Origin of the sequence: Mariniflexile sp. TRM1-10, assembly GCF_003425985.1 — a bacterium.
GTDB lineage: Bacteria > Bacteroidota > Bacteroidia > Flavobacteriales > Flavobacteriaceae > Mariniflexile.
The window spans coordinates 1,133,256-1,190,926 of sequence record NZ_CP022985.1 but is presented as its reverse complement, the minus strand read 5'-3'; the positions used below and the strand labels follow the sequence as shown (position 1 = coordinate 1,190,926).

Below are 57,671 nucleotides of genomic sequence, written 5' to 3'. Positions count from 1 at the left end.
CACTTCAAACACGGGTGACCAAACGGTTTTTACAGATGAAGACACGGGTATTTCATATCTTGTTTACTCTTACGGAAAAGGGCGTCATAAAATTTATATCTCTGAAATTGGTGTTAAAGATGGCATGGTAAATCTATTGGATTGCACACAAGTTTTTAAAGGGGCTGGTCGAGAAGGAAACTGTATGTTTAAATATAAAGGCAAATATTACCTGTTTGCATCAAACCTGTATGGTTGGGATTCGTCTTATGCCTATTATCTTGTGGCTGATGATATTAGAGGGCCTTATTTACCGGAAAATAAAATGCTAATCACACCTGGTTCTATGGATGACTATGCCCATGTTACACAAACAGGTTTTTTTACCACACTTAAAACAAATAACCAAGAGTTAGTTATCTATTGTGGAGATAGATGGGCGAATTTTGCAGGAAATGGTTTAGGTTACAACCAATGGTGCCCAATAACTTTCGAGGCTGATGTGCCTTACTTCAATTCATTACATTCGTGGAATTTTGATATCTCTACAGGAAATTGGGATGTGGCAGCTGATAATAACTATGTTAAAAACGGGAGTTTCGAAGCGGATCGTAGACATGTTCCAAGTCCAGTAAAACCAATACAAGAGCAGTTGAAGGGGTGGTTTACAAAAATATATGAAGGGAATGTCATCGTGGTTGGCTCTGATGAATCTCCTGTTCTAAACTATTTTAATACGGAAGAAGACAGAAAACATGTTATAGGCGAAAAAAGCTTGAATATTTCTGATGTTATCAAGTTTAAAAGGAAAATTTACCAAACGATTGAATCCAGTCCGTTTGTAAAATTGGAAGAAGGGTCTTATAAACTATCAGCTAAAATTAAGAACACGAATGGATTTAGTAAACTGAACATGTATGCGGAAAGTGGAGGCCAGATAAAGTTTTTAAATGTCATTGAACAAAATACGTCATGGACACCTATAGAAATAGATGATATATATGTGTCGAATGGAAAAGTTGACATTGGTTTTATGGTTGAAGGAATTGCGAATGCTGCATGCCAGATTGATGATGTTGCCTTTGTTAAGAGCACAAAATAATCCGTTGGGTGAAATTAATAAAATTTAATTTATAACGAATTTTGATTATAATTTAAAGTCAATTTAGTACTTAAGTGTCAGTCTGAGCCTGTCGAAGACACTAGAAGATGCATTTCGACAAGCTCAATGTGACAATTTATATAAAAATTAGTATTGATAAAGCAATTACACCCAACGGGTTAAAATAGTCTAAAACACTTCAATGATTGGCAACATGAGTAAATTTTTTAAAATCGTAAATAATATATAACTAATTAACGCTGTTTAATAATGAAAAAATCAAACGTCCTTATATTTTTAATATTACTTTTTACAAGTCTTTTTACTTGTAAAGAGAAAGATTCTGAACCAGAAAAAATTGATAGAAAAGCAGTCGTAACAAGGCATCATGTGAAAATTTCAGCAATTGATACACTTGGATCTTTAAATGTTGGCAACGGGAAGTTTGCTTTTACGGTCGATGTTACTGGGCTACAATCGTTTCCCGAATTTTATGAAAAAGGAGTACCCTTAGGAACCCAATCCGAATGGGGGTGGCATACGTCTCCAAATCCAGAAAATTATGAGTTTAAAGAAACATTAAAAGCCTATAATTTTAATGGGAACGACCATAGTTTGTATGCTATTCAGAATAGAGAAGATAAAAGAAGAAATGATGCTGCCGATTATTTTCGGGCAAATCCGCACCGTCTTCAGTTAGGAAATGTTGGGTTAGAAATTATTAAGATTGATGGAACTGTTGCTAAACCAGAAGATATAAAAGACATCAATCAAGAATTAAACCTTTGGACAGGTAAAATTGAAAGTAACTTTACTGTTGAGAGTGTTCCTGTAAAAGTAATAACTTATGGTGATGCTAACAAGGATGCCATTGCGGCAAAAGTAGAATCACCATTATTAAAGGAAAATCGTATCAAATTAAAATTCAGATTTCCATATCCAACCAATCAGTTTGATGATAGAGGTGTTAACTATACGAGTAGTGAATTGCACCAAACAACCGTCAATAAACAAACAGGAAAAGCATTTGTTTTCAACAGAACTTTAGATAATGACCGCTATTTTGTAAAAGCTAGTTTAAACACAGAAGCTTCCGTAACAAAAGTTGAGGAGCATTATTTTACCATCCAACCCAATACAGCAGACAGTTTTGAAATTGCTGTAGTCTTTTCACAAGCTAATAATAATGACGTGATTGCTTTTAATACAGTTGAGACCAATAGTATAAACGCTTGGGAAAAATTTTGGCAATCGGGTGCAGCGGTCGATTTTTCAGAATGCACAGACCCTAGAGCTTTTGAAATAGAAAGACGTGTCGTGTTGTCACAATATTTAACACGTTCGCAATGTGCAGGCAATTATCCAGTTCAAGAAACAGGGTTGACTTATAATAGTTGGTATGGTAAACCACATATGGAAATGTATTGGTGGCACAGTGCACATTATCCTTTGTGGGGACGAACCGATTTATTAGAAAGCAGTATGGGTTGGTATTTTGATGCGTATGATAAAGCAAAACTAATAGCCGAAAGACAAGGCTATAAAGGTGTGCGTTGGCAAAAAATGACCGATCATAATGCCGATGAAGCCCCATCGAACGTCGGGTCGTTTTTAATTTGGCAGCAACCACATGTTATCTATCTAGCGGAGTTAATTTATCGTAATAATCCATCAAAAGAGCATTTAGAAAAGTATCAAAAACTCATTTTTTCAACTGCTGATTTTATGGCATCTTATCCAAATTATGATGCTGAAAACGACCGATATATTTTAGGGAAAGGTGTTATTCCAGCGCAAGAATGTTTTGATAAATTAGAAACATATAATCCGCCTTTCGAATTGGCTTATTGGAAATGGGCATTACAAGTAGCACAACAATGGCGTGAACGATTGGGGTTACAACCAGAAGCTGAATGGCAAAAAATTATAGATAAACTATCGCCAATGGCACAAAAAGATGGTGTGTATCTAGCGGCAGAAAGTGTGCCTAACTCGTATTCACCAACAAGTGAGCACACCATAGACCATCCAGCGGTTTTAGGAGCTATGAGTATGTTGCCACATAATAATTTTGTTGATGTTTCAGTCATGAACAAAACGTTTGATATTGTTGATGAGGTTTGGACTTGGAACCATACATGGGGTTGGGATTTCCCATTAGAGGCCATGACGGCCACACGACTTAATCGACCAGAAGATGCTGTAAAAGCACTTTTAAGGGATGAAATAACCAATACCTATTTACCAAGCGGGCATAATTACCAAACACCAAGACTTACATTGTATCTGCCAGGTAATGGAGGCATTCTTTCTGCTGTGGCACTTATGTGTGCAGGTTACGATGGCAATACTATTGAAAATCCAGGGTTTCCTAAAGATGGTAAATGGGATGTGAAATGGGAAGGGCTAAAACCCATGCCTTAAAAAGCCGCGCAATTTATTTTATAGTAGATAAAGTGTTATTATCTTACTTTTTATGTTAATTAATTAAAGCAATTCTGTTTTTTAACGAAATAATTTTTGTAAATAAATAAATTTGTATAATATTGTGCAATCGATTACCCTTGTGCTGTGAGGTTGAATTTAAAATGAAGTAAAAAAAATTGTATGAAAAAAATTAAAGGATTAATAGTGTTGGTTTTTTTATTGGGACTATATGGATGTAGTAGTGATGACCCTGCTGATGAAACCTCAAAAAACATTCTTGTTAACAATATTGTAGTTAATGGGAGTAATATTACCGATGGAAATGCTAAACAGTTCTCTGTTGCAGTACTTCCAAGTAATGCTACTGATAGAACAGTCACTTGGAGTGTGTCGGATGAATCTGTAGCGGTTATCTCAAGTTCTGGACTTTTAACACCTATGGATAACGGAACGGTAACGGTAACAGCAACAGCAAATGATGCGTCTGGAATTTCAGCAGAAAAAGTCATTACAATATCTGGCGTAACAGGGCCACCGGTTTTTGTTGAAAGTATTTCTATTACCGGAACAGATATAACTGATGGACAACCCCAACAATTATCTGTAGAGGTTTTACCTGCTAATGCCAATAACAAAGCAGTTACTTGGGCAGTTTCAGATGCACTATATGCTTCCATATCGAATACTGGATTGTTAACTCCTAAACTTAATGGGACAATAACAGTAACAGCAACAGCTACCGATGGTAGTGGGAAGGTAGGCCAACTTCAAATAAACATATCTGGTGTAACGCCCGTTTATGCGACTACTTTAAAAGCTGAAAATATGTTGTTATGGCAACGTAGCAATGGTGGATGGCCAAAAGAACCTCACAATGATTTTTCTGGGTATGATCGTGTGCAAACATCTTCTGAAATAACAAAGGCTAATAATGAAAAAAATAATACAGATACAACTACAGATAATGGCCATACAATAACAGAAATTAGATCTTTAATGAGTGCTTATAAAGCGACCCAAAACCCTGATTATTTAGCGGCAGCCATGAGAGGAATTGATTGGGTTCTTGAAGCACAATATGATAATGGTGGTTGGCCTCAATATTACCCGTTAAGAAATAACTATAGCCGTCATATTACCTATAATGATAATGCTATGGGAAATGTTATGAACTTAATGAGGGATATCTTTTTGAAGAGAAATAACATGGATTTAATAGATGCAAGCTATGTAGCTAAAGCACAAACAGCATTTGATAAAGGTATTCAAGTTATTTTGGACACTCAAGTTACTATTAACGGTGCAAAAACGGCATGGTGTGCTCAACATAATGCTATAACTTTATTACCAGCAGATGCAAGGGATTATGAATTGGCTTCAAATAGCGGTTCTGAATCTGTTGGTATAGTACGTTTATTAATGACTTTGGACAATCCATCATCTGAGGTAATTGATGCCGTTAATAAAGCAGTTGCTTGGTTTGAATCGGTTAAAATAGTTGGCTATAAATTACAAGATACAGGTAGTGATAAAGTATTGGTAGAATCTCCAGGAAATGTGATGTGGGCAAGGTTTTACACTTTAGATGATTATACAGGTCATACATATCAGGCATTATTTAATACATTTGAGCCTAATGAGCCATTTTTCTGTAGTAGAGTTGCAGATGCCGAGGGGGGTGGTCCAAGAAAAACCATTGCCGAAATATCACATGAAAGAAGAAATGGTTATGCATGGTACGGCAATTGGCCAGCCAGTTTAATAGGCTCTGAGTATAGTAGTTGGAAAACCAAACATGGTATTTAATAAGTATTTGAGTTAGTCAAAAAAAAAGGTACTTATGTTTATAAGTACCTTTTTTGTTTTGAAAGCAGTTTTTGTTTTCTTTATTCTAAAGCTTCCAAGGATAGCAAGAGTGAAAAATAGTTTCTAAAGTATATTTCTTAGCATCTTTATCACTTAATTGATGTGACCACTTGACTCTTTCTGTTGGATTAAAACCCTCACCTGTACATTTATATTCGGCAAAAAAGGCTGTTTTTTCATTTTCAACATTACCCCAGTTATGCCAACCTTCAGGAGCAATTTGTTTGGGTAAATCACATCTTACAAATACAGATTTAGCCCAATAGCGCCAAGGTCTTCCTAAATAGAGTTTGTTTACAGTTTCATCTGCAGTAATTTTACAGTCAAGAAATACAAAACCAAAGTCTTTACCTTTTGTGGTGTTAGGAGCTGTGATATATGAATTGGATTTGCAATGGATGGTACAGTCTTTAAAAACGGCAGTTGAAGGGCCAAAAATAAAGTCGGTGGTGCCTTCAATATAGCAGTTTTCAAAAAGTTGTCTTGAATATTCACCTCCTAAATAAATGGTGTCTTGATTTCCAAGAAATTTACAGTTTTTAAATACAGCTTTATCTGCATCAACATACAAAGCCAATGCCTGTCCAACAGTACCAGCCGAATTTTCAAAGGTTATATTTTCAGCTTTGAATCTGTTTCCCGATATCTTAACTGTATATGAATTGAATGTGCCTATGTGCTTCCCTCTACCTGAATAATCATTAAACGTTATAATGGTTTTATCGGTGCTTTCTCCTATAAAAGTAACATCGGTATTGTTTTCAGAGAGTTCAATTTTTTCTGTATAAACCCCATTTTTAATGTACAAAGTAATGGGAGCCAAAGGAAATACCCGCATGGCATCAATCGCATCTTGAATGTATTTGTAATCACCACTGCCGTCTTTGGCTACTACAAAATTGTATTTATACTTGTCAGAATTTGAGGTTTGAGCTAAAATTGATTGAGAAGCAAAAAGAAGAAGTATTATGAATTTTAATGATGCTATTTTCTTCATGAAATTTAAGGTTTAGGTATTAACTTTCTTCCTAGTGGTAGTTCATTTTTGATGTTTTATTTGGAGCTTTTGGGTTTAACGATATAATTAGCCAATTCTAATTTTTGGGCTCTAATGTCCCTAAGCACAATTTCAGCTATTTTTCTTGCTCCAAATTCATTAAAATGGGTATTGTCATTAAAACCATCAGGGAAACGAGGTAGTTCATTGGGTTCAAAAACCATATAAAGATTTCTGGAAAATTTTTCACCCATTTGTTCAACCAATTCATGGCTTTTGGTATTAAGATCAATCACAGGTACATGGTATTCTACGCCTAATTCAAGAACAGCATCGCAATATGCTTCATGTGATTTTATTAATGCGCCGTTTGCATTATATTTTCTTTGGGTAACAGGGGTTATTAAAATTATTTTTGCATTTTTCTCTCTTGTTTCAGTAATGTACTTACCCATGTATTTTTTGTAATCTTCAGGTGATGCATAACGGTTTGGATGACTTTTAGAATTAGCAGAATCGTTGTGTCCAAATTGAATTAGCACGTAATCGCCCGCTTTAAGCGAATCAACAATAGGTTGCCAACGGTTTTCATCAAGAAACGATTTTGTACTTCTGCCACCTTTGGCATGGTTTTCAATTTCTACTGTAGTAGCATCGAAAAAATTAGCAAAAGGCATGCCCCACCCCGCTTGTGGAAATCTACTGTCGTCATACAAACACATGGTGGAGTCGCCAACCAGATAAATTTTAGTTTTTTGGTTTTGCGAAAATGCAAACGTACTATATAGCATAATTGCTAAGTAAAAGGCGATGTTTTTTTGATTGTAAAAATTTTTATTTTTCATCTGTTTATGTTGAGGTTATAAGGTTATGAGTTGCAAAGCACCTCTTCTATCATCTTTCCTCTATTTATCCGTCAGATGTTACATCCATAACCATGCTTCTCCGTGTTAATCGTATTTTAGCAAGGATGTTTCATCTTTTAATACTTTATCTAAAAAGTTAACGGTATAATTAAGGGTTGTTTCAAACCAAGGATTTGCCATCCAAAAAGAATGTGGACTATCTGGAATGGTATGCACTTCGCTATAAATGTCGTATTTATTTAAAATGTCAATCATATCATCACGACCTGCATGAAAACGTGGTTGTGCACTATTTATAAAAAGAGTGGGCGGTGTATGTTTTCCAACATACTCTAATGGTGAAGCCTCTTTCCAATTTTTGAAATTTTCTTCTTTTTCACCATCAAGCCAAATACCAGCCATAGATGCTTTACCGCTTTTTGATTCTGCAGCAGCTTCTGGGTGAATAAATGATACAATACCATCTACATTTACATACGCTTGTACAGCATCAGATATTTTTGAATCTGGTTTATACAAAGATGCGTTTGGAGTTACGGCTAATAATCCGGCTAATTGTGCACCTGCCGAAGCACCTAATACTGCTATTTTATCTGGATTGATATGATACTTTTTTGAATGTTTTCGCATCCATCTGATAGCATCTTTTAAGTCTATCACGCCTGCTGGATATACCGCTTCAAACCCTAAGCGGTAAGAGGCTGTAATGGCAACATAGCCTTTTGAGGCAAGATGTTGCGCCATAATGCGTTGGTTTTCTTTACTACCCGTTAGCCAACCACCACCATGAATTAAAAGTACGGTTGGATACGTTTTTTTCCCTTTTTCTTTTGGTAAATAAGCGTCTAATTTTAAATTAGTTTCTTTAGTCTTTTTATAGGTTATATTTTCTTTAAACGTAATAGTTTTAGAGTCCAGTGGTTTAATAGGAGTAATGCTTGGATACTGTTTTTTTAAGCTTGTAAACGCACTTTCTATGGTATATGGTTTGTAATCTTCTTTTTTTTGTGAAAAAGCTAAACTTGCTATTAGCAAACATATTGATGTGATTTTTACGTTTACAGTCATTGATTTATTTTTTAATTTCACTGCTTAACTCTTGCAATCCCTCAAATACAAGTCTTGCAACTTCGGTAGCTCCTTTTGGTTGAAAATGTGTGTTGTCTTTTTGCCCTTTAGGGTATGCTTCGTACTTGCCTTTAGGTAGATTCATAAAGTAGTTATCGGTAACAAAATCTTGTCCTTTTTTGGTAAAGAAGTCTCGTGATTTTTTGTTTAAATCTATAAGCCTCACTTGTAATTCGGCTGCTACGTCTTTAGGAGCTTGGTCATAATCACCATGTACGTCATATAAAACACCATCTTTCCAAGGGTAGTTTCTGGCTACAGGTGTTAAAATAATGGGGATAGCTCCTTTTTCTCTGGTTTGGCTAACAAATAGTCTCAAAAACTCTTTGTAGCCTTCAATATCAACATAACGTTCTGTTTTCTCTTTTGCCGCATCATTATGACCGAATTGCATGATCACCATATCATCTTTTTTAAGGTTTTCATAAACAGAACGCCATCTGCCTTCTTGAAAAAAGGTGCGTGTACTGCGTCCGCCTCTGGCACGGTCATCAACTAAAACACTATCGGTTTTGATAAGATTTTTTACTTTGTTTAAACTATCAGAAACTAAAAAGGGTTGAAACACTTGCCCCCAGCCAGTCACAGGATACCTGGTTTTCATATAATCTTTTTCGGGATCGTAATCGCCTGTGTAATCGGCCATGGTGGAATCACCAATTAAATAGATGGTGGTGGTTTTTTGTTCTATGGCTTTAAATTCATAAACATCTCCCTTTTGCGTTTCAATATCATAAAGGTTATATTTTGGAAGATTTAAAGCTTCTACCTGCGCTTCTTTAGAAATCAAAGGGTCTTTTATTTGAGGAGTTTGGTAAAGCGGATTCCTATTTTTCCCAGAAGCTTTAGTGAGTTCCTTTCCATTTTTATCCAATAATATTTCGGTAGTTCTAATTCTTAAATTTCCACCTAAATCAGACTTTATTTTAAAGGTTTTTAGCTTGTTTTCGGACCAATCCAAATCAACTTCAAAACCACCTCTGGCTTTTAAGCCTTTTACCGAACCTTCTTTCCAAGTGTCTGGTAATGCTGGTAATAATTGTAAGGCTTCATCATGCGATTGTATGAGCATTTCGGCAATGCCAGCAGTACAACCAAAGTTGCCATCAATTTGAAAAGGAGGATGTGCATCGAATAAATTTGGATACGTGCCACCCGATTCTGTGCCATCTTCTACTAAAGTTAGCTGTGTTTTAATTAGCTTATACGCTCTATTTCCGTTAAGCATTCGTGCCCAAAAATTAACTTTCCAACCCATAGACCAACCTGTTGAAACATCACCTCTATATTCGAGGGTTTGTTCTGCGGCTTTAAATAAATCAGGGTTTTTAAAAGGCGAAATTTGTGCCGATGGATACAAGCCATAAAGATGTGAAACATGACGGTGTTTGTCATCTGTTTTATCCCAGTCTTCGATCCATTCCTGTAATTGGTTGTGCTTGCCTATTTGCATAGGTGGTAATCTTTTCTTCAATGTTTCAACAGAGTCTGCGAATTCTGCATCTATTTCTAATATGTTAGATGCATTAATAAAATTGCTAAACACATCAAAGACCAATTGGTTGTCCATAGTGGTTCCGTAAGTAACACCAACACTTCCTTTATATTTGTTTTCTGGCGACATTGAAGGTGCCACAACTAACCATTTGTTTTTAGGTTCTTCTTGAAGTACATCTGCATAAAATTGTGCAGTAGTTTTTAAAATGGGGTAGTATTTATTTAAAAAGGCTTTATCGCCTGTAAACAAATAATGTTGCCACAAATGCTGACTTAACCAAGCACCGCCCATAGGCCAAAGTCCGTAAAAACCACCATCAACAATGCCTGCAATGCGCCAAATGTCGGTATTATGATGTATGTTCCAACCACGTGCATGATACATGTTTTGAGCACTTAGTTTACCTGTTTCAGATAAAGCAACTAACATAGAAAATAGTGGTTGATGAAGTTCAGATAGGTTAGTAACTTCAGCAGGCCAATAATTCATCTCTGTATTGATGTTTACCGTGTATTTGCTATCCCAAGGTGGTGACAATTTATCGTTCCAAATACCTTGTAAGTTGGCTGGTTGCCCACCTGGTCTTGAGCTCGAAATAAGTAAATAGCGTCCAAATTGAAAGTAAAGCGATACTAACGATAAGTCTTCGGTAGTTACAAAGCTCTCTAAACGTTTATTGGTAGGTGAATCGTTATAAAGATTTTTTCCTAAATCTAAAGAGACTCGGTTAAATAAGAATTGGTAATCTTTTACATGAGCCGTTTTTAAATCATTAAAAGGTTTAGAACTGCTTTTTTGAAGAAATTCTTTGGCAATTTTATCAGCTGAATGGCTTAAATCTTTATAGTTTTTAAAGTTGGTCCCAATGCTTACAAACAAAATAACGTCGTCGGCATTTTTAATAGAGATGGTTTGGTTATTTTTGGAAAGTTTTCCGCCAATTAATTTAGGGTAAACCAAGGTAGTGAAATTGATTTTTCCTTTTTTGTTCTCATGGTCACCACCTGTGCCACTTAATTGAATCCATCCTTTTTTTGTCGAGATAGTATGGTTTATCTGTGGACTATCCATTGAAATTTCAAAACTCAAACTTTTAGGTTTATCGGCCGTAAGATGAATCACCATAACTTGATCCGGAAAAGACACAAAGTATTCACGTTTGTAGTGAATACCATTTTTGGTATAGCTAACCGTTGAAATCGCATTTTCAATATTTAATTCCCTTCTATAATCGGATGGATTGTTATGATTAGGAAAATGCAGATTTAAGTTCCCAACAGTTTGATAGGGCACACCATAATTGGTGTTTTTTGGAGTATCCTTAGGAAATACCTCAAGAGCCATTTTTTGAGCTTCTTCATGTTTGCCACTAAATAGCAATTCCCTAATCTTTTGAATGTCTTGGTAATAATCTTTTTGAATATTGTTTCCAGGTTCACCAGCCCAAACGGTTTCTTCATTTAACTGAATTTTATCATGTTCAGTGCCTCCAAAAAGCATGCCTCCAATACGACCGTTTCCTATAGGTAAAGCTTCATTCCAATTACTTGCAGCATGTTCATACCATAGTAAATTATTATTTTGTGCCTTGGAATAGGCGGTAGTTAAGATTAAAAAGAATAAGATTTTGTAATTTTTTAAACTGTTTTTCATCTATTTATATTTAGCTCCCTAACCCCGAAGGGGACTCATGCTGGTTCTAAGGGTTCTTTAATTCTTAATTCTGGTTATCGGTTAATTGTTAATCTTTACCTTGGTTAGACTTAACTCTTAACTCATAACTCTTCCGTCAGATGTTACATCCATAATCATGCCTCTGTGTGTTAAAAGTGTTTTTAATATGGATGGTTCATTTTGTTATTTCTATTTCTTTTAACCATTTTGAGCATAAATTTTTCCATTCGTCAGTTAAAGAAGATGCATTATAGATCCCAATGTTATGTTCCCCTTTTGGGAAAATATGAAGTGACCCTTTAACATCATGCTTTATCATTTCCTTATAAAACAAAAGGCTGTTCATAACATTTACAGCAGGGTCATTTTGTGCATGAAATAAAATTGTTGGTGGCGTATTTTCAGTAACATGAAATTCATTTGAGTATTCATGAATAGTTTCTGAAGTGGCATGATCCCCTAAAAGATTCTTAAGACTGCCTTTATGTGTGTATTCGCCTAAACTAATTACAGGAGATACTAAAATCATGAAATTTGGGGTAAATATTTGGTGGTCAACGGCATCATTGATTTTTGAAACATCCGTTTTATGGGTTGCTATAGTAGAAGCTAAATGTCCACCCGCCGAAGCTCCAAAAAGACCTACTTTATTTATATCTAGGTGCCATGTATCGGCATGATGGCGTATTAGTTTTAAGGCACGTTGGGCATCTTGTATAGGACCGTTTTCACTAACTAACAAGTCTGGTGAATTAGGCAAACGGTAAATAAGAACAAATGCTGTAATGCCTTGCGTATTAAACCATTTTGCTAATTGAATACCGCCTAAATTGTAAGTTAGTTTTGCATAGCCACCCGAAGGCATTATTAAAACGCTACTGCCGTTTTGTTCTTCTTTAGGAGGAAAGAAACCTAGCATTTTAGGTTCTGAAACCTGAGTGATGCGTTCGCGTTCTTCAATATGCTCTAGGTTCATGCCTTTAGAGTTAGGCATTTTTCCTTTTGGCCACAAAGGGATAATATCTTGTGCAGAAAGTGTCAGGGAAAAAAAGAAGCTAAACACTATCAGTGCTTTTTTTGTCATCTATTATTTAATTTTTATAGCGTTTTTGTTTAATCCCATGCCTTGTTGGATTTGTTCCTTTTCATTTGAAATATCTTTTTTATCAAACTGAACATTGCTGGTTTTCGAACCTAAAACTTTGATAGCAGATTTACTTCCTTTGAAGTTAAAATTACTGGCTTTAATGTTTTTGCTATTATATACGGTTAGGGCAAAATCATCTGAAGCTTTTATTTTAACATTTTTTAGGGTAATACCATCGGCATCAATAGCTGTAATGCCTTTTTTAGTTTCAAAAAAAGAATCTTCAATAGAAATATTTTTTAGGTTCATTTCTGGTAATCCCATAAAAAATATAGCTGTTTCAGAATCTGCTACATGAATATTTTTCATAAAGATATTTCTAAACGAAGGGGTTTCCTCGGTGACTTCAACCAGTTTCTCTTCTTGTATTTTATTATCAGATGCTTCTCCTTCTTCTAAAACAGGTGATTTACCTGAATAGTATAAATTGAAACGGATAGCTTCCGTTGGAATATGTATCATGTCTATATTAGAAATATAAATGTTCTCAACAATACCGCCTCTTCCTCTGGTGCTTTTAAAACGCAAACCCACATCGGTACCAATAAATGTGCAGTTCGAAATATGTATATTTTTAACGCCACCAGACATTTCACTTCCAATAACAAAGCCTCCATGGGCATGATAAACGATGTTGTTTTTTACGATGACATTCTCAGTAGGTATGCCACGGTCTCTACCATCTTTATCTTTACCAGATTTAAAGCAAATCGCATCATCACCAACATCAAACGTGTTATTGTAAACCAGTGCATTTTTACAGGATTCCAAATCCAGGCCATCGCCATTTTGAGAATACCAAGGATTTCTAACCTTAAGATTTCGTATAATAAGATCTTCACACATTAATGGATGAATATTCCATGCTGGTGAATTTTGAAATGTAGGACCATCTAAAAGGATGCGTTTACTGTTTACGATGCTTACCATTACTGGACGTAGAAAATCTTTTACCGATTGTAATTCGGCTTCATTTATTAAATCGGGTACGTTGAAATTGGTACTACTTTCATAACCTTTTTTAGAGCCTTCTGATGGAAACCATATTTTTTTGTCTTTAGAAAGCACGCCGCCAGAATTTACCAGTTTTTTCCATTGGCCATCGGTCATTTTACTAACTTTTACAGGTCGCCATGCATCGCCACTGCCATCGATAATACCATTGCCGGTTATGGCAATGTTTTCAACGTTGTTAGCATTTATTGGAGATACACATCTTACGGTGTTTAAACCTTCAAAACTGGTTTTTACCAAGGGGTAATCATCAAAATCATCACTAAAAACAATTAAAGCGCCATCTTCTAAATGAAGATTTATATTGCTTTTAAAAGAAATAGGACCCGTAAGCCAAACACCACGAGGTACTATAACTTTACCGCCACCTTTAGTTGATACATCATTAATTGCTTTTGCAAAGGCATCGGTATTTTTAACGATTCCACCCGTTATGCCTCCAAAGTCTGTAATACTAACTTGATAGTCTGGAAAACTGGTGGTGTTTACTTTGGGCATGTTGAACTCAATATTTTCATAAATATTTTGCTCATTAATTTGAACTGTTTTTTGGGCACTAATATGACATGTGATTGTAAAGATGAAAAGTGCTAAAAGTGACTGAGATTGTTTCGTTTTCATAAGTTTTTTAAAATTCTATAAGGCTAGTTTTACCTATTACCTTTATACGTTTAGAAATACATTCGGTTGAGATTGCTCGATTTTCCTCTATTAAATTTGGTTGCCCACCTCCCACGGAAACCGTGAACCAACCAGGTTCTATTACCAATTCATTTTTATTATTAATCATGGAAAGTTGTCTTGGCAAAATAGTAAATTTGACTTCCTTTTGTTCGGCCTTTTTAATATTAACTCTTTTAAAACCAATTAATTGATGCTTTGGTCTAGGTGTGGTAGCTTTTTCATCTTTAAGATATAGTTCAACGACTTCATCTCCATCAAAATCACCAATATTAGAGACTGTTACAGAAACTTCTATAGGTTTATTAATTTCTATTTTAGATGGCATTTTGAAATTAGTGTAAGCAAATTTGGTGTAACTTAACCCAAATCCAAATGGGAATAATGGTTCTTGATCGAAATAGCGATAAGTTCTTCCTTTCATATTATAATCTTCAAAAGGAGGTAATTGATCAATGGATTTATAATAGGTAATGGGTAATCTTCCTGCAGGATTATAATCACCAAACAATACATCCGCAATAGCATTTCCACCTTGCTGCCCAGGATAACCTGCAGATACTATTGCTGACAAGTTATCTGACGCCCAATTAATGGCTAAAGCGCCACCATTAACCAAAACTAACACAACCGGTTTGCCTGTTGCAGCTATGGCTTTCATAAGATCTTCTTGCGTTTTAGGCAAATCTAGTTTTGTGCGATCTCCTCTTTCGAATCCATCAACTTTTATACTCATTTCTTCACCTTCAAGTCGCTCATTCAAACCTAAGGCTAAGATTATAACATCTGCCTTTTTTGCTATTTCTACAGCTTTTTCTTTTTGGTTGTTTGTTGGTATGCCCCACAACATTTTTGCGGTTGCATCACCATAGTAATTCTTATATTTTACTTCAATTTTATACTTTTTACCTGCTTCAAGCTGAACTTCTTTTGGGTTTATAGAAGCATGATGTTTATGTTTTCCTCCTCCCTGTATGCCTTCTATAGAAAACTCCATGAATGGTTTTCCCCAATCACTGAAAGAATAGATGCCTGTTTTTGGTGGTAATAAATATCCTGTCCATTTGATAGAATAATTTCCCATCTTCAAGCGAGGATCAGGTGTATCAATATCCCATTGGAAAGAAATATTATCGTCAATTCTTTCGAATAAAGGTTTTCCTTCCCAATTTACATTATTATAATACTGTCCTGTTAGTCCTTGAATATTGTTATTAGTGCGGAGATAAATTGAGGGAATAACTTCCATAGTAGGGATTCCCTCTGCTAAGGTACTGCCTTCTGAATATAGCACCTCAACTTCTGGACTTAATTTGTTTTTTATTCCTTGGAGAATAGTAACAGGTTTACTTGGAATTCCACTGTAATTGCCCCATAATGACTCAACATTATCTGCATTTGGACCAATAACGGCTATTGTTTTTATATCTTTTGAAAGCGGTAAAAGCTGTTCTTTATTTTTTAATAATACAATGCTTTCTTGGGCAGCTTTTCTGGCCAAAGAGGAGTGGGCTGAATTATCATTAACAGCAAAAGGTATTTCTGAATAAGGTGTTTTTAGATTGCCATCGAACATGCCTAGTTTTATTCGAGCTAAAAAAAGTCGTTTAACTGCAATATTCAAGTCATTTTCACTTATTAAACCTTCTTTTATAGCGGCGCTTAAAAACTCATATGAACTCCCACAATTTAAATCACAGCCTGCTTTTAAGGCTAGGGCAGAAGCAGAGGCGGCATTGTTGGTCAATTTATGTGTTTTCCAAATATCCTCTATAGCTCCACAATCTGAAACAACATATCCTTTAAAACCCCATTTATTCCTTAAGATATCGTACAATTCGTCACTAGCGCTCGCTGCTTTATTATTTACACGATTGTAGGCAGTCATCACAGAATATACATGGCCATCCTTGACTAAAGTCCTAAATGCAGGTAAATAGGTTTCCCAAAAATCCTTCATATCTGTTGATACATTAAACTCGTGGCGCAAAGCTTCTGGTCCCGAATGTACAGCGAAGTGTTTTGCTGTGGCAACAGTTTTTAAGTATGTTGAATCATTTCCTTGTAATCCATTCACAAATTGTAGACCTAATTGGCTGGTTAAATAGGGATCTTCACCATAAGTTTCATGACCTCTTCCCCATCTTGGGTCTCTGAAAATGTTAATGTTAGGTGACCAGAAAGTAAGTCCTTGATAAATATCATGTTGACCACGCCTAACATATTCGTGATATTTCGCTCTTGCTTCATCTGAAATCACGGATGCTACATTATATAACAAATCCGTATTCCAAGAGGCGGCAATTGTTATGGATTGAGGGAAAACTGTTGCATAACCAGATCTTGCAACACCATGTAATGCTTCATTCCACCAGTCATATTTAGGAATACCTAAGCAATCAATGGCTGGAGCATCCGACATTAGCTGTTCGATTTTTTCTTCAAGAGTTAATCGAGAAATTAAGTCGTTAGCTCTTTCTTCTTGAGATAATTCTGGATTTTGGAAAGGAAATGTGTTCTGTCCGTAGCTAATTTCTAATACCAGTAATAAAACTAAAAAAACATGCCATTTTTTCATAAGATTACCATTGAGTCGCTTTATCTTGATTATGTTTATTACTTAGTAATTCTAAACCAATCTACATCAGCATAGCCGCCGCGTTTGGCTTCTTGGGTACTTACACTAAACACGCCCACTTTAGCACCAACCCATTTACCTGGCTGTGCTTTAAAGGGTTTGCCAATTTTCTTGAATTTTTTACCGTTTTCAGAATAGCTAAATTGGCACATAGCATCTGGAGCAGAAACTTCAACTTTAAAATAAGCGGCGTTTGATTTTAACCGTTCTTTTTCAATGATTTTTTCTTCGACTCCGTCAATAGCCTTTATGGCTTCGGTTTGTTGAATATAAAAACCATTTTCATCATGACTAATGCTTAACGTAGCATAATCCATTCCCATAATAATTAAGCCTGCTGTTTTTCCGCTTTTAGCTTCTTCAGGCACCAATGAAATTTTTGTGGTTGCTGAAAAGTTAGGTGCCGGAAATTTTTGAAGCAATAGGTTAGGAACCATCCAAAGGTTTTTTGAACCTTCTGGAACTTTTATAGAGAACAATCTTAAATAGTCATTTCCTGGTAATTTGGCGTGCCACACAACATTGTTATTGGCATTCCATTGCCATTGAAGCCCTATATTAAAGCCATCAAAATTATCAGTCTCTGCGGGAGTTTCTATGGGGTATGTTTTTCCAACGTTGGGTTTTTTATGCGACATTACTGGTTCGCCAATACCATTACCATCTAAATCTTTGCCCATTATTGGCCAATCATTTTTCCAAGTCATTGGTTGTAAATGTACGATACGACCATAAGCATCAACATCTTGAAAATGGTAAAACCACGATTCGCCATTAGGAGTATCTACCCAAGCCCCTTGATGAGGGCCATTGATTTTTGTTTTTCCTTGTTCTAAAACCACTTTTTCTTCGTAAGGACCATAAATGTTTTTAGAGCGTAAAATTAATTGCCACCCTGTTGCTACACCACCAGCAGGAGCAAAGATGTAATAGTAGCCATTGCGTTTGTAGAATTTAGATCCTTCAACGGTTTCGTGATTTTCATGACCATCAAATACATGAATGCCTGGATCTAAAACTTTAGTACCTTCAGGATTCATTTTGTTGACAGATAACAAACTTTTAACTCCGGCACGACTTCCTGCATAGGCATGTACTAAGTAGGCTTCACCATTATCGTCAAAAAGTGGACACGCATCAATAAGCCCTTTACCTTCCATGACCAAAATAGGGTCGTCCCATTTACCGTAAGGATCTTTTGTTTTCACCATGTAAATACCAAAGTCTGGGTCGCCCCAATAAATGTAAATTTCATTGTTATGGTAACGAATACTCGGTGCCCAAACACCATTACCATGTTGGGGAATGTTAAAGGTTTCAAAAGGGACTTGTAAAGGCAAAGCATGGTTAATTAATTTCCAGTTTACCATATCTTTTGAATGTAATATGGGTAGGGCAGGAGCCGAATTAAAACTAGAAGCCGTCATGTAATAGTCGTCTCCAACTCTTACCACATCGGGATCTGAATAATCGGCATATATTATTGGGTTTTTGTATGTGCCATCACCATTATCGGCTACCCAAACTTCAGAGACATAAGGTTTGTTTGCTTGTGCAAATACGAGTGTGGTACTTAAAAGTGAAAATAAAATAGAATAAAATTTCATCTGTTGTATTTATTGGTTTTTTATCGGTCGGATGTTACATCCATAGTCCTATTTCTGTACGTAAAAAAGACTTTTAGAATGGATGTTTCATTAATCTTGTATTTATATAGTGTTTTTTATTTGTTTAATTCTAAACTAGCCATAATGAATGGCCCTGTTCCTTTAGGATCGTTAGAACGGATGGTTTCATTAATGTAATATTCATAAGAGCCATCTCTGTAAGGGTTTCCGCCTAATCCTGCTACTGCACAACATTGATTTAGGTTTACAATACCGTTCTCTTCCACTGTAATTAAATTTTCTAAAAGGCCATCATAAGCTTTTTTTGCAACGTCTAAGTATTTTTCCGGCAAATATCCTTTACGAACACCTTTAGCAAACGTGTAGGTAAACATAGAAGTGCCAGTCGCCTCCAAATAATTGCCTTCTCTATCGCCTTGATCTAAAACTTGCCACCATAACCCCGATTTGTCTTGTACGTTGGTTATAGCTTCGGCATATTGGTTTAAATAGGTTATGATGCGCTCTCTTCCTGGATGGTTTTCTGGTAAAAAATCTAAGACATCTACCATGGCCATACCGTACCAGCCCATGCCTCTAGACCAAAAGTGCTGAGAATTTCCTGTTTCTTTATTTGCCCATTTTTGTTCTTTACTTTCATCCCAGCCATGGTATAATAAACCTGACTTTTCATCGCGACTGTGTTTTTGTATAAGGTCAAATTGTAAAACAACATCGTTGTATATTTTTTGTTTTTTTGCTTCATCTTCTACATACTCTTTGGCATATCGCGTGTGAAATGGTTCTGCCATATATAAGCCATCCAACCACATTTGGTGTGGATATACTTTTTTATGCCAATACCCACCATCAGACGTTTTTGGTTGAGACTCCATTTGTTCGTTTAGAGTATGTATGGCCTTTAAAAAACGTTCTTCTTTTGTTTTAGGGTAAAGATATAATAGGACGTCGCCAGACTTAATCATGTCTAGATTTTGCTTTTCAAGCGAATAGGTGGCTATGGTACCTGTACTATCAATTAAATCGTTGGCGTAACCGTATATATAATCGTAATATTTTTGGTTGTTAGTTTGCTCATAAACTTTAATACAAGCCGATAAAACCAATCCTGGGGTATAGGTCCAACGTGCTCTGGTTGCAAAATCTAATTTGGTTGCCTCTGGAAAACGTTCAATTTCAGAAAGCATCATACGTTCTGACCATTTTAGGTTTTCTGGAACCACTTTTTCAACAGTAGCAGTTTCTTTAGGATTTTCTTTTGCATTTTTACAAGCTGTGGCGGATAAACCTAAAGCAATAGTAAATAGCGCTATAAATTTTGTTGTATGTTTCATATGTTTAATTGTTTAATCGGGTAATTATTATTTAATCACTCATAACTCATAACTTTATAATTAGTTTATGAAATTAGTGTTTTCTAGATTTTCTAATTTTTTATTTAAATCTGCAATAAAAGCTTCTTCGGTTTTTATGCCATTGGCTTCTTGTTCCCAAGCCCCTAAAAAGTAATAGGTTAATGGTTTGGTTGTTGGTTTAAATATAACGAGGTGATCGTTGATTCCTTCTTTTTGCTCTGCAACTTCATCCAAATTATAAAATATTGCCAAGCCTAATTTATCGGTGTCATTTACTACCGTTTGTGTACCATATGTGGCAATATACGCCCATTTTTCACTTTCCTTTTTTATTAAAGGAATATTTTTAAATTTCACAATACCTGTACAAATGCCCGTAATTTCTTTTGAAGGTGTTAATTCTGCTTTTGTAAATCGGTCTTGTTGATAAATAGTAAGTTCTGAATTTAAATTAATGGTTTCATTTCCTGTATTCCAATCTTCATAAGAAATCTTTACAGATGATTTTTTTCCTAAATTTTCAACTTTAGCAAACGTGTTTTTTACACTTTGGAAATGTGCAACCGTATCATTCAATAAACGACCATAACCACCAATACCCATTGATTTTCCAGCTTTTAAAATATCTTGTCCCCAAGCTGCTGGTTCATGATAAGAATCAAAGCCATCTTGCCCTACAAAAGGAAGGACTATACTATCTACTTTTTTTCCGAAAATATCAATAGCATTTCTCCAATCTAAGTATAAACGATACCCAATTTGACTGTTTTCCCAACCTGGGCCTTCGTAGCGAATGAACCACGAATGATCTGTATGTTCTTTTGGAACTTGAAGCGAATTTATATTTTTAAAAGAAGTTCCAGCATTATATTCTTTATGGCCTCTTGAACCGTCAACCCATTCTCCACCTTGTGCAATAGAAATTTCAGCGTATGTTTTAGATGTTATTTTTTCCTCAACAACCGTATTTGTTGTATTGGATTTATCGTCTGACTGTTTTGATTTACATGCAAATAGGGCTAAAAGAGCCATTGACAACATTGTTATTTTTTTCATAAAAGGTAATTTAATCATTGATTTAATATTGCTTCCCATTTATTGTGGTGTTTTTAAATATAATAGGTTCTGAGTTTTCAACCGATAATGGTGTTTCAGCGTTTTTAATGTGAACGTTTGTTAGGGTTACGTTTTTCACAAAACTTTGTGGTCTGCCTTTTATTAGTACACCGAATTTTCCGCCATTTTCAACATTAATATCTTGTAAATGAATATTTTTAACAACAGGCATAAAACTACCTTCCTGTGGTCCATAAATAGCATAATATAAATTGATTTTTAAAACAGCTTCTTTTACTTGGCCGACTTCAATATTTTTAACATAGACATTTTCTACAAAACCACCTCTTAGGGTATTGGTCTTTATACGAATAGCACGGTCTAATTCTGGGCTGTTCATTTTACAATTTCTAACATATACATTTCTAACGCCTGCAGATATTTCACTTCCCATGACGACACCACCGTGACCATCTTTCATGTCGCAATTTTCAACAACAATATTTTCGCTAGGAATGTTTACACGTCTACCATCGTTATTCCTACCTGATTTAATAGCAATACAGTCATCTCCAGTATTAAAAGTACAGTTATTTATATGAACATTTTTTGAATATTCGGGGTCGCACCCATCATTATTAGGACCGTGACTGTTTACCGTAACGCCTTCAACGCGAACGTAGTTACATTTGATAGGGTGAATTACCCAAAACGGCGCATTGGTAAACGTAACACCTTGAATCAATACGTTTTCACATTCAAAAGGCTGGATAAATAAAGGACGCAGTTGATGCCCCTCACCAAAAATACGTTCAGAAACTGGCGTGTTGTTTTCTGCCATTTCCCATAATCTAGGTAGGTTATGGGCGTCTTTTTGTTGAGGTGTATCTTTTAAATGACCGTATCTTTCGGCACCACACCATGGCCACCAATTGGTGGTACTTGCTTGTCCGTTAAAGGTTCCCTTACCAGTAACAGCAATGTTTTTTTCTTTGTATGCATATATTAATGGGGAGTAATTCATCAATTCCTGACCTTCATAGGAGGTATGTACAACTGGTAAATAATCCTTAGCGTTTTTAGAGAACAATACTTCGGCACCAGCTTCTAAGTGTAAATTCACATTACTTTTTAGGTGAATGGGGCCTGTTAAGAATTTGCCCGAAGGAATAATAACTTTGCCACCTCCAGCTTCATTACAGGCAGTAATAGCTTTTTTAATAGCTTCGGAATTATTTGTTTCACCGTCGGCAACAGCTCCAAAGTCTAATATGTTAAAAACTTTGTCCGGAAATTCTAAAACCTTAATGGAACTAATAATGTTATCTGCTTCACTGAAAACGTCGGTTTCTACTTTTTCCTTTTCCTTTCCTTTGGTTTTACAAGAATTAAGGGTTAAGGTGAATAGGAATAAGCCTATTAATGAAAATGCTAAAGAAGGTGTGGTAATTTTCATGAGTTTATATTTAGTTGTAATCGATTGTATAAAAATACTAAAGTTGTTACTGTTGGCATAATTTATATAGCATATTATACTAATTTTAATAAATGAGGTTATTTGTATATGAGTTTATGAGTTTATGAGTTTATGAGTTTATGAGGTTATGGGGTTATGGGGTTATGGGGTTATGAGGTTATGTGGTTATGAGGTTATGAGGTTATGTGGTTATGAGGTTATATCGTTAATCATCAATCGTTAATCGTTTATGAAGTTATATTGTTAATTATAAATCGTCAATCATAAATCGTCAATCGTTTATATGGTTATATCGTTAATCGTCAATCGTTAATCATAAATCGTTAAAGAGGTTATAAAGTATTTAAATCGTTTAATCGTTTAATTGTAGAACTGCCCACAGCCCACAGTCTACTGCATACTTCGTTTAAATAAATCATTAAGGAATCCAGTTATCTGAACCTTTTAGTACATTTTCTAAAGTATAGGCTTTGCTTTCCTTTTTAGATAATTTTTTAGCCCAGTTTACCCTTTTATTGGAAGTTCCAGGTCCCGATGAGTTATATTCGGCATAAAACGTGGTGTTTTCGGCATTAGGTTTGCCCCAATTGTGCCAACCTTCTGGTTTTATATGAGTATCCATATAGCAATCTATCCAAACGGTTTTGGCATAGTCGCGCCATGGACGTCCTAAGTAAAAGGTGTTTTCTAAAGCGCTGCCTGTTATTTTACAATTTTTAAAAACAAACCCGTGTTCTGTGTTTTTATTTGTTGAGGCAGCTGTAATGTATCCAGTATTTTTACAGAATATTTCGCAATTTTCGAAATAACCTGTTGACCAGCCAAAAATAAAATCGACAGTGCCTTCAATATAACAGCCTTTGTAATATTGCCTGCTTTGGTCTCCATGAAGATAGAGGGTGTCTTGATTTCCTAAAAATCTACAATTTTCAAATATAACCTTGTCTCCGTCCACTCTAACAGCTACTGCTTGTCCGATAGGACCAGCGCTGTTTTGGAAAGTGATGTTTTTTGCTTTAAATCCATCTCCAAATACAAAAAACGATGTAGAACCTGTGGTACCCATTTCTTCGCCAAAACGGTTATGTTTTTGAGCAAAATCATCAAAGGTTAGTATGGTTTCGTTTTTATCTTCACCAACAAAAGTGACGTTGGTTTTTGATGTAGGAAGCACTAGTTTCTCTTTGTAAATGCCATTTTTTATAAAAATTTTAGTTTCATTTTTTCTAAAATCTGGGACAGCATCAATAGCTTCTTGAACCGATGAAAAATCACCATGTCCCTTACAATCTACAATAAAATCATACGTTTTGCCATTAACTACTTTTTTTTTTAGAGACGTATTAACCAATGCGTTGCTATAGACTTCAATGTTTGTGTAATTTTTATCTAAAGTGTTTAAGATAGCATCGTTTGTTTTGGGGTCTAATTTATTTTGAATTTCCCAATCATCAGACATGCCATCTTCATCTGAATCTAATTTTGATTTTTCAGATTTCAGTAAAGGCCAACCACCCACATTTTCTTGGGAATCTATGATGCCGCTTTTGTAATTGGCGCTGCCTTCTTTGGTGTTGTGTACCATTCTAGCATCTACGGCATCTCTATAAAGGCTTGCGCCTGCATTTTTAAGAACGGCTTCAAAAGCATCAATAGCACTTAAGGTTTTAACGTTTTCTGAAATAGTAATTTCAGCATTTAGCTTTGTTGCTTCTGGGTTTTGACATTGTACACCGCCGTTCCAATTGTTTTTGGTAATGGCTTCGTTACCATTTACAAAATTACCATCTACATAAAATTTGCCGTAGGGCTCATAGGGCTCTACAATTCTATTTCGTTTTGAATCTTGAGTAGCAGGCCCTGATTTAAAATAATTATTTATGATATTATACGTGCCTTTTTCACCCCCATAAATACTATTGTCTCCCCAGTTATAAATAACATTGTTTCTAAAATCCACAAATTCGTTTTCGGAATTTTCGGTGGTTGAAGAACCACTAAATCTGGGGTTGCGGCTATTATTGCTTGCTATTAAGTTGTGATGAAAGGATACATTAACACCACCCCAAATGCCACCGTAGCCATGAGCGCCTTTTTTATGGACAGACCTGTTTAAAGCTTCGGAAATAATACACCATTGTAGCGTAAAGTTTTTGTTATTGTAAAAGGATCCATTTTCGTCGGTGCCCCAACTAATGGAACAGTGGTCTATAATAACGTTATTGGTATCTCTACAACCTAAAGCATCACCTTCAATGCCATTAACATCACCCATTCGAAATCTTAAATAGCGCACAATAACATTATCGGCTTTTATGGTTACCGGGTAGCCTTTAATGGTAATGCCTTCGCCTGGGGCTGTTTGCCCTAAAATGGTTAAATCACCTTTATTAATATCCAATTTTTTTTGAAGCTCAATAGTACCGGAAACTTCAAATACAATAGTTCTAGCACCACTTTTTAGTATGCCTTTTCTTAGGCTACCTTCACCATCATCATTTAAATTGGTTACTTTATATACCAAACCGCCTCTGCCACCAGTTGTATATTGCCCAAAACCTTCGGCAGTTGGGAATGCTAATTGTTGGGCGTAGTTGGTATTACAAACTAAAATTAGGGCAGCTACTAAAAAGTGGATTTTTTTGAACATTATTTTGTATAGTTATGTTTTTATTTTTGATTTTCAGTGATTGATGCCACTAAACTATTGATATATACTTCTATATTTTCATAGCCAGTACTTAAATCATGTCCGTTAGGGTTTTTATCAGCGACTTTAAGTTTTTTATCAAGCTTCCAAGCATCGGGCATGCCATCGCCAGAGGTATCTGTAGGCGGTGTTTCGGAATTTAGAACAGGCCATCCACCAACATCACTTTGTGTATCGATAATACCTTTTGTGCTACCATTTGACCCTTCGTAAGTATAGGTCTTGTTGGTAACTTCATCAACAATTCTTGAATCAATTGCATCACGTTTAAAAGATGCACCACCATAAGCGAGCACTTTATCGTAAGCTACTAAAGCGGTATGCGTGGTAACATTATTATTTATGTTATGAGGTTCGGACATTTTCATGGTTGCTTTATCGGCGTCTGTAACAGGAATGGAATATTCACATGGAATAGAATTACCATTTGCATCGGTACAGGAACCAGTATAAGAAGTATATGAACTATGAAATTGATTGTAAACACCATAAGACCAATTATCATTTGTTGAATTTGTATTACCTTCTACATAATTACCGTCGATATAAAACTTACCCCAAGTATCGTAAACTTGGGTGCCTTTAATTTTGTTTTTATCTATGGAAAAAATACGGCCTTGTTTTGTGCTTCCATTATTTGATATAGTTACAGGTCCTGGTTTATAATAATTGTTAACAATATTTACATTCATGGCTTCACCTCCATAGGTGCTATTGTTACCCCAATTATAAATGACATTGTTTCTAACATCTACTAAATCTGTAAGGGCAAATGAAGAGCCTGCAGATTCGCCCAGTCGTGGGTTTCTACTGTCATGATGTGCTAATAAATTATGATGGAACGATGCATGTTTTCCACCCCAAATGCCACCATAACCATGTGCTCCTTTACCGTGAACAGAATTGCGCAAACTTTCTGTAATAAAACACCATTGAAGGGTTGTGTTTTCGTTATTGTATATAGAAACGGTTTCATCGGTAGACCAACTCATTGAACAATGGTCAATAATAATGTTTTTGTGGAAACGGCTTCCTATAGCATCGCCTTCTTGTTGTGCTTCGTCTCCCATCCTGAATCTTAAAAATCTAATAATAACATTATCAGCATTTATTGAAACCGGGTAGTTTTTTAAGCAAATACCATCACCTGGTGCTGTTTGACCTGCAATGGTAACGTTACCATAGTTTATTTTTAATTCAGATTTAAGTTCAATAGTCCCAGAGACCTTAAATAGAATATAACGCGCACCAGAAGTGTTTATAGCTGTTCTTAAACTTCCAGTTCCTGTATCGTTAAGATTTGTTACAAATAATACTTTACCACCACGACCTCCGGTGGTGTTCATTCCAAAACCTTCTGCACCAGGAAAAGCAAATGCTTCTTCTTCTACAGCAACAGGTTTATCTTCTATGATTTCTTCCTCTTCCTCTATATTTTCATTACCAGAGTTGTCATCTGTTGATGAACTACTACATGAATAGAACAAGGATAAGAAAACAATGAGTGTTTTTAAATATAGTTTCATCTGTTTATATTTTTGTTTTTTTAATTGTCAGATGGAACACCCTTTATAATCATATTCGTGTGTGAGAATATAATTCCCATGGGTGTTTCATATTTTTTTTATATTAATAAAAATGGATATCTAAATAAGTTTTTAATAGCCTTTTAGATATCCATTTTTTAATGGTTAAGAAAACTTAACCTTGTTTAATTATAACTTAGTACGCCATCTTGGATCTCCAGCTGTGTATTGGCCTAAAAATCCGGTAGCTAAGAAATTAAAGTTATTGTTTTCTGGGTCAACCCATAAAGCATTTTGAGTACTACCTGCATTGCCTACAGTGATTTCTCCAATTTCATTGCTTGAGAATGAGAAGTCAGTTACAGTAAAGGTATTATTGACTGTGAAATTTGTATTGTCTAGCCCTTCTTTGCCTTTGTAGGCGTAGTCTTCTTCTCCTTCAACTTGGTTCCAACCATGACCAAAAATAGTATTAGATATTGTAATTCCTTGTGTAACGTTATTTTGACTACTATTTCTCCATCTAAATAATTGGCGTCCCTTCTCTGGAGCATTTGCAATAGTACATCCATCAATAAGAACGGATTCAGAATTATTTTTTGAGACTAAAAAATAAATAAGGTGATTAAATGTGCTGTTTGTTAATTTGATGTTGTTTAATTTGGCATTATCATTATCAACAGAAACAATACCATAACCATTAATGCTATCTACAATACTATTATTAATTATATAGGTGTTGACTGTTGAAGCTACATCTTTTTGTCTCATAATACCCCTAAAGTTGGTAATATAACAATTTTCAAAACTAAGTTCATTTAGAGTACCAACTCTACCAATATTTATAACATATTTGCCTCCCCAATCTGTGCCACGGCATTCTAGGTCTATAAAGCGTAGATGATCTATATTAGCACCGTCTTCTAGATCAAAATTGCTTGGAAACCAAAGTAAAGCTCGTTTTTCTCCAAAGCCATAGGCTGCTCTTATGGTAACGGAATTTGTTAAGCGTTTTCCCGGCGCATCGTACTCTGAACCTCTTGAAACTAATATTGTCGCACCATCTGGGGCTGACTGTAAAGCACTTGTTATAGCTCCCCTATCCAGATTGTCTCTAAGGTCAATCAAGTTAGTAACCGTTGTATAATCTAACTCTTCAATCAATGTAGTGTAATTCACCCAACCTCTTAGTTCTGTACCACTATAAATTGCTATTTGATAGCTTGTTTCTGGATCCAAACCTTCAACAATAGCTTCTCCTGCCAAGAATTCTTCTGATGTTACTGGGGTTTCAGGGAATAAAGGTGTGGTTAGTCTTAAATCATCTGGTGCAAATACTTTTATTCCAGTAATGGCATCGCCAAGAGGTTCCCAACTTACTCTGGCAGCGACATCGATAACATCGTAAGACTTAGGTACGTTAAGAATTGAAGGGAAACGTTCGGTTCTAACAGATCCGAAATCTGAAATTTTACTGTCGAATTGTGCGTCTGCTTCATGAGCGGTTGCTCTTACTTGGTAAATGGTATTCCAAAATAATTCTTCACCAACAGTGTTTTCATTTACTTCTACATAATTAGTATCAGATAAAATGGTGTATTCTATGGTGGCAAATGTATCTCTACTTACTTCAATAGTGTATCCAACTGCTCCTTTAAGTTTACCCATGTTAACAACGATGGTGTTGCCTTCGCTAAACAAGTTCTGGTTAAGAACTGGGCGGAACAATCGCGTTTTATCGTATATTTTGTCGTCGTCTTTATCACATGCATTAAACATGGTAACGATCAAACATAAAAACAGTATAGTCTTTATATTAAATAAGTTATTATTTGTTTTCATAATCATATTAATTTTTTATTAAAAGCCGTATCCGTCATTTTTTAATGTACCTTGACTATTATCAATGGCTGTAACAGGTATTGGGAATATATATCTCACTACACCAGGTTTTGGACCGTTAATATAATTGTTCCAGTCATTTAAAATAAATTCTGAATAGGTCGTTGTATCGTTGTGCAGACCAATTAAAAAGGATTGTCTCATCCAAGTGTCATCAGGTGCGGCCAAAACTTTGTTGTCTGGGTTTAATACAGCAAAATTCCCATCGTCATCAGTTTTCCAGTACATGTAGTCTGGACCAGTACCTGTTCCGTTAAAGGCAGCGTCAGCCAGTTCCATAAGGCCTTCAACTGTTTCTTGTGCCTTTTCAGAATAGAGGTTCCAACGAATCAGCTCATATTTACGAATCATTTCACCACCAAATTCCCAAGCACGCTCATCAACAATGGCATCAAAAAATGTTTGTTTAGATACAGAAATTTGAGCTAAGTATGCATCTACTTTGGTACTCCAATCGGCAGGATCGAACGCACGCTGGCGTACTCTTTTAAAAGCGTCTTGAGCTTCCGTTGTAGGACCATTTAACTCGTTTTCTGCTTCAGCAAACATTAATAATACATCAGCATAACGCATCATCGGCCAGTTTATACCAGTTCCTTTTGCTGACTCTCTTCCCGGAGGTTCCGGCAATAAGCGTCTGTTCCATTTGCCTTGTGAAATATTGCTTACGCCTACATGTTGCAAGGTGTCCTCCACAGTAACTTTAAATAACCCACAAGTAACTTCCCTACGTTTGTCCTTACCATCAAAAGACATGTAATACGTAGCGGGCATTGCCATATAGTTGCTGCCAGATCCATAAGCATGTTTTGCCTCTGTACCACCATCAACACGGATACCTATATTCCAACCTACATCACCACCACCTTTAGCAAAAGGTACTTCAAATAATATTTCTTCGTTTATAGGTGTTATGAATAGATTTTCGTTTAAAAATACTTGTCTAAAGTCTGTTGGTAATGGTCTGTCTTTTAAATCTATTAATTTTTTGCTGTATTGTTTAGCAATGGCATAATATTCTAAATAGTCGCTATCACGAACCATATTAAGTTCGGGTGTTAAGTAATAGCCACCACGTTGTAATGCTAAACGAGCAATCATGCCCAAGGTGTATTCGCGGTTTACCTGCTCAATACCATAAGGTAAAGCATCGCCCCATTGCATACCTTCTTCGACGTCTATTAAGTGTTGGATTTCACTTGCCAGAATTATATTTCTATGTGTTTTTGGGATAAAGAAATTTGCACCAGCAACAGGAGCTTCAGTAATGTATGGTACATCACCAAAATAATAAGCCAACATACTATACCAGTAAGCCCTTAAGGTATGGGCTTCTCCTAATAATTGTCTGAAAGTGTTTTTTACCGTTGCATCTTCAGAATCCAGATTTCCACTGTTGGTTAACCCTTCAATGGCGATATTGGCATCTCTAATAGCTCTATAGGCATAAGTCCAAACAATGTTTAAATCGCCATTAGAATTTGTTGCATCTAAATTCCATATTTCGCGTCGACCATTGTCGTATTCTGCATTATGATATCCAATTTCAATATCGGTGCAACCAGTGAAGTTATTAGATAATCTGGATCTAAAAGCATCTTGGTTAAAATAAGAATAAACCGCATTTACCCCATTTCTAGCATCATCAACATTAGAGTAAATATAGTTAAGGTCGAACGTTGAAATAGAGTCAGGCTCTAAAAAATCTTTGTCGCACGATGTAGCTATTAAAACTATTGGTATAATAGCTAATATTAGTTTAAGTTTCATATTGATAAATTTCTTTTTCATAAATTAAAATGTTGCATTAATACCGAATGTATAAGAGCGTGCTCTAGGGAAAGATGATCTATCCAAACCTGGAGTGAAAGGGTTACTACTTGAGTTAACCTCTGGATCGTATCCTGAATATTTTGTCCAAATAGCCAAGTTTCTTCCTGTTGCAAACACTCTAAATTTAGATAAACCAATTTTAGATATTAATTTTTCAGGTAAACTATAGCCTAAAGTTACGTTATTTAATCTTAAGAAAGAACCATCTTCTATAGCCCAATCGTGAATAACAGCGGCAGCAACACCATGGCTAGCATGAGACCAAATATTTTTACCTTGATTTAGTTCTCTTAATTGTTCCAAATCTGTAACAATACCACCAGGAGTACCTGTATAAGAACCATCAATATCAAGATAGGTGAATCTATTTTCTAGGCTCATAGTGCTTAACAAGTTACCATTGTTAATTCTTCTAAATTGATTAAATTGAATTTTACCAGTATTATAAACGTCGTTTCCTACTTGGTAATTAAAGAATGTTGCTAAATCAAAGCCTTTATATCTTACATTGACACCGAAACCACCTTGAAAATCTGGAAGTGCATTTCCAATAACCTTTCTGTCATTATCATCATCAATAATACCATCGCCATTTAAGTCCTTTAATTTTAGAACGCCAGGTCTTAAAGTATTGCCCACAGTACCAGAAGAATTAGCAACACCATCTTTTAAAATATAAGTACTAGTTACTTCGTCATAGCTTTCAAAATCATCTACCGTATAGTAGCCATCAGTAACAAATCCATACATGTTACCAATTTTACCTCCCAATTCAAGGATGTAGTCATTTCTGTTTCTAAGGTCTGTACTTGCCCAGTTTGACTGTGCAAATCTTGATTGCGTACCATCCAGTTTTTCAATGGTAAGTACGTTGTGACCAATGTTAAGGTTAGCCGATAAGGTAAAATCTTTAGTGTCTATAATATAACCAGTAAGCCCTAGTTCAACCCCTTCGTTTGCCGTACTACCAATATTGGCGTATTCTTCATTAAAACCAGTAGAGGTTGGAATTGCCCTAGTATAAAGTAAGTCTCGGGTTTCGTTTCTATAATAGTCGAAGCTACCATTTAAACGTCTCTTAAACATGGTGAAATCCAAACCATAGTTACTTGTTACTGTGGTTTCCCAAATTAAATCTGGGTTATATAGGGAGCTACTATCAGGAGTATAATAAACATTATCTATATTACCAAAACCAGGGCCTCTAAGTGTTGTTCCTTGAAATAGAAATTGTGTTAAGCCAGAACCAATTCTGTCGTTACCTGTTTCACCATAACTTATTCTTAATTTTAGTTCATCAACAAAATCTACATCTTTCATGAAATTTTCTTGGTCTAGTTTCCAAGCAAAAGCCAATGCAGGGAAAATACCTAAAGAGTTTTCTTTAGCAAATTTACTTGATTGATCTGCCCTAGCAGTAAGCGTAAAGATATATTTGTCTTGTAATTGGAAATCAAATCGACCAAATAAAGATTTTCTATTTGTATCTGTAAATACGCCACCATCAATTCTGTCAACATCCCCAAATTGCATGTTTGCAAACAACTCTTCTGGTGTAACCGATAAACGGAAGTTTTCAGCTCTAATAAAATTAGATTTACCACCGCTAGAAGATACTTCATGCCCAACTAAAACGTCTAATCTAGATTCTCCCCAGTCTTTTTTATAATTTAAAGTGTTAATCCAACGATATGAATGGTCATCTCTGTTGGTTCTTTGTCCTAGAGGTAAGCTACCACCGTTATTAAATGATTCGCTTGTTAATGGCCCGTAGAATCTTAAATCTTCTTGAAACCCTTTAGATCGTGAAAAGGATGATTTTGCAGTAATTTCATCTGTAATAGACCAAGTCAATGCCGCATTAAAGACATAATCGTGATCAGTTCTTTTTCTCCAATCTTGTTTCACTAATTCATTAGGATTAATCAAGCCTAGTAAAAACTGTTGGAAATCATCATCCTCAGTTACTTGATTTAAATCAATATCCAATTCATCAGCAATACCATTAACGGGTCTTGTTTGAACAGCATCTTTGATGCTTAATTGACCACTTGATGTTCCTGCACCATCTTTTATGGTGTTTGTTATTCGAGCTTGAGCATCAAATGTAAGCCTGTCTGATATTTTTTGGTTTAATTTAAAGTTAATCGCCGTTCTTTCATAAGCAGACCCAGTTAATAAACCTTCATCGGCATTGTGTGACAAACTTAAATTCATTTTGGTCATTTCAGTACCACCACCAATAGATAGATTGTGATATTGCGAAAGTCTTGAGCCTCCAAATAATTCATCTTGCCAATCGGTTGGCCTTCTGTTTTTATATAGCTCTAAATCGTCATATTTTCCGAAGAATTTTTCAAAGCCTTCAATAGCTGTTTGACCTCTTAATGCTTGGTATTCATAGTTAGCCAAAACAAATTCATATGGACTTAACACGTCAAATTTTCTATCTTGAGGTAATTCGCTGAATTGGTAAAAGTTGTTATAGCTTACCGACGTTTTTCCAGCAACAGGAGATTTAGTGGTAACAACAATGACACCATTAGATGCCTGTGCACCATAAATAGCAGTAGCCGCCGCATCTTTTAAAACATCAATACTAGCAATATCATTAACAGGTATGTTGTCAATACCTCCAACAATAAACCCATCTACTACAAATAAAGGGCTATTATCTTGTGATAAGGATGTACCACCCCTAACTCTAATTCTAATCTCAGCACCAGGTTCACCATCGGAAGAAGTTACATTAACACCTGGCAACCTTCCTGAAAGTGCTTCGGCAGCACTAGAAATAGGAATGGTTGAAAGTTCTTTGCTGCTAATACTTGCACTAGAACCTGTCATGTCAGCTTTTCTAACTTTGCCATAACCATAATCTACAATAACAATTTCGTCTAATTGGCTTACATCGGTCGCTAAAGTGACATTAATAGATGTTCTGTTGTTTACGGCTACCTCTTGGGTTTTATAACCAATATAAGAGAATACAATGGTTGCGTTTGGGGCTACATTGTTAAGCGTAAACTGTCCGTCAAAATCAGTAGAAGTACCATTAGAAGTTCCTTTAACCAGAACTGTAACACCAGGAAGGGGGCCGCCTAATTCGCCACCATCTGTTACTAATCCACTAATTGTTAGTTGGCTTTGTGCAAATACATTGCCTGCACAAAGTAAAAATACTCCAATAAATAAAGCTGAGAAAGCCTTATTACAGCGTGATTTTTTTTCTCTAACCTTAGGCAAGAAAAAAAGATAATCAAATAAGGAATGGTTTGTCATAAAAAGTTTGTTTAATTGTTAATTTTTGTTGTTGGTATATTACTGTTGTTAAAATTACAATTTAATGAATTCGATTACATAATGTGGTTGCTTAAAACTATACTCTTTAAATTTAATGAAAAAACACTGCTTTTCATCCCTTTTTTAAACTCAATTTGAATAACTTAGCTATATGAGAGTTGGATATTTATCATGTAATCGATTGCCCAAATATAAATAATATTTAGCATAAAGCAAATTTTTAGAAAAAATTAACATAAATATTTTTTGAAATCTTGATTAAAAAAACATTTTAATTTTTTACTGTTCAAAATTTGTTCGTCTTTATAATAGATTGCATTGTGCTTTTATAAATATGCTTTTTAAGCATATTTTTGCTTCTGATAAACATTACTTTTATCGGATTTATTCTATGCCTATTACTATATAATAACGATTAATATGAACCAAGAGTTGGGTTTTAAAGCATATGAATATTCAGTAAGTCAAGGTCTAAGCTTTTCCTGAATTTTTGAACTTTGGAAAAGCTATTTCCCAGACGCAAGGCTCTTTTCAACCTTTGGTTCACATGATTAATTAACGACTATTGTCTAAGACAAAATTTTTTAATAAATGCAAATTTAGTGCATGACAAAAATCCAAATATATCCAGATGCCAGTCTGAGCCTTTCGGAAGCTGCGCTTTTATCTTCAAATAAAATATATTTTCATTTTCGATAATGCTCAATGTGACACGCTTCAATTTTTATCATGTACTATAAAAATACAAAGTGTTAAATATTTGTGATTTTATAAAAAAAGAACTATATTTTATAACGATTTTTTAGTTTTATTTGTCTGAAAAAACGAAAATACAAATGAGCTATTTTCGATTTATAAAATTGACCGTAGTTCAAAACTACATATCCAAAACTGTTAATTTGCTGATATTGCAGCATCTAAATTCTAAAATTGTATTTAGTGATTAATTCTAAAATATTGATTACAATACACTCTCAACTAAGTTATTAATATTTAAAACTACTTAAAAATGAAAAAACAATTACTTTTATTTACAATACCATTGTTGCTTTTAACAGCAACGTTACAAGCCCAAATTAAATATTGGGATTTTGGCGCCAAAGAATTGGGCGCTGGCTATGAAAACATGCTTCCTGTTGAATATCTAAATGCTTTATCGGCTAAACTACGCCAAATCGATTGGGTTGATGCGGGTGGCAACATAGTAACAAATTATGCTGATGGTGTAGGCTATGCTGCTAAATCTGGATATGAAAATGAAAATGGGCATTCTGTAGAATCAGTTTTTTTAACAACGGGAAATGAATTGTATTATCCTAAATCTTTAGGGGGTACAATGGATAATTTCCAAATTACTTCTCAAGATACAGATAGTGCAACTGGAGGTGTTCACCTTAGTGGGGATAGTTCTTTTACGAAACCTAAGATGTTGCCAGATATAGATGGTGGAGTTGATTTTTCTTTTTTAGACGATAGTAATAGTGATCGTCTAGTAACAACAAACAAAGCATTAACGCGTTATGATGAGCGTGATGATATGCCTGATGGTATGGATCCAAATTTATTTCCAGGGTGCGTTCAATTTACAACCGCAGGCGATAAGCGTTATCAATCAACTGGTCGATCAAGAGGTTTCGGTTTTAATTTAGAAACAGGGCAATGGATAACCGTTGTTGGTTCAGGAGAATATGGTAATAAAGATGATGAGGGAGATCCAGTTAGATATGGTTTTGGTACAGGTTATTTTAGTTTTGAAAGTGTTGGGGCAAAAACAGTTAATGTTAAGATAGAAGATGATGGTGAAGGTCAAGGCAGCAATACAGGGCCTATTGATGGTACAGATCAAGGCGATGAAGCTGTTAGAGTTATGCAGTTTCAGGCTGTTGATGCAGGAGTTTACAAAATAGCCAATAGAGGTTATAAAATACGTATTTATAGAATTTATTTAGGAAAAGTAGATGTATCACTAGGAGCAGGTCTTGAAACAAAAATTTATGAAAACGGTGTTTACAGTAAAACGCTTTCTACAGAAAATAATATCCGTGTATCAACAGATGTTCAAGCAGTTGGTAACAGAATATATGTTTCTAACGTAAAATCCAGTACTGAAGTTAAAATATATGCCATTACTGGTGCTTTAGTAAAAGAGTTTAAAACAAGTAGCGATGTGGATTTCAGTTTCAAATCCGGTCTTTATATAGCTACGGTTAAAACCGCTGAAGGTCAAAAATCTGTTAAATTATTATTGAACTAGTTCTTTTTTTAACAAGTTCACTATAAAAAGTTTTAAAGAGAATGCCTTAATAGGCATTCTCTTTTTTTGTATAAATATCAATAAAAAGCATATCGAAATTCACATTATATCGATTAAAATTGCAAATAAACGAAATAATTATGTTTAAAAAATAAAAGTGTGTAAGACTTATCAGTGTTTTAAAAAAAAATATTTATATTAGGCAATCGATTACGGTATTGTGGTCGTATAAAACTAAAACTATATAGAATATGAAAAAACAATTACTTTTATTTATTTTACCAATGTTGCTTTTAACTGCAACTATGCAAGCCCAAACTCATACTTGGGATTTTGGGCTTAACAGTGGTGGATTTTGGTTGGACCTTCCTCAAATGGCAGCTAATTCACCAGATCAAACCATAGATGGGTTAACTTTCGTTGCAGGCACTGCTGCTTTTGGAGGTATGCGGAATGTTGGTGCTACAGCAACATTTGCAGATGGTTATACCCCTGTTCAAGAATGGCAAAGTCAAGGTAGTAGTCAAGGTACTAGTGCTCTACCTGCTAGACGCTATTTCTCATTTCCTGTAAGTGGAGATGTAGATGTAAAAGTTTGGTTTAGAGTAAATGGTACTGGAGGTCGTACCGGTTACATAGGTGATGGTACAAATACATTAGCATCAGCAACCAGTGAATTAACTACAGACGGTCTTATTATGCTCGGTACTTATACTGGGGGAGCAGGTACTATTTATATATCCTCAAGTGCTTCAGTTAACTATATGAAAATTCAAGTAGGACCCGTTGGTACACTTGGTTTAGATGCTAAAATATCATCGGTTTCAACAAATGTTCAAGCTGTTGGAAGCAGAGTGTATGTATCAAACGTAAAATCTAGTTCTGAAATATCTATTTACAGTATTACAGGTGCATTAGTGAAATCATTTAAAACGAATAGCGATACTAATTTTGCTTTCAAATCTGGGTTATATATAGCTACTATTAAAACTTTAGAGGGTCAGAAATCTGTAAAATTATTATTGAATTAATTTATAAATAATAACTTTTTTCAAAAGAAGGATATGCAATGAAATGTACATCCTTCTTTTTTTTTTGCTTAATACTTTCTCTAGACTAATTTATATAATTGGTCAGCGTTCAAAAATAGCACCTCATTATTGCTAATTTGTTAATATTAGCCATATAAACATGATATGCAATTAAGAACTTATGCAAAAACGTTTTTCAGGAGTTGTAGTACCCATGATAACACCGCTCAATAAAGATTTTACTGTAGATGTTGTTGCTGTTGAACGTATTGTAACGCTTTTTGCTGAAAATGGTATTCATCCATTAGTGCTAGGTACCACCGGAGAATCGAGTTCTATTGGCGAATTGGAAAGTTTTCGGTTGGTGGAGGCTGCGGTTAAAACAAAAGCAAAAAATCAGTGTATTTATGTGGGACTGGTTGGAAATCAGGTTGACGATTTGATACATCGAGGCAATTTATACATAAGCTCTGGTGCCGATTGTGTGGTGGCTACATTGCCATCTTATTATGGACTTACTCCAAATCAAATGACGCTATTTTACAAAACCTTGGCAGATGAAATTTATGGACCATTAATGATGTATAACATCAAAGCGACTACACAAATGTCCATTCCTTTAGAAGTGGTTACCGAGTTGTCTTCACATCCAAATATTTGGGGTTTAAAAGATTCTGAACGTGATGTGGAACGTATGGAATTGCTCATAAAAACATATAAAAGCAATCCAGATTTCTCATATTTCTGTGGTTGGGGAGCACAAAGTGCGGGGAGCTTAAAATTAGGAGCTGATGGTATTGTGCCCAGTACAGGTAATTATGTGCCGGAAATGTATAAAAACTTATATGAAGCTGCCATTAATCAAGATTGGGAAGTTTGTGATACATGGCAAAATGAAACCGATATCGTAGCTCAACAATACCAAAAAGATAAAACGTTAGGCGAATCGTTAGCGGTTCTAAAAGCACTGATGTATAAAAAAAAATTATGTAATAAAACCATGATGCCACCATTAACCGAGGTGGAATAAACTAAACCAACAAAAAACCAAACTATTATGCTAAATATTCATTGGATTGATGTCACTATTGTAATCATATCTGTATTATTCACACTTGGTGCAGGGTTTTATTTTGCCCGAAGACAAAAAAGTTCCGATCACTATTTTTCAGGAAGTAAAACCATCCCAGCTTGGGCTATTGGTATTTCCATATTTGCAACCTTAATTAGTAGTGTCACCTTTTTAGCATATCCAGCGGCAGCCTATAAATCCAATTGGATTTTGTTAGTACAAGGTTTAATGGTCCCCATTGTGTTGGTCGGATTAATTTGGGTGATTATTCCTTTATTTCGTAAAGTGATTCGTTTAAGTACGTATGAATATTTCGAACGTCGTTTTGGAGTGTTTGCACGTATGTACAGTTCCATAGCATTTATATTAACACATTTCTCTAAAATGGGAACGGTGCTGTATTTGGTTAGTTTAGCATTAGCAACCCTAACGGGATTGGATGTAACAACCTATATTTTAATGCTTAGTGTCGTTATTATTTTTCTAACCTTACTTGGAGGTATTGAAGCTGTTATTTGGATGGATGTCATCCAAGGTTTTTTACTAATTGGTGGCGGATTATTATGTGCAGGCATTTTGTTGTTTAATTATGAAGGTGGCCCAGGACAGATGTTAAGTGAAGCTGTTACCATGAAAAAAATAGATTTCGGACCTTATAATTTTAGCTTTACGGAATTGACATTTTGGGTATTGGTTATCAACGGTGCTTTTTACGCGTTACAGAAATACGGTACCGACCAAACTATTGTACAAAGATATTTAGCAGCCAAAAGCGATAAAGACGCTAAAAAAGCAGCCTACATCGGGGTGTTCGCTAGTGTGCCAGTTTGGGCATTGTTTATGCTAATAGGCTCGTTATTGTTTGTGTTTTATAACTCTGGAGCTGCTATATTGCCCGAAGGTATAAATGCAGACCAAGCTTTTACTTATTTTATAGGCACCGAATTACCGGTAGGAGCTGTTGGTTTGGTACTGGCAGCATTAATTGCAGCGGCTGTTTCCAGTTTAGATTCCGATATGAACTGTTTGGCAGCTATTGGCGTTGAAGATTTCTACCAACGATTCAAACCAAATTGTACCGATAAAGACAGATTGGTTGTGGGGCGCTTATTGGTCTTGCTTTCGGGAATAGCCATGTCGGTAGTGGCACTTCTATACGCTGCTTGGGATGGCGAGGGTGTTCTTGGTGTGGTTTTCGAACTTTATGCTATATTTTCAGCAGGTATTGTTGGTATCTTTATTTTGGGATTGTTTTCAAGGCGAGCTAATAAACAGGGGTTGCATATAGGGATTGCTGCTTGTATTGCTTTTACAGCTTATGCTGTTTTAACAACTACAAAAATAGGTGATGGTGACGTTATTTGGGATTTAGGAAACTATAATTTTCCGCATCATAAATATATGCTAGGTGTTTATAGTCATCTCATTGTCTTGATAGTTGGTTATTTTGCTAGTTTTTTATTCAAGTCAGAAAATGCTAAAGATGAATTAACTATTTACGGTTATTTTAAATTAAAAGAAAAGAACGCTTAACGCTTTATTGATAATGAATTCAATTACTTTATTACAACCGGGAAAAATTGTATTTGGAGAAGGTTCCTTAAAAGAACTTTCAAACGATACTATTTTAGAAGGTTCAAACAGTATATTACTGCTAGTGGCAACACCGTTGTTGCAGGCTGTTGAAGAGATAGTTAAAAGTCTTAAATCTAAAAACAAACAGGTTCAACTTGTTGAATATAAATTTTTAGGTGAACCCACATTTTCACAATTCAATATATTGTTAAATGAGAATCAAGGATTTAATCCAGATTGCGTTATAGGCATTGGCGGCGGCAGTGTTTTAGATTGCGCCAAATTGTTAGCAGCACTCATTAATAATTCGCAAAAATTAGAAGATGTTGTTGGTATTGGGCTTTTAAATGGTTGCTCCATAAAATTAATTTGTATTCCAACAACATCGGGAACAGGAAGTGAAGTATCTCCAAATGCCATTTTGTTAAATGAAGACACCCAAGCGAAAAGTGGCATAATTAGTCCATATTTAGTCCCAGACGCCTGTTATTTGGATCCTGTTTTAACGGTTAGTCTCCCTTCTAAATTAACAGCGGAAACAGGTATTGACGCCTTGTCGCATTGTATTGAAGCTTACACCAATAAGTTTGCGCATCCAACGGTAGATGTCTATGCTTTAAAAGGAATTCAACTTATAGCTGAAAACATTCAGGAAGCTTGTGAAAATGGCAGTAATATCGAAGCACGTTCGGCACTTTTACTAGGTTCTATGTACGGCGGTTTGTGTTTGGGACCGGTAAATACATCGGCGGTTCACGCACTGTCTTATGGCTTGGGTGGTAAGTTTCATGTTCCCCATGGACTTTCAAATGCTATTTTAATGCCTGAGGTTTTACGATTTAATCTTTCGGCAAATCCAAAAAGACATGCCGATGTGGCACGAGCTTTAGGGATAACACTTGAAGGAAGTGATGAAGAGATCGCTTTAGCAGGCATAGAAAAGATTGAAGCCATATCAAAAGCATGTAACATTCCACAACGACTAATAGAGATTGGTGTGACAGAAGATGTGTTGCCAGAATTAGCAGATATCGCCATGAAAGTCACTCGATTATTAAAAAATAATCCAAGAGAGGTGACTAGAGAAGATGCCATTGGGATTTATAAAAGATTACTATAAAAATTAAAATGATGCACCATCCATGATAAAAACATTTTTAACACACAGGAGCATGATTATGGATGCACCATCTGACCAATAAAAAGAGGATAGATGATAGAAAATAGATGATAGAAAAAAAGAGGAGCTTTGCAACTCATAACCCCATAACCTTATAACCTCAACATAAACAGATGAAACACCCATGCTAAAAGCACCTTTAACACACAAGAACATGATTATGGGTGTAACATCTGACCATATTAAAAAACAATAGATATAAACAGATGAAACCAAAAATAGGAATCTCAATGGGTGATCCTGCGGGAATTGGTCCAGAAATAATCATAAAAACGTTGGCATTAAAAGATGTTTACAACCGTTGTAGCCCTTTAGTTGTTGGTGATGCCCAAACTATGCAAAACGAAGTGAATGCATTAAAATCGTCGTTAAAAATACATGCCATTCAAAATGTAAATGATGCCAAATTTGAATATGGAACTATTGATGTGTTCGATTTAAAAAACGTAGTAACTGCCGAATTAAAACCTGGAATTGTTACGGCTATGGCCGGGAAAGCAGCTTTTGAAGCGGTTATAAAAAATATAGAATTAGCATTAGCAAATCAGATTGATGCAACGGTCACAGCGCCAATTAATAAGGAATCGATTCACAAAGCAGGACATAAGTATTCGGGACATACCGAGATTTATGCAGATTATACGGGTACGAAGAAATTCGCTATGCTTTTGGCTGATGAAAATTTTAGAGTCATTCACGTAAGCACGCATGTGTCGTTGCGCCAAGCCTGCGATTTATGTAAAAAAGATCGTGTGTTTGAAGTCATTACCTTGTTAGATGATGCTTGTAAAAAATTCGGAATTGAAAATCCTAGAATTGCCGTAGCAGGCTTAAATCCGCATGCGGGCGAAAATCAATTATTTGGAGATGAAGAAGTGACTGAAATTATTCCAGCTATTGAAGAAGCCAATAAATTAGGTTATACAGTGGAAGGCCCCTTTCCTCCAGACACTATGTTTGTAAAAGCAGTGCAGGGAAAATTTGATGGGTGTATTGCGATGTACCACGATCAAGGTCATATTCCTTTTAAATTGGAAGGTTTTAAATGGGACAACGAAAAGGAAACCATGAAAAGTGTAAAAGGTGTTAACATCACTTTAGGACTGCCAATTATACGTACGTCTGTTGATCATGGAACTGCTTTTGAAATTGCAGGACAAGGTATTGCTTCGGCGGATGCTATGCTGGTCGCCATTGATTATGCGATTGTTATGGCTAAACATAAAAAATAATGATTACGGTTATAGCAGACGATTTAACTGGAGCGGCAGAAATTGCAGGTATTTGTCTTCGCTACGGTATAGATGTGGTTTTTGGCATAGATGCTATTCCTGAAAAGCCAGCTCAAGTAGTTATAATTGCAACGGATTCCCGTTCACTATCAGAAGAACAAGCCTATAAAGTGCATCTACAATTAGCTGGTGACATCATTAAAAATAACCCGAATCAAATTATTTTTAAAAAATGCGATTCCGTTTTACGAGGTCATGTTTTAACTGAAATTTTAGCGTTGATAGCTATTACAAGTAAAAGTATTGTTTTGTTACAGCCAGCAAATCCATTGGGGAATCGTTGTATTAGTGATGGTATTTATTATGTAAATGATGTTAAGATTGAAAATACAGGCTTTGCCACAGATCCTGATTTTCCTGCGAAAACATCCTTGGTTAAGAATTTGCTTTTAGGCCGAAGTTCAAAAAAAGATAGCATTCAAGTTTATGCAGGAATGATTCATGAAACCAATTCAAAAGGATTATATATTCCAGATTGCAGTCATGGATCTGATTTAATAAATAATGTGAAGCTATATAATGAAGACATGATTATTGGCGGAAGCGCCGCTTTTTTTGAGCAATTTTTGATTAAATTAAAAGTGGTTTCAACAAAAAAAGATTCTGTGAAACTTAATTTTTCAAAAGATTACTTATTGGTTTCAGGAAGTACACATCCAAAAAGCATAGCATTCACAAAAAGGCTTGAAAAAAGTAATTGTACTGTTTTTACGTTTCCTGAACACCTTCTGTTTGAAAATGTAGAGGAATCAGTTTTAAATGAATGGATACTAAAAGTTGCCAAAAGCTACCAAATAACCAAAAAGGTGGTTTTAAGAATTTCAAATGAAATAATTGAATTTACCAATAGCTCAAAAGTGCTTAAAACCCGAATGAGTTTTGTTGTAAAGCATCTTTTTGAGCATTGTAAAATTGATGAAATTTTTATTGAAGGAGGCGCAACGGCCTACGATTTGCTCGATAAATTAAACTGGCATTCATTCACGCCAATTGCTGAATTAGCCTCAGGTGTCGTGCGTATGCATTATGATAATGATCCCAAAAAACACATTACCATCAAACCAGGGAGTTACGAATGGCCAGATGGTTTATTAAATTAACCCGTTGGATGAAATTAAGAAAATTTAATTTATAACGATTTTGATTATAATTTAGAGACTATTTAAATTTTGTTTTTGGAATGTTTTATAGGGTATTTTTTTGTCAGACGAAGGTATTTTGAGATTCATAGCCATAGCTATGGATCGAAAAATAGCTGAAGTATGGCGGAAAAAGGCACATAAAAGAGCCAAAGGATAAAACTTAAACAGTCTCTTAAAGTCAATTTAGCACTCAAGTGTCAGTCTGAGCCTGTCGAAGACACTAGAAGATACATTTCGACAAGCTCAATGTGACAATTTATATAAAATTAGTATTGATAAAGCAATTACACCTAACGGGTTAAATTAGTATATTTAAAATTGATTAAAAAAATATGATAAACTTAAAAGGAATAGCTTGGAATCATACACGAGGTTTTACCTCTGTAGTTGCCACAGCACAACGATTTGAAGAGCTAAATCCCGATGTAAGAATTACATGGGAAAAGCGTTCCTTACAAGCTTTTGCAGATGCTTCCCTTAGTGATTTGGTAAATAATTACGATTTGTTAATTATGGACAATCCCCATGTTTCAATAGCAGCAAAGGATAAGCTTCTATTGCCTTTTGATGATTACTTAAATGCTGAATTCATTAATGAATTAGCCAAAAATAGTGTCGGGAAATCACATGCTAGTTATCATGTATATAATAAACAATGGACCTTGGCAACAGATGCGGCAACACCCATTGCGACTTGGAGAGAAGATTTAATAAGTAAACACAATATACAAATCCCCACAACTTGGGAGGAACTTCTGGAATTAACTAAAACAGGGAAAGTTGCATTTGCATCCATTCCTATAGATACATTGATGCATCACTACATGATGTGTATAGCATTGGGTGGTGATGTTTTTGAAAACAAAACAGAAGTTGCCCCGCGACATATTATGATAGACGCCATTAAAAAGTATAAAGAGTTGGTAGATTTAGCACCTTCCTTTTGTTTAGAAATGAATCCTATCAAAATTTATGAACGCATGACGCAAACGGATGATATTGTTTACAGTCCGTTCAATTATGGGTATTCAAATTATTCTAAAAAGAATTATGCAGATCATACTTTAAAAGCTGGAGGTTTGGTAACTTTTAAGGGAAAAAGGCTTCGTTCTACCTTAGGTGGTGCTGGTATTGCGGTGTCTTCAAAAACCAAGTATGCCGAAGTTGCCATGAAGTATGCCGAATTCACGGCTTCAGAAAAAACGCAATCAGGTTTGTATTTTGAATTTGGAGGGCAGCCGGGACACAGAAAAGCATGGTTAAATGATGATGTGAACAACCAATGCAAAGACTTTTTTAAAGATACGTTGCAAACTTTAGATGAAGCCACCATGCGTCCGCAATATTATGGCTATATGCATTTTCAAGATGAAGCAAGTCCCGTAATTCATGAAGCAGTTTCCGAGAAAGTTTCCATTGAAGTGGCGGTCGATAAAATGAATTCAATTTATAGAGAATCACTAACACATTAAATAATAAATTTTGAAGCCATTAGAAGGTTTATTGGTATTAGAGTTTTCGCAGTTTTTGGCTGGTCCTTCAGCAGGTTTAAAACTAGCCGATTTGGGTGCGCGTGTTATTAAAATTGAGCGTCCTGTAAAAGGGGAGGCCTGTAGACAATTAAGCATCAAGGATTTGTTTGTTGATGATAGTAGTTTGCTTTTTCATACCATAAATAGAAATAAGGAATCCTTTGCTGCCGATCTTAAAAATCCAGCAGATTTAGAAGATGTAAAAAAACTAATTGCCAAAGCGGATATTATGACCCATAATTTCAGGCCTGGTGTGATGGAGAAAATAGGATTGACTTTTGAAGATGTTTTAAACGTCAACCCTAAAATAATTTATGGTTCCATAACAGGTTATGGCAATATCGGTATGTGGGCAAAAAAACCAGGGCAGGATTTATTAGTGCAATCGCTTTCTGGTTTAACGTGGTTAAGCGGAAAAAGTAGTCAGGGTCCCGTGCCTTTTGGATTGGCAGTTGCCGATTTAATGTGTGGCAATCATTTTGTGCAAGGTATTTTGGCGGCATTGCTTAAACGCGCAAAAACAGGAAAGGGTGTTTCCGTTGAGGTTAGCTTGTTGGAATCCGTTCTAGATGTGCAGTTTGAAGCGCTAACTATATTTTTAAATAACGGCGGTAAATTAGCAGACAGAGGAAATGTAAAAGGAAGCGCACATGCCTTTTTAAGTGCACCTTATGGTATTTATGAAACTTTAGATGGTTATTTAGCCATTGCTATGGGTGACCTGCTTTTATTAGGAGGTATTATTGACGTTGATTTGAGGAAGTATTCCGATAAGAAAACGTGGTTTACGGGTAGGGCAGCGATTCGAAAAATATTGCGTAAAAAAATAACGACTCAAAATTCAGACCATTGGATCAAGTTGTTGCGGGAAAATGGCATGTGGTGTGAAAAAGTATTAAACTATAATGATCTAAATAGTAAGGCTTTTATGGATGATTTACAGCTAAAACAAACCGTAAAGAATTCAGCAGGTAAAACTATGGTCACCACCAGAAGTCCTATTAAAATCGATGGAGACATTTTAAGTGCTACCAAAGCAGCTCCTAAAGTAGGTGAAGACAATGCGAAGATTTATGAGCAATTTTTAAGAAAATAAGAAGATGTATGGCGTCATGCTGAACTTGTTTCAGCATCGCAAATGTCATTCAAAAATAACAATTAAATGAACCCTTTAGAAGATTATTTAATAATAGATTTTAGTCAGTTTCTTTCGGGACCATCCGCTAGTTTGCGATTGGCAGATTTTGGTGCACGTGTCATAAAAATCGAAAAACCAGGGAAAGGAGATATTTGCCGTACCTTGTATACGTCCGATTTAATAATGAACGGCGAATCCTCCATATTTCATACCATCAATAGAAATAAAGAATCCTTTGCGGCCGATTTTAAAGATGCAGAAGATTTAAAACTAATAAAGAAATTAATTGCTAAAGCCGATGTGGTGATGCATAATTTTAGACCAGATGTTATGGAACGTGTGGGTTTAAGTTATGATGATGTTAAAGCGATAAACCCAAACGTGGTTTATGCCGAAATATCAGGTTATGGCAGGCATCCAGATTTAAAAGAGCATCCTGGGCAAGATTTATTATTACAATCTTTAACCGCTTTAACTTGGCTAACGGGGAATCAAAATGATGGTCCAGTTGCCATGGGTTTATCGATTGTAGACATGTTGGCTGGCGCGCATTTAGCACAAGGTATTTTGGCGGCATTATATAGAAAAGCCATCCATAATGTGGGAGCTAAAGTGGAAGTGAGCATGTTGGAATCGGCCATCGATTTTCAATTTGAAACCATCACAACGTATTTTAACGACGGCGGTGAATTGCCCGTAAGAACAAAAAGTAACAATGCACATGCATATTTGGGTGCGCCTTATGGTATTTACAAAACCAAAGACGGATTTTTAGCATTGGCGATGGGTTCAATTCCTGTGTTGGCGGAGCTTTTAAAATGTGATGCTTTATGGCAGTTTCCTGAAAACAAATTTAGTTTAAGGGATAAAATTAAAAAGGTATTGGCGACGCATCTTAAAACCCAAAACACTCAATATTGGTTGGATATTTTAGAGCCAGCAGATATTTGGTGTGCCAAAGTTTTAAATTATGAAGAACTTTTTGCTGAAGATGGTTTTAAAGTTCTGGACTTTATTCAGGAAGTTAAAATGGGCGATGGGTATGCCTATGGAACAACACGTTGCCCCATAAAAATTGATGGTGAATTGTTTGTTTCTGAAAAAGGGTCACCAAAGTTGGGTGAGCATAACGACAAAATTTTAAAGGAATTAATAAGTGAATAATGGAAAAATTTAGAATCGCCATTCGGAAATTTGAGCCTTTTGAAACCGCCTTAGCTAAGTTATGGGATGCTTTTTGTACTGAAAATAACTTAAGTATGGAGGCAGAATTGGTCGCGTTGGAACTTGATGAGCTATATGAAGAAACAATCACCAATAAAGGCTTGCAAAACGGTAATTGGGATATAGCCCATATAAATACTGACTGGATTTTTGATGCCGTAAACGTACAAGCAGTAGAAAATTTATCGCCAATTATTGCACAAAACCCACCACAGGATTTTCCAGATGGTTGGCATAAATCACTGCTTCATTTGCAACAAATAAATGACAATATTTATGGTTTACCATTTCATGATGGACCGGAATGTTTACTATTTAGAAAAGATTTGTTTGAAGACACTTCAGAAAAAGAAAACTTCAAAAAGCTATATGGCTATGAGTTGCAACCTCCAAAGACGTGGGAACAATTCACGGAAATAGCCACATTTTTTAATAGACCGGAACAAAACTTATATGGTTGTGTATTTGCAAATTATCCTGATGGACACAACATGGTTTTCGATTTTTGTTTGCAATTATGGACCCATGGCGGATCGCTTTTAAATTCAGAAAACCAAATAGATATTAATACACGAGAAGCAATTAAAGCTTTGGATTTCTATAGAACTATTGTAAAAAACAAAAAAATGACCCATCCATATTCAGAAGACTTTGGTTCTGTTGAAGCGGGTATGGCATTTGCAAAAGGTGAAGCATCTATGGCAATAAATTGGTTTGGTTTTGCCTCCATGTGCGAAGTTATTGAAGGATCATTGGTAAAAGGTAAGGTTGATATTGCCGAAATACCCCACGATAAAAATTGTAATTCAGCATCGCTCAATGTCTATTGGTTATATACCATTGGTTCGGGGAGCAGAAATAAAGAATTAGCTTATAATTTTCTAAAATTCGCCACAACACCTGCAAGTGATAAATTACTAACCAACGAAGGTGGTATTGGTTGCAGAAAGTCAACATGGAATGATGCCGAAATAAATAAAACCATTCCGTATTATCATAAATTAGGAATGTTACACGAAAACGCTTTAACCTTGCCACAAACTCCAGTTTGGCATAAAGTCGCAGCGTTAATAGATGGGATGGTTTTGCAAGCCATAAATAGCCATGTGCCTTCTCATTTATTACTGAAAACCACACAGAATAACATCCAAGAAACACTAAAAAAATGACTGTTACCTACAAACCATTATTACCAGAAACCAAGCAACCCATAATTATAATTGGTGCAAGTGGTATTGTAAAAGATGCTCATTTACCAGCTTATAAGATGGCAGGTTTTGAAGTATTTGGAATAACCAACCGTACCATGTCTAAAGCACATGAAATGGCAAAAAACCATAACATTCCAAATGTCTTTGAAAGTGTAGCAGATGCCGTAAAGCAGGCACCCAAAAATGCGGTTTACGATATTACGGTGTTGCCAGACCAATACATTGAAATATTGGAGCAATTGCCGAATGGCGCCGCGGTGCTTATTCAAAAACCAATGGGTAACGATTATAAGCAGGCTAAAGACATTGTTGCTGTTTGCGAACGTAAAAATTTAGTAGCAGCCATTAACTTTCAATTACGCTTTGCGTCGTTTGTAAGTGCCGCAAGACATATGATTGATCAAGGATTGATTGGTGATTTATACGATATGGAATTTAAAGTTACTGTAAAAACACCTTGGGAATTGTTTCCCGTAATAAAACAGCATCCACGGTTAGAAATTCTATTTCATAGTGTGCATTATATTGACTGTATCCGTTCGTTTTTAGGGAATCCCAAACGTGTTATGGCTAGAACAACAAAACATCCCTTAAAAGATTTGTCGTCTTGTCGTTCTACTATTATTTTAGATTATGGCGACACTATGAGCGTAAAAATAAATACCAACCACGATCATGAATTTAATACAAAACACCAAGAAAGCTATATCAAATGGGAAGGTACAAAAGGAGCTATTAAGGCAAAAATGGGCTTGTTAATGAATTACCCAGACGGCTTACCAGATGCTTTCGAATACACCATTGCCGAAGAAGAAAAAGACTATGAGTGGAAGACCCTGAATCTCGAAGGTTCTTGGTTTCCCGAGGCATTTATAGGCACCATGTCCAATTTGATGCGTTTCAAAGAAGGCTCAGATAAAACATTACATGCCAGCGTTCAAGATGTATTGGATACCATGAAGGTTGTTGAAGCTTGTTACATAAGTGATTCAACAGGTGGCGTTTCATTAACAGAATTATAATAATAAAAGCATATGTATTTCAAATCAACATTTTTCGAGGATTATCAATTAAACGAAAAACGAGTTACTTTAGGAAGAACCATCACAGAAACTGACTTTGTTGTTCATGCTGGGCACACAGGCGATTTTTTTCCACACCACATGGATGAAGTATGGTGTAGAACACAACCCTTTGGTCAGCGTATTGCACATGGTACCATGATTTTTAGTATCGGTATTGGTTTAACAGCTTCCGAGATCAACCCGGAAGCCTTTTCAAAAGGCTATGATAGATTACGATTTGTAAAACCAGTTCATATTGGTGATACCATTCATTCGGAAATAACCATTTCAGAAAAAGGAGATGCTAAACGACCCGAAATGGGTACGGTAACCGAACATGTAGAAATTATAAACCAAAGAGGCGAAGTTGTATTGGTGTGCGACCATTTACTACTTGTAAAAAGAAAGCTTAGCACCACTTAATTAAAGACCCCATGCAAACAACTAACCAAGTAACCCATTTATCCGAAGTGCCAAAACAAACAAGTTTAGTAGGCAAACATTTGTTTCCGTTTATTCTTATAACCTTTCTGTTTTTCCTTTGGGGGATGGCACATAATCTAGATTCTATTTTAATTCCGCATCTTAAAAAGGCGTGTGAATTAAATAATCGTCAATCCACATTAATTGATACCGCTGTGTTTTTTGCCTATTTCATTATGGCAATTCCTGCGGGTATGATAATTAAGCGATTTGGTTATAAAAACAGTATTATAACAGGGCTGTTGGTGTTTGCAATTGGCGCATTTTTGTTTGTGCCAGCAGCCAATACAAGAATGTACGAGCTTTTTTTGTTTGCTTTATTTGTAATTGGTTGTGGTTTAACGATTTTAGAAACCAGTGCCAATCCGTATGCCGCTATTTTAGGGCCTCCGGAATCATCTTCCAAACGCTTGAATTTAGCCGCTTCCTTTAATGGGTTGGCAGCTATGGTAGCACCTATTGTTGGGTCGCTGTTCATTCTTTCGGGAACCAATTATACACCCGATGAAATGGCCGCCATGCCTGAGGCTACTAAATCGGCTTATTTGTTAGGTGAGGCAGCATCGGTAAAAATGCCATATATAGTTTTAGGAAGCGTATTAATACTCGTAGCAGTTGTGGTGTATTTTATGAAACTTCCTAAAATGAAAATAGAACCTACAGAAACCGAAGTTAAACCAGGTTTCTTTTCTGTATTGAAATTTTCGCATTTAAGTTGGGCGGTCGTGGCACAATTCTTTTATGTAGGGGCTCAGGTTTGTGTTACCAGTTTCTTTATTAGAGCGGCACAACAAGGTGCAGGTTTAGATGAAAAAACGGCAGCCTATTACCTTGGTGTTTATGGGTTTTTGTTTATGGCTGGGCGATTTGTTGGTACCTTTTTGCTGAAATTTATAAAAGACTATGTGCTACTTTCAACTTATTGTTTGTTAAGTATTTTGTTAAGTCTTGTCGCTATTTATGGAGAAGGTATTCATGTTATTTATGCATTGGGTGGTTTAGGTTTTTTTATGTCCATTATGTTTCCCACTATTTTTTCACTCGGCTTAGTGGGTTTAAAATCGAACACGGAAACGGGTTCCTCCTGGTTGGTTATGTCTATTGTTGGAGGTGCGATACTTCCGTATGCCATGGGCACTTTAATTGATATAAAACACGATGATATTCAAGCAGGTTATATCATTCCTTTGGTTTGCTTTTTAGTGATATTGTACTTTGGAGTGTTTGGACATAAAGTAAAAATTTAATAGTTTATTTAAACTTTTAGTAGAAAAATGGGTTTAAATGTAAAGTATTATAGGAACCACGCAATTTTAACAGGATTTATTAAGATGAAATGTTTTTTTTAAATATATTTGGGTAATCGATTGCATTGATTTTTTCGATTTAGATTGATAATCAACTATCTCGGGGCAAGCCCATGAGGCATTTATAGAAAGAACATCAAAAATTCGAGGCAAGCCTTGGAGCATTCAAATCTCGATTATCGAGTAAAAATAATCTTTGGATAAGTCTTTATGAAATTAAAATTCAACAGAACAAAGCCATTAGAAACGTTAATTAGTGTGTTCTTTTTGAGCGGTTCTTTTATTTTAAATGGTCAAAATTCAGAGGTTGAGTGGGTGTCAGTACAATTGCTTAATGAAGGTTCCAAGGAAATTGAAATAAGTGGGCATCCTCAAATAGTTAATTCACCTTTTGGTGAAGCTGTTTTATTTGATGGTGTTGATGATGCATTGTTTTTAGATGTAATGCCATTAGTGGGCATGGAGGAATTTACTATTGAAATGATTTTTATGCCTTCAACTAATGGCGATTTTGAACAACGGGTGGTGCACATGGGCGACGTGTCTGGTGATAGAATGTTACTGGAAATTCGTGCTATAGATGGTCATTGGTATTTTGATGGTTTTGTGGCTTCAGAAGGAAATAAGTTAGCGCTGATTGACGAGAAATTAATCCATCCGTTAGGGCAATGGTACCATGTGGCTTTAGTGGTTGCTAAAAACAGTCTTAGTACTTACGTCAATGGAAATCTTGAACTAACAGAACCTTTTTCTTTTAGTCCTATCGAAACAGGACAAAGTTCAGTAGGAGTAAGACTAAATAAACGCTCTTGGTTTAAAGGAAGTATATATAAAATAAGAGTTACCCCAAAACAATTAAAATCAGAAGACTTTATGGCTTTTAAGTTGTAAAGTATTGAATAAACTAAGTATTAATGAAGCCATCTAACCACATTGTATTTGTTTTGCCATTTCTAGTTTTTGGGTTAAAGTTATTTGCACAACCAAAAATGTCTAAAGAACTGGTTTCAGAAACTATGTTAAAAGCTACAGAGTTTATGGTAGAAGATGTTAGTGTCAACGGTGGTTATGTTTGGTATTACATGCCCGATTTCTCTCGTCAATGGGGAGAAATGGAGGCGTATAAAACCATGATTTGGCTTCAACATCCAGGAACCATTAGTATGGGACATGTATTTTTAGATGCTTATCAAGTTACACAGAATGAATACTATTACAAAGCGGCTCAAAAAGCTGCCAATGCCATAATTTGGGGGCAAAGCCATGAAGGCGGTTGGAATTATATGATTGATTTTGCAGGAGATCGTTCGCTTAAACAGTGGTACAACACCATAGGGAAAAATGGATGGCGTTTAGAGGAATTTCAGCATTATTATGGAAACTCAACATTTGACGATGATGTAACAACAGATGCTGCTCGATTTCTTTTAAGAATGTATTTAGAAAAAATGGATGCAGTTTATAAACCCGCTTTAGATAAAGCTTTGGAATTTATTTTGAAAAGCCAATATCCTAACGGCGGTTGGCCACAACGCTATCCTTTGCGGTATGATTTTGATAAACAGGGATTTCCAGACTATTCATCATTTTACACATTTAATGATGACGTTATTTGGGAAAACATTAATTTTTTAATGCAGTGTTATTTAGTATTGGGTCAAGAGCGTTTTCTGGATCCTATATATCGAGGCATGAATTTTTATAGAATATCCCAAGCGAGTTGTGGTGCTTGGGGACAACAGATAAATATGAAAATGGAAGTAGCCAGTGCAAGAACTTATGAACCTGCGGCTTATTTGCCCAGTGCCACCTGCGAAAACGCACTTCTTTTAATAAAGTTTTATCAATTAACAGGAGATAAACAATTTCTAGAAGGGATACCAAAAGCTATTAAATGGTTGGAAGAAACCAAACTGCCGAAAGATAAAATAGAAGGGCATCGTACCCACCCAACATTTGTTGATGTTAAAACGAATAAACCAATGTATGTGCACCGTAAAGGTTCAAACGTAAGATATGGAACGTATTATGTAGATGATAATGATTTGGATTTATTATCTCATTATTATGGAAAAGGATTTGTAAATATTCAGGAATTGAAAGATGACTATGAGAAAGTTTTAAAACTTACAGTTGGAGAGGTCACCAAAGATTCACCTTTAAAACCACAGGAATTTAAATATAAAGAAACACCTCAAAGCTATTACGATTTAAATAGGTACCTATTCAATTTTAAAATTGATGAATCTGAAATTGTAGAGGTGGTTGAACAACTTGACAGTCAAAATCGTTGGCTTTCAGATCATGCATTTATAAGCAACCCTTATATTGGCGACGGTGTAAATACTGAAGCAACCAATGCTTATGCAACAACAAGAGTTGGAGATGAAACGGATACCTCGCCTTATCCAGATACAACAGATCAAAAATATATATCGACAGGAACTTATATTAAAAACATGAAGTTGTTAGTCAACTACATGCAATCTATTGAAATTCTAAATAAATAATGCTAAAAATTAAATTAAAAAAACAATGCTAAGAAATTACAAAATTAAACTCATATTGATTCTATTTTTTACCTCTCTTTTTGGTGTTTATGCACAAAACCCCATAGTAAAAATAGATTTTGACCAAGCGGCTAGAAGTACAAGTGAAGTTGGAGAACCCGATTATACACCTTGGGTTGTAGCTTCAGGAACTTCGGCTTCAATGGCGGTGAACGGTGTGACATTTACTGTTTCAAAAGTAGGTAGCAATGGTGATGAATTGGGAACTAATTGGTACAAAACAGGAATTCAAGCACCTTATTATGCTAGATTGGTTTGTGATGGCCTTACGGTAAAAAGTGGAACTGCCAATCAAGGAGGTCAAATTGAACTTCGTATAAGTGGTTTGGAAACAGGAGCACATACACTATTAGCTTTTTTAAATGCAGTTGATAGTCCAGATACCAACACTTTTAGTCCTATTGATGTTTCTGTTGATGGAAATTTGGTGGAAGACGATGCTATGCCTACGGTTAGGGCATTAACAACTGCTTCTGCAAAATCGGTATATTTAAATATACAAGCTACAACAGGTATAGATGTCGTTGTCCTTTTTGCTGCTGAAACTTCTGGTTCTGAAAGCATAAAAAATGTAATGCTAAACGGGTTTGAATTAAATACCCCCAATATTTTTAACCAAGCCACAGATCCAATTCCAGCTCATAATAATGAGCATGTAGAGTTAAACTCTGGAAATACATTGTTACAATGGACGCCTGCTGTCAATGCCGTATCACATAATATTTATTTTGGAACTAGTTTGGCATCGGTTGATGCAGCAACTACAGCATCTCCTGAGTATAAAGGTAATCAATTACAAGCAAATGCTTCTTATCAAGTAAACGGTTTATATACTGGTGAAACTTACTACTGGAGAATTGATGAAGTTTTAGAAAATAACGATGTTGTAAAAGGTTATGTATGGCGTTTTAGACCCGCACAACTAGCTTTTCCAGGCGCAGAAGGCTATGGGCGTTTTGCACGTGGTGGTCGTGGAGGTAAAGTGGTTGTTGTAACTAATTTAAATGATAGTGGTCCTGGAAGTTTACGTGAGGCAGTCACCAATAATATAGGGCCAAGAACGATTGTTTTTAATGTGTCTGGTATCATTCAACTTAGCTCGCGATTAGTTTCAAGTCAGCCTTATGTTACTATTGCAGGTCAAACAGCACCTGGAAAAGGCATTACTATCAGATCGGCGCCTTTTGGTATAACTGGAAACGATAATGTTGTTCAAAATATTAGAGTTCGATTGGGAGCTGGTCCAACGTATGATGGTATGGGATTAACAGGTGCCAACCATAGTATTATTGACCATTGCTCTATAAGTTGGACTATTGATGAATCTTTTAGTTCTCGTGGTGCTCATAATATCACGCTACAACGTACTTTAATTTCCGAAGCTTTAAATGCGGCAGGACACCAAAATTACCCAGTAGGGACAGAGCATGGTTATGCAGCAACTATTGGTGGCGATATTGGTTCTTTTCACCATAATTTATTAGCACATAATTATGGACGTAACTGGAGCTTAGGTGGTGGTTTAGATGGAAGTGGCGCTTATGCAGGTAGAATGGATGTTACTAATAATGTAGTTTATAATTGGGGCTCTAGAACAACCGATGGAGGAACAAAAGAGATAAATTTTGTAAATAATTACTATAAACCTGGTGCAGGTTCAACTTTATTTTATGCTTTTACGGCAGATCACGAAGGGACTGGTACAGGTATGCAAAGGTGTTATTTTAATGGTAACGTGATGCCTGGTCGTTTTGATGAAAGTAATCAAGAAGCTGGAAGAAGAATTAAGTTATCAAACGGTGCCGTAGTTAATTATGAAACGTTTGTTGATGCACCTTTCTTTCCTTCGTATGTAACCACACAGTCTGCAGGAGAAGCTTATAAAATAGTACTTTCAGACGTAGGTTGTACCCAACCGGTTTTTGATGATCATGATCAAAGAATGATTAATGAGACCTTAACAGGAACTTATACTGTTGTTGGAAGTGTAACTGGTAAAAAAGGTTTTCCGGATACGTCATCTGATTATGAATATGAAAATTATCCAGTTATAACCAGAGCTTCCGATTGGGATTCAGATAACGATGGCTTACCAAATTGGTGGGAAACTATTATTGGAACAAATATAAACTCACCTGCTGGTGATTTTTCGGACTCTAACGCCGATACCAATTCAGATGGTTATACCAACCTTGATTATTATTTACAATGGATGGATCAACCACATTATAGCACAGCAACTGGCGCAAAAGTAGATGTTAATATTCAACAATTATCAAGAGGGTTTACAAGTGGTATTTCGTATGTCGTGTCCGATGTTGTAAACGGAACGGCTAACTTAGTTGGTGATATTGTGGAATTTACACCAACGGCATCAGGTTTAGGGGCTTTTAAATTTACTGTTACGGATTCGGCTGGAGATAGCATGACACGTACAGTAAATATTCTTAATGGCTATGATTTAGCCTTATCAGTTGAAAAGAAAAACCTAGCCGAAATTAAGGTTTGGCCAATTCCTAATAAAGGGACTTTTTCAATCAAGATGAAAAATGGTGCTAATCCATCGGAATTCAAGATTTTTGATATACTAGGAAAAGAAGTTTCAAAAGGTTTTATTGAGGGTGGAAACACTCAAAACATAACATTAAATGCCCGTGGCGTATTCATTTTAAAAGTATATGAATCTAGTACGAAACAAGTTTTACACACTCAAAAAATCATCATAGAATAGTTTTTACAAACCAAAAAAATATGTCTGTGCATCAACTGTTAAAAATAGTATTGATTGGTTTTATACTCTTTCAATGCAAAATGTTTACAGTTTTTGCACAGCATAAAGGTAATTTATACCAAGGTTTAGAATTTAATAAGAATCATATTGTATACAAAGGTGAAAAAATAGAACTGGGTTCTAGGGCCTTTTTTATTGATGGACAACTTTCAAACGAAGAAGCTTCAAAATATAAATATGTTTACAATTCAATAAATGAAGCTTCAAAGTATTTGACCAATGGAACAGAAGCCTCACCAATGGTTTTATACATCGCGCCTTGGGTATATTGGGTAGATAATCCAGATGATCCTGAAATTAGATTACCTAAAGAAAATGAAAATACACCTTTTGGATTAGAAATTAATTGCGAGTGGTTAAAGTTTCAAGGTTTAACAGATAATCCAGAACATGTTATTATAGCCAGTAATCGCGGACAAACCATGGGTGCTAAAGGAAATTTTACCATGCTAAATATTAAAGGCAATGGTACTCATGCTGAAAATGTCACCTTTGGAAATTATTGTAATATAGATTTGGTTTATAAGCCAAACCCTAAGTTAAATAGAGAAAAACGTGGGTCAGCCATTGTGCAGGCACAGCTTATTTTTTCTGATGGCGATAAGGTGGTGGCTCGCAATACACGGTTTATAAGTAGATTGAATTTGGGACCTTTTTGGGGAAGTAAACGCACACTTTTTGAAGGCTGTCATTTTGAAATGACCGATGATGCCCTTAATGGTCGAGCTGTTTATCTTAATTGTACGTTTGATTTTTATTCATCAAAACCATTTTACAGAACCAACGATACGGGGGCAGTATTTCTAAATTGTGATATTAATTCGTACACCCGAGGAAATCAATATTTTGTAAAAGCAGGTGGCACCGTAACCCTTGTAGATACGAGATTTGTTGGTGAACATTTAAACTATATAGGCTGGCGAGACATTCCTGATAAAGAGGCTCGTTATTACCAATATAATGTAAGTTTAAATGCCAACCCTATCTTTATTGGTAAA

37 protein-coding genes (2 of these 37 cut by a window edge) are annotated in these 57,671 nt (G+C 35.6%); 21 read left to right on the top strand and 16 right to left on the bottom strand.

The features are described from left to right. The 3 genes from CJ739_RS05155 to pelA form a co-directional block, all read left to right on the top strand. Positions 1-1,081 carry the 3' portion of a family 43 glycosylhydrolase gene (locus CJ739_RS05155; protein ID WP_117173089.1) on the top strand. It extends 548 nt beyond the left edge of the window, so the window shows 1,081 of its 1,629 coding nt (coding positions 549-1,629); the start codon falls outside the window, past its left edge; it ends in the stop codon at positions 1,079-1,081. Positions 1,082-1,351: 270 nt separating this feature from the next. Continuing rightward, positions 1,352-3,505, top strand: coding sequence for a hypothetical protein (locus tag CJ739_RS05150; RefSeq protein WP_117173087.1), 2,154 nt, complete (start codon positions 1,352-1,354; stop codon positions 3,503-3,505). Between the two features lie 183 nt (positions 3,506-3,688). Further along, a complete protein-coding gene (gene pelA / locus CJ739_RS05145) occupies positions 3,689-5,314 on the top strand; it encodes a pectate lyase (protein ID WP_117173085.1) in 1,626 nt (541 codons plus the stop codon). Between the two features lie 85 nt (positions 5,315-5,399). On the opposite strand, the gene CJ739_RS05140 is transcribed toward pelA, so the two are convergent. The 16 genes from CJ739_RS05140 to CJ739_RS05065 all read right to left on the bottom strand — a co-directional run bounded on the left by CJ739_RS05140 (position 5,400) and on the right by CJ739_RS05065 (position 33,786). Further along, positions 5,400-6,371: a pectinesterase family protein gene (locus CJ739_RS05140; protein WP_117173083.1), complete on the bottom strand. Its 972-nt coding sequence runs from the start codon at positions 6,369-6,371 to the stop codon at positions 5,400-5,402. Positions 6,372-6,427: 56 nt separating this feature from the next. Continuing rightward, positions 6,428-7,216, bottom strand: coding sequence for a rhamnogalacturonan acetylesterase (locus CJ739_RS05135; RefSeq protein WP_117173081.1), 789 nt, complete (start codon positions 7,214-7,216; stop codon positions 6,428-6,430). A 105-nt stretch (positions 7,217-7,321) separates the two neighbouring features. Beyond that, entirely contained in the window at positions 7,322-8,305 is a 984-nt protein-coding gene (locus CJ739_RS05130) for an alpha/beta hydrolase (RefSeq protein ID WP_117178747.1), read from the bottom strand. 4 nt (positions 8,306-8,309) lie between these two features. Beyond that, positions 8,310-11,516: a glycosyl hydrolase family 95 catalytic domain-containing protein gene (locus tag CJ739_RS05125; protein ID WP_117173079.1), complete on the bottom strand. Its 3,207-nt coding sequence runs from the start codon at positions 11,514-11,516 to the stop codon at positions 8,310-8,312. Positions 11,517-11,712: 196 nt separating this feature from the next. After that, complete coding sequence (locus CJ739_RS05120; RefSeq protein WP_117173077.1) at positions 11,713-12,621, bottom strand: alpha/beta hydrolase; 909 nt, start codon at positions 12,619-12,621, stop codon at positions 11,713-11,715. A 3-nt stretch (positions 12,622-12,624) separates the two neighbouring features. Continuing rightward, positions 12,625-14,319 (bottom strand): glycoside hydrolase family 28 protein, encoded by a 1,695-nt coding sequence (locus CJ739_RS05115; protein WP_117173075.1) that lies wholly within the window; start codon positions 14,317-14,319, stop codon positions 12,625-12,627. A 7-nt stretch (positions 14,320-14,326) separates the two neighbouring features. Next, positions 14,327-16,957: a glycoside hydrolase family 3 protein gene (locus CJ739_RS05110; RefSeq protein WP_117173073.1), complete on the bottom strand. Its 2,631-nt coding sequence runs from the start codon at positions 16,955-16,957 to the stop codon at positions 14,327-14,329. A 38-nt stretch (positions 16,958-16,995) separates the two neighbouring features. Then, positions 16,996-18,624 (bottom strand): glycoside hydrolase family 43 protein, encoded by a 1,629-nt coding sequence (locus CJ739_RS05105; RefSeq protein ID WP_117173071.1) that lies wholly within the window; start codon positions 18,622-18,624, stop codon positions 16,996-16,998. Between the two features lie 116 nt (positions 18,625-18,740). After that, positions 18,741-19,979 carry a glycoside hydrolase family 88/105 protein gene (locus CJ739_RS05100; RefSeq protein ID WP_117173068.1) on the bottom strand — a complete coding sequence of 413 codons (1,239 nt, stop codon included), beginning with the start codon at positions 19,977-19,979 and terminating at the stop codon, positions 18,741-18,743. 60 nt (positions 19,980-20,039) lie between these two features. After that, a complete protein-coding gene (locus tag CJ739_RS05095) occupies positions 20,040-21,056 on the bottom strand; it encodes a DUF4861 family protein (RefSeq protein ID WP_117178745.1) in 1,017 nt (338 codons plus the stop codon). A gap of 22 nt (positions 21,057-21,078) precedes the next feature. After that, on the bottom strand, positions 21,079-22,512 hold the full coding sequence (locus CJ739_RS05090) for a glycoside hydrolase family 28 protein (RefSeq protein ID WP_117173066.1): 1,434 nt from the start codon (positions 22,510-22,512) through the stop codon (positions 21,079-21,081). A gap of 439 nt (positions 22,513-22,951) precedes the next feature. After that, positions 22,952-25,183, bottom strand: a complete 2,232-nt coding sequence (locus tag CJ739_RS05085) for a pectinesterase family protein (RefSeq protein ID WP_117173064.1) — start codon at positions 25,181-25,183, stop codon at positions 22,952-22,954. 20 nt (positions 25,184-25,203) lie between these two features. Continuing rightward, complete coding sequence (locus CJ739_RS05080) at positions 25,204-26,769, bottom strand: pectate lyase family protein (protein ID WP_117173062.1); 1,566 nt, start codon at positions 26,767-26,769, stop codon at positions 25,204-25,206. A gap of 189 nt (positions 26,770-26,958) precedes the next feature. Further along, positions 26,959-28,611, bottom strand: coding sequence for a DUF4957 domain-containing protein (locus CJ739_RS05075; RefSeq protein WP_117173060.1), 1,653 nt, complete (start codon positions 28,609-28,611; stop codon positions 26,959-26,961). Between the two features lie 18 nt (positions 28,612-28,629). Then, positions 28,630-30,462 (bottom strand): RagB/SusD family nutrient uptake outer membrane protein, encoded by a 1,833-nt coding sequence (locus tag CJ739_RS05070; RefSeq protein WP_236951608.1) that lies wholly within the window; start codon positions 30,460-30,462, stop codon positions 28,630-28,632. A 3-nt stretch (positions 30,463-30,465) separates the two neighbouring features. Beyond that, entirely contained in the window at positions 30,466-33,786 is a 3,321-nt protein-coding gene (locus tag CJ739_RS05065) for a SusC/RagA family TonB-linked outer membrane protein (protein WP_117173058.1), read from the bottom strand. Positions 33,787-34,816: 1,030 nt separating this feature from the next. Here CJ739_RS05065 and CJ739_RS05060 point away from each other — a divergent pair. From CJ739_RS05060 to CJ739_RS04975, 18 genes are all read left to right on the top strand, one after another. Beyond that, entirely contained in the window at positions 34,817-36,061 is a 1,245-nt protein-coding gene (locus CJ739_RS05060) for a T9SS type A sorting domain-containing protein (protein WP_117173056.1), read from the top strand. A 251-nt stretch (positions 36,062-36,312) separates the two neighbouring features. Continuing rightward, positions 36,313-37,092, top strand: coding sequence for a T9SS type A sorting domain-containing protein (locus CJ739_RS05055; RefSeq protein WP_117173054.1), 780 nt, complete (start codon positions 36,313-36,315; stop codon positions 37,090-37,092). Positions 37,093-37,273: 181 nt separating this feature from the next. Next, the gene (locus CJ739_RS05050) at positions 37,274-38,122 is read left to right on the top strand and encodes a dihydrodipicolinate synthase family protein (RefSeq protein ID WP_117173052.1); all 849 of its coding nucleotides are present in this window, start codon (positions 37,274-37,276) and stop codon (positions 38,120-38,122) included. A gap of 27 nt (positions 38,123-38,149) precedes the next feature. Then, on the top strand, positions 38,150-39,697 hold the full coding sequence (locus CJ739_RS05045) for a sodium:solute symporter family protein (RefSeq protein WP_117173050.1): 1,548 nt from the start codon (positions 38,150-38,152) through the stop codon (positions 39,695-39,697). Positions 39,698-39,710: 13 nt separating this feature from the next. Further along, the gene (locus CJ739_RS05040) at positions 39,711-40,859 is read left to right on the top strand and encodes an iron-containing alcohol dehydrogenase (protein WP_117173048.1); all 1,149 of its coding nucleotides are present in this window, start codon (positions 39,711-39,713) and stop codon (positions 40,857-40,859) included. Positions 40,860-41,125: 266 nt separating this feature from the next. Then, positions 41,126-42,151, top strand: coding sequence for a 4-hydroxythreonine-4-phosphate dehydrogenase PdxA (gene pdxA, locus CJ739_RS05035; RefSeq protein WP_117173046.1), 1,026 nt, complete (start codon positions 41,126-41,128; stop codon positions 42,149-42,151). Then, positions 42,151-43,311: a four-carbon acid sugar kinase family protein gene (locus tag CJ739_RS05030; protein ID WP_117173044.1), complete on the top strand. Its 1,161-nt coding sequence runs from the start codon at positions 42,151-42,153 to the stop codon at positions 43,309-43,311. The genes pdxA and CJ739_RS05030 overlap by 1 nt, the downstream gene beginning before the upstream one ends. Positions 43,312-43,685: 374 nt before the next feature. Then, positions 43,686-44,825, top strand: coding sequence for an ABC transporter substrate-binding protein (locus CJ739_RS05025; protein WP_117173042.1), 1,140 nt, complete (start codon positions 43,686-43,688; stop codon positions 44,823-44,825). A 10-nt stretch (positions 44,826-44,835) separates the two neighbouring features. Next, complete coding sequence (locus CJ739_RS05020) at positions 44,836-45,981, top strand: CaiB/BaiF CoA transferase family protein (RefSeq protein WP_117173040.1); 1,146 nt, start codon at positions 44,836-44,838, stop codon at positions 45,979-45,981. Between the two features lie 66 nt (positions 45,982-46,047). After that, a complete protein-coding gene (locus CJ739_RS05015; protein ID WP_117173038.1) occupies positions 46,048-47,187 on the top strand; it encodes a CaiB/BaiF CoA transferase family protein in 1,140 nt (379 codons plus the stop codon). After that, on the top strand, positions 47,187-48,416 hold the full coding sequence (locus tag CJ739_RS05010) for an extracellular solute-binding protein (RefSeq protein ID WP_117173036.1): 1,230 nt from the start codon (positions 47,187-47,189) through the stop codon (positions 48,414-48,416). Before CJ739_RS05015 ends, CJ739_RS05010 begins: the two co-directional genes overlap by 1 nt. Beyond that, complete coding sequence (locus tag CJ739_RS05005; protein WP_117173034.1) at positions 48,413-49,480, top strand: Gfo/Idh/MocA family protein; 1,068 nt, start codon at positions 48,413-48,415, stop codon at positions 49,478-49,480. Before CJ739_RS05010 ends, CJ739_RS05005 begins: the two co-directional genes overlap by 4 nt. Before the next feature lie 12 nt (positions 49,481-49,492). Next, positions 49,493-49,945 carry a MaoC/PaaZ C-terminal domain-containing protein gene (locus CJ739_RS05000; RefSeq protein ID WP_117173032.1) on the top strand — a complete coding sequence of 151 codons (453 nt, stop codon included), beginning with the start codon at positions 49,493-49,495 and terminating at the stop codon, positions 49,943-49,945. A gap of 11 nt (positions 49,946-49,956) precedes the next feature. Continuing rightward, positions 49,957-51,252: an L-fucose:H+ symporter permease gene (gene fucP, locus CJ739_RS04995; RefSeq protein WP_117173030.1), complete on the top strand. Its 1,296-nt coding sequence runs from the start codon at positions 49,957-49,959 to the stop codon at positions 51,250-51,252. A gap of 270 nt (positions 51,253-51,522) precedes the next feature. After that, complete coding sequence (locus tag CJ739_RS04990; protein ID WP_117173028.1) at positions 51,523-52,203, top strand: LamG-like jellyroll fold domain-containing protein; 681 nt, start codon at positions 51,523-51,525, stop codon at positions 52,201-52,203. A gap of 23 nt (positions 52,204-52,226) precedes the next feature. Continuing rightward, positions 52,227-53,822, top strand: a complete 1,596-nt coding sequence (locus CJ739_RS04985) for a pectate lyase (RefSeq protein WP_117173026.1) — start codon at positions 52,227-52,229, stop codon at positions 53,820-53,822. A 25-nt stretch (positions 53,823-53,847) separates the two neighbouring features. After that, entirely contained in the window at positions 53,848-56,613 is a 2,766-nt protein-coding gene (locus CJ739_RS04980) for a T9SS type A sorting domain-containing protein (protein WP_117173024.1), read from the top strand. A gap of 80 nt (positions 56,614-56,693) precedes the next feature. Further along, positions 56,694-57,671: the start of a pectinesterase gene (locus CJ739_RS04975; RefSeq protein WP_117173022.1), read on the top strand. It continues 1,509 nt past the right edge of the window; only the first 978 of its 2,487 coding nucleotides appear in the window; the start codon lies at positions 56,694-56,696; the stop codon falls past the right edge of the window.

Coding starts and splice junctions, on each gene's coding strand:
- CJ739_RS04985 (WP_117173026.1), top strand. CDS start 52,227: ATGAAGCCATCTAACCACATTGTATTTGTTTTGCCATTTCTAGTTTTT.
- CJ739_RS05025 (WP_117173042.1), top strand. CDS start 43,686: ATGATAAACTTAAAAGGAATAGCTTGGAATCATACACGAGGTTTTACC.
- CJ739_RS05015 (WP_117173038.1), top strand. CDS start 46,048: ATGAACCCTTTAGAAGATTATTTAATAATAGATTTTAGTCAGTTTCTT.
- CJ739_RS05050 (WP_117173052.1), top strand. CDS start 37,274: ATGCAAAAACGTTTTTCAGGAGTTGTAGTACCCATGATAACACCGCTC.
- CJ739_RS05130 (WP_117178747.1), bottom strand. CDS start 8,305: ATGACTGTAAACGTAAAAATCACATCAATATGTTTGCTAATAGCAAGT.
- CJ739_RS05125 (WP_117173079.1), bottom strand. CDS start 11,516: ATGAAAAACAGTTTAAAAAATTACAAAATCTTATTCTTTTTAATCTTA.
- CJ739_RS05110 (WP_117173073.1), bottom strand. CDS start 16,957: ATGAAAAAATGGCATGTTTTTTTAGTTTTATTACTGGTATTAGAAATT.
- CJ739_RS04990 (WP_117173028.1), top strand. CDS start 51,523: ATGAAATTAAAATTCAACAGAACAAAGCCATTAGAAACGTTAATTAGT.
- CJ739_RS05045 (WP_117173050.1), top strand. CDS start 38,150: ATGCTAAATATTCATTGGATTGATGTCACTATTGTAATCATATCTGTA.
- CJ739_RS05055 (WP_117173054.1), top strand. CDS start 36,313: ATGAAAAAACAATTACTTTTATTTATTTTACCAATGTTGCTTTTAACT.
- CJ739_RS05090 (WP_117173066.1), bottom strand. CDS start 22,512: ATGAAAATTACCACACCTTCTTTAGCATTTTCATTAATAGGCTTATTC.
- fucP (WP_117173030.1), top strand. CDS start 49,957: ATGCAAACAACTAACCAAGTAACCCATTTATCCGAAGTGCCAAAACAA.
- CJ739_RS05065 (WP_117173058.1), bottom strand. CDS start 33,786: ATGACAAACCATTCCTTATTTGATTATCTTTTTTTCTTGCCTAAGGTT.
- CJ739_RS05150 (WP_117173087.1), top strand. CDS start 1,352: ATGAAAAAATCAAACGTCCTTATATTTTTAATATTACTTTTTACAAGT.
- CJ739_RS05080 (WP_117173062.1), bottom strand. CDS start 26,769: ATGAAACTATATTTAAAAACACTCATTGTTTTCTTATCCTTGTTCTAT.
- CJ739_RS05075 (WP_117173060.1), bottom strand. CDS start 28,611: ATGAAAACAAATAATAACTTATTTAATATAAAGACTATACTGTTTTTA.
- pdxA (WP_117173046.1), top strand. CDS start 41,126: ATGAAACCAAAAATAGGAATCTCAATGGGTGATCCTGCGGGAATTGGT.
- CJ739_RS05135 (WP_117173081.1), bottom strand. CDS start 7,216: ATGAAAAATAAAAATTTTTACAATCAAAAAAACATCGCCTTTTACTTA.
- CJ739_RS05005 (WP_117173034.1), top strand. CDS start 48,413: ATGACTGTTACCTACAAACCATTATTACCAGAAACCAAGCAACCCATA.
- CJ739_RS05140 (WP_117173083.1), bottom strand. CDS start 6,371: ATGAAGAAAATAGCATCATTAAAATTCATAATACTTCTTCTTTTTGCT.
- CJ739_RS05070 (WP_236951608.1), bottom strand. CDS start 30,462: ATGAAAAAGAAATTTATCAATATGAAACTTAAACTAATATTAGCTATT.
- CJ739_RS05120 (WP_117173077.1), bottom strand. CDS start 12,621: ATGACAAAAAAAGCACTGATAGTGTTTAGCTTCTTTTTTTCCCTGACA.
- CJ739_RS05000 (WP_117173032.1), top strand. CDS start 49,493: ATGTATTTCAAATCAACATTTTTCGAGGATTATCAATTAAACGAAAAA.
- CJ739_RS05060 (WP_117173056.1), top strand. CDS start 34,817: ATGAAAAAACAATTACTTTTATTTACAATACCATTGTTGCTTTTAACA.
- CJ739_RS05085 (WP_117173064.1), bottom strand. CDS start 25,183: ATGTTCAAAAAAATCCACTTTTTAGTAGCTGCCCTAATTTTAGTTTGT.
- CJ739_RS05010 (WP_117173036.1), top strand. CDS start 47,187: ATGGAAAAATTTAGAATCGCCATTCGGAAATTTGAGCCTTTTGAAACC.
- CJ739_RS05115 (WP_117173075.1), bottom strand. CDS start 14,319: ATGAAAACGAAACAATCTCAGTCACTTTTAGCACTTTTCATCTTTACA.
- CJ739_RS05105 (WP_117173071.1), bottom strand. CDS start 18,624: ATGAAATTTTATTCTATTTTATTTTCACTTTTAAGTACCACACTCGTA.
- CJ739_RS05100 (WP_117173068.1), bottom strand. CDS start 19,979: ATGAAACATACAACAAAATTTATAGCGCTATTTACTATTGCTTTAGGT.
- CJ739_RS05095 (WP_117178745.1), bottom strand. CDS start 21,056: ATGAAAAAAATAACAATGTTGTCAATGGCTCTTTTAGCCCTATTTGCA.
- CJ739_RS05030 (WP_117173044.1), top strand. CDS start 42,151: ATGATTACGGTTATAGCAGACGATTTAACTGGAGCGGCAGAAATTGCA.
- CJ739_RS04980 (WP_117173024.1), top strand. CDS start 53,848: ATGCTAAGAAATTACAAAATTAAACTCATATTGATTCTATTTTTTACC.
- pelA (WP_117173085.1), top strand. CDS start 3,689: ATGAAAAAAATTAAAGGATTAATAGTGTTGGTTTTTTTATTGGGACTA.
- CJ739_RS05040 (WP_117173048.1), top strand. CDS start 39,711: ATGAATTCAATTACTTTATTACAACCGGGAAAAATTGTATTTGGAGAA.